The sequence below is a fragment of the Polaromonas sp. UC242_47 genome, assembly GCF_044452385.1.
Classification (GTDB): domain Bacteria; phylum Pseudomonadota; class Gammaproteobacteria; order Burkholderiales; family Burkholderiaceae_C; genus Polaromonas.
The window spans coordinates 2,595,208-2,651,868 of sequence record NZ_JBIOAO010000001.1 but is presented as its reverse complement, the minus strand read 5'-3'; the positions used below and the strand labels follow the sequence as shown (position 1 = coordinate 2,651,868).

Annotated in this window: 50 protein-coding genes, 1 tRNA gene and 2 pseudogenes (2 of these 53 cut by a window edge); 33 read left to right on the top strand and 20 right to left on the bottom strand. The window is 61.8% G+C overall.

The features are described 5' to 3' along the window. Positions 1-771: the 5' portion of an amino-acid N-acetyltransferase gene (argA, locus tag ACHMXK_RS12875; protein ID WP_397440899.1), read on the bottom strand. 582 nt of this gene lie to the left of the window's left edge; the window shows 771 of its 1,353 coding nt (coding positions 1-771); it begins with the start codon at positions 769-771; its stop codon lies off the left edge, out of view. A gap of 121 nt (positions 772-892) precedes the next feature. On the opposite strand from argA, the gene ACHMXK_RS12870 reads away from it, so the two are divergent. Together ACHMXK_RS12870 and hrpA are read left to right on the top strand one after the other, a co-directional pair. Continuing rightward, complete coding sequence (locus tag ACHMXK_RS12870; protein ID WP_397440897.1) at positions 893-2,125, top strand: diguanylate cyclase domain-containing protein; 1,233 nt, start codon at positions 893-895, stop codon at positions 2,123-2,125. A 165-nt stretch (positions 2,126-2,290) separates the two neighbouring features. Beyond that, the gene (gene hrpA, locus ACHMXK_RS12865) at positions 2,291-6,127 is read left to right on the top strand and encodes an ATP-dependent RNA helicase HrpA (RefSeq protein WP_397442520.1); all 3,837 of its coding nucleotides are present in this window, start codon (positions 2,291-2,293) and stop codon (positions 6,125-6,127) included. A gap of 98 nt (positions 6,128-6,225) precedes the next feature. Here hrpA and ACHMXK_RS12860 read toward each other — a convergent pair whose 3' ends face one another. The 6 genes from ACHMXK_RS12860 to lptF all read right to left on the bottom strand — a co-directional run bounded on the left by ACHMXK_RS12860 (position 6,226) and on the right by lptF (position 11,950). After that, positions 6,226-6,384, bottom strand: a complete 159-nt coding sequence (locus tag ACHMXK_RS12860) for a DUF3309 family protein (RefSeq protein WP_397440896.1) — start codon at positions 6,382-6,384, stop codon at positions 6,226-6,228. 682 nt (positions 6,385-7,066) lie between these two features. Further along, positions 7,067-8,242 carry a pyridoxal phosphate-dependent aminotransferase gene (locus tag ACHMXK_RS12855; protein ID WP_397442519.1) on the bottom strand — a complete coding sequence of 392 codons (1,176 nt, stop codon included), beginning with the start codon at positions 8,240-8,242 and terminating at the stop codon, positions 7,067-7,069. Between the two features lie 15 nt (positions 8,243-8,257). Further along, on the bottom strand, positions 8,258-9,202 hold the full coding sequence (locus tag ACHMXK_RS12850; protein ID WP_397440894.1) for a CysB family HTH-type transcriptional regulator: 945 nt from the start codon (positions 9,200-9,202) through the stop codon (positions 8,258-8,260). Positions 9,203-9,294: 92 nt separating this feature from the next. Next, positions 9,295-9,654 carry a sirohydrochlorin chelatase gene (locus ACHMXK_RS12845; protein ID WP_397440892.1) on the bottom strand — a complete coding sequence of 120 codons (360 nt, stop codon included), beginning with the start codon at positions 9,652-9,654 and terminating at the stop codon, positions 9,295-9,297. 14 nt (positions 9,655-9,668) lie between these two features. Then, complete coding sequence (gene lptG, locus ACHMXK_RS12840; RefSeq protein WP_397440890.1) at positions 9,669-10,823, bottom strand: LPS export ABC transporter permease LptG; 1,155 nt, start codon at positions 10,821-10,823, stop codon at positions 9,669-9,671. Then, positions 10,820-11,950 carry an LPS export ABC transporter permease LptF gene (gene lptF / locus ACHMXK_RS12835; RefSeq protein ID WP_397440888.1) on the bottom strand — a complete coding sequence of 377 codons (1,131 nt, stop codon included), beginning with the start codon at positions 11,948-11,950 and terminating at the stop codon, positions 10,820-10,822. Before lptF ends, lptG begins: the two co-directional genes overlap by 4 nt. Positions 11,951-12,013: 63 nt before the next feature. On the opposite strand from lptF, the gene ACHMXK_RS12830 reads away from it, so the two are divergent. The 4 genes from ACHMXK_RS12830 to ACHMXK_RS12815 all read left to right on the top strand — a co-directional run bounded on the left by ACHMXK_RS12830 (position 12,014) and on the right by ACHMXK_RS12815 (position 15,642). Continuing rightward, complete coding sequence (locus ACHMXK_RS12830) at positions 12,014-13,507, top strand: leucyl aminopeptidase (protein ID WP_397440887.1); 1,494 nt, start codon at positions 12,014-12,016, stop codon at positions 13,505-13,507. Continuing rightward, positions 13,504-13,938, top strand: coding sequence for a DNA polymerase III subunit chi (locus ACHMXK_RS12825; RefSeq protein ID WP_397440885.1), 435 nt, complete (start codon positions 13,504-13,506; stop codon positions 13,936-13,938). The genes ACHMXK_RS12830 and ACHMXK_RS12825 overlap by 4 nt, the downstream gene beginning before the upstream one ends. Further along, on the top strand, positions 13,935-14,273 hold the full coding sequence (locus ACHMXK_RS12820; RefSeq protein ID WP_397440883.1) for a hypothetical protein: 339 nt from the start codon (positions 13,935-13,937) through the stop codon (positions 14,271-14,273). Before ACHMXK_RS12825 ends, ACHMXK_RS12820 begins: the two co-directional genes overlap by 4 nt. A gap of 172 nt (positions 14,274-14,445) precedes the next feature. Then, positions 14,446-15,642, top strand: coding sequence for a branched-chain amino acid ABC transporter substrate-binding protein (locus ACHMXK_RS12815; protein ID WP_397440881.1), 1,197 nt, complete (start codon positions 14,446-14,448; stop codon positions 15,640-15,642). Positions 15,643-15,783: 141 nt separating this feature from the next. Here the strand turns inward: ACHMXK_RS12815 and ACHMXK_RS12810 are convergent. From ACHMXK_RS12810 to ACHMXK_RS12795, 4 genes are all read right to left on the bottom strand, one after another. Continuing rightward, positions 15,784-15,873 (bottom strand) — tRNA-Ser (locus ACHMXK_RS12810). Positions 15,874-15,931: 58 nt separating this feature from the next. Continuing rightward, positions 15,932-16,306: a DUF2237 family protein gene (locus ACHMXK_RS12805; protein ID WP_397440879.1), complete on the bottom strand. Its 375-nt coding sequence runs from the start codon at positions 16,304-16,306 to the stop codon at positions 15,932-15,934. Positions 16,307-16,328: 22 nt separating this feature from the next. Further along, positions 16,329-17,246, bottom strand: coding sequence for an SPFH domain-containing protein (locus ACHMXK_RS12800; RefSeq protein WP_397440877.1), 918 nt, complete (start codon positions 17,244-17,246; stop codon positions 16,329-16,331). Between the two features lie 67 nt (positions 17,247-17,313). Further along, positions 17,314-17,742 (bottom strand): NfeD family protein, encoded by a 429-nt coding sequence (locus tag ACHMXK_RS12795; protein WP_397440875.1) that lies wholly within the window; start codon positions 17,740-17,742, stop codon positions 17,314-17,316. 165 nt (positions 17,743-17,907) lie between these two features. Between ACHMXK_RS12795 and ACHMXK_RS12790 the strand changes: the two genes are divergently transcribed. Further along, positions 17,908-20,184 (top strand): Orn/Lys/Arg decarboxylase N-terminal domain-containing protein, encoded by a 2,277-nt coding sequence (locus ACHMXK_RS12790; protein WP_397440873.1) that lies wholly within the window; start codon positions 17,908-17,910, stop codon positions 20,182-20,184. A 2-nt stretch (positions 20,185-20,186) separates the two neighbouring features. On the opposite strand, the gene ACHMXK_RS12785 is transcribed toward ACHMXK_RS12790, so the two are convergent. Continuing rightward, on the bottom strand, positions 20,187-20,411 hold the full coding sequence (locus ACHMXK_RS12785; RefSeq protein WP_397442518.1) for a hypothetical protein: 225 nt from the start codon (positions 20,409-20,411) through the stop codon (positions 20,187-20,189). Next, positions 20,363-20,974, bottom strand: a pseudogene (locus ACHMXK_RS12780) (DNA ligase); the annotation flags it as partial. The pseudogene ACHMXK_RS12780 and the gene ACHMXK_RS12785, both read right to left, overlap by 49 nt. Positions 20,975-21,322: 348 nt before the next feature. Between ACHMXK_RS12780 and ACHMXK_RS12775 the strand changes: the two are divergent. Together ACHMXK_RS12775 and ACHMXK_RS12770 are read left to right on the top strand one after the other, a co-directional pair. After that, on the top strand, positions 21,323-21,670 hold the full coding sequence (locus ACHMXK_RS12775) for a GFA family protein (protein ID WP_397440871.1): 348 nt from the start codon (positions 21,323-21,325) through the stop codon (positions 21,668-21,670). A 4-nt stretch (positions 21,671-21,674) separates the two neighbouring features. Then, positions 21,675-22,415, top strand: a complete 741-nt coding sequence (locus tag ACHMXK_RS12770) for a GNAT family N-acetyltransferase (RefSeq protein ID WP_397440869.1) — start codon at positions 21,675-21,677, stop codon at positions 22,413-22,415. Positions 22,416-22,625: 210 nt separating this feature from the next. Here ACHMXK_RS12770 and fabI read toward each other — a convergent pair whose 3' ends face one another. After that, positions 22,626-23,429, bottom strand: a complete 804-nt coding sequence (gene fabI, locus ACHMXK_RS12765; protein WP_397440867.1) for an enoyl-ACP reductase FabI — start codon at positions 23,427-23,429, stop codon at positions 22,626-22,628. A 118-nt stretch (positions 23,430-23,547) separates the two neighbouring features. Here fabI and ACHMXK_RS12760 point away from each other — a divergent pair, with 118 nt between their 5' ends. The 12 genes from ACHMXK_RS12760 to ACHMXK_RS12705 all read left to right on the top strand — a co-directional run bounded on the left by ACHMXK_RS12760 (position 23,548) and on the right by ACHMXK_RS12705 (position 40,278). Then, entirely contained in the window at positions 23,548-25,374 is a 1,827-nt protein-coding gene (locus ACHMXK_RS12760; protein WP_397440865.1) for an extracellular solute-binding protein, read from the top strand. Positions 25,375-25,392: 18 nt separating this feature from the next. Further along, complete coding sequence (locus ACHMXK_RS12755; protein ID WP_397440863.1) at positions 25,393-26,430, top strand: microcin C ABC transporter permease YejB; 1,038 nt, start codon at positions 25,393-25,395, stop codon at positions 26,428-26,430. Between the two features lie 46 nt (positions 26,431-26,476). Continuing rightward, positions 26,477-27,556 (top strand): ABC transporter permease, encoded by a 1,080-nt coding sequence (locus ACHMXK_RS12750; RefSeq protein ID WP_397442517.1) that lies wholly within the window; start codon positions 26,477-26,479, stop codon positions 27,554-27,556. Next, positions 27,556-29,154 carry an ABC transporter ATP-binding protein gene (locus tag ACHMXK_RS12745; protein WP_397440861.1) on the top strand — a complete coding sequence of 533 codons (1,599 nt, stop codon included), beginning with the start codon at positions 27,556-27,558 and terminating at the stop codon, positions 29,152-29,154. Before ACHMXK_RS12750 ends, ACHMXK_RS12745 begins: the two co-directional genes overlap by 1 nt. Before the next feature lie 503 nt (positions 29,155-29,657). After that, positions 29,658-30,236 carry a ribosome maturation factor RimP gene (gene rimP, locus ACHMXK_RS12740; RefSeq protein WP_397440859.1) on the top strand — a complete coding sequence of 193 codons (579 nt, stop codon included), beginning with the start codon at positions 29,658-29,660 and terminating at the stop codon, positions 30,234-30,236. Between the two features lie 22 nt (positions 30,237-30,258). Next, positions 30,259-31,782 (top strand): transcription termination factor NusA, encoded by a 1,524-nt coding sequence (gene nusA, locus ACHMXK_RS12735; RefSeq protein ID WP_397440857.1) that lies wholly within the window; start codon positions 30,259-30,261, stop codon positions 31,780-31,782. Positions 31,783-31,809: 27 nt separating this feature from the next. Further along, complete coding sequence (gene infB, locus ACHMXK_RS12730; RefSeq protein WP_397440855.1) at positions 31,810-34,737, top strand: translation initiation factor IF-2; 2,928 nt, start codon at positions 31,810-31,812, stop codon at positions 34,735-34,737. A 68-nt stretch (positions 34,738-34,805) separates the two neighbouring features. Next, positions 34,806-35,174 (top strand): 30S ribosome-binding factor RbfA, encoded by a 369-nt coding sequence (rbfA, locus tag ACHMXK_RS12725; protein WP_397440853.1) that lies wholly within the window; start codon positions 34,806-34,808, stop codon positions 35,172-35,174. An 88-nt stretch (positions 35,175-35,262) separates the two neighbouring features. Then, positions 35,263-36,312, top strand: coding sequence for a tRNA pseudouridine(55) synthase TruB (truB, locus tag ACHMXK_RS12720; RefSeq protein ID WP_397440851.1), 1,050 nt, complete (start codon positions 35,263-35,265; stop codon positions 36,310-36,312). Positions 36,313-36,354: 42 nt separating this feature from the next. Then, positions 36,355-38,178, top strand: a complete 1,824-nt coding sequence (gene typA / locus ACHMXK_RS12715) for a translational GTPase TypA (RefSeq protein ID WP_397440849.1) — start codon at positions 36,355-36,357, stop codon at positions 38,176-38,178. Positions 38,179-38,269: 91 nt separating this feature from the next. Then, entirely contained in the window at positions 38,270-39,154 is an 885-nt protein-coding gene (locus tag ACHMXK_RS12710) for a DMT family transporter (protein WP_318408767.1), read from the top strand. After that, entirely contained in the window at positions 39,151-40,278 is a 1,128-nt protein-coding gene (locus ACHMXK_RS12705) for an enoyl-CoA hydratase/isomerase family protein (protein WP_397440847.1), read from the top strand. The genes ACHMXK_RS12710 and ACHMXK_RS12705 overlap by 4 nt, the downstream gene beginning before the upstream one ends. A 10-nt stretch (positions 40,279-40,288) precedes the next feature. On the opposite strand, the gene ACHMXK_RS12700 is transcribed toward ACHMXK_RS12705, so the two are convergent. The 4 genes from ACHMXK_RS12700 to smpB form a co-directional block, all read right to left on the bottom strand. Then, a complete protein-coding gene (locus tag ACHMXK_RS12700) occupies positions 40,289-41,119 on the bottom strand; it encodes an anti-sigma factor family protein (protein ID WP_397440845.1) in 831 nt (276 codons plus the stop codon). 12 nt (positions 41,120-41,131) lie between these two features. Continuing rightward, positions 41,132-41,665 (bottom strand): RNA polymerase sigma factor, encoded by a 534-nt coding sequence (locus ACHMXK_RS12695; protein WP_397440843.1) that lies wholly within the window; start codon positions 41,663-41,665, stop codon positions 41,132-41,134. Between the two features lie 59 nt (positions 41,666-41,724). Continuing rightward, on the bottom strand, positions 41,725-42,099 hold the full coding sequence (locus ACHMXK_RS12690; RefSeq protein ID WP_397440841.1) for a hypothetical protein: 375 nt from the start codon (positions 42,097-42,099) through the stop codon (positions 41,725-41,727). A gap of 112 nt (positions 42,100-42,211) precedes the next feature. Further along, positions 42,212-42,769, bottom strand: coding sequence for an SsrA-binding protein SmpB (smpB, locus tag ACHMXK_RS12685; protein ID WP_397440839.1), 558 nt, complete (start codon positions 42,767-42,769; stop codon positions 42,212-42,214). Positions 42,770-42,824: 55 nt separating this feature from the next. Here smpB and ACHMXK_RS12680 point away from each other — a divergent pair, with 55 nt between their 5' ends. Next, entirely contained in the window at positions 42,825-43,271 is a 447-nt protein-coding gene (locus ACHMXK_RS12680; protein WP_397440837.1) for a type II toxin-antitoxin system RatA family toxin, read from the top strand. Positions 43,272-43,278: 7 nt separating this feature from the next. Next, positions 43,279-43,608, top strand: coding sequence for an RnfH family protein (locus ACHMXK_RS12675; protein WP_397440835.1), 330 nt, complete (start codon positions 43,279-43,281; stop codon positions 43,606-43,608). Positions 43,609-43,619: 11 nt separating this feature from the next. On the opposite strand, the gene ACHMXK_RS12670 is transcribed toward ACHMXK_RS12675, so the two are convergent. Then, positions 43,620-44,222 (bottom strand): DUF4124 domain-containing protein, encoded by a 603-nt coding sequence (locus tag ACHMXK_RS12670; RefSeq protein WP_397440833.1) that lies wholly within the window; start codon positions 44,220-44,222, stop codon positions 43,620-43,622. Between the two features lie 88 nt (positions 44,223-44,310). On the opposite strand from ACHMXK_RS12670, the gene guaB reads away from it, so the two are divergent. The 7 genes from guaB to ACHMXK_RS12635 all read left to right on the top strand — a co-directional run bounded on the left by guaB (position 44,311) and on the right by ACHMXK_RS12635 (position 51,610). Then, positions 44,311-45,780 (top strand): IMP dehydrogenase, encoded by a 1,470-nt coding sequence (gene guaB / locus ACHMXK_RS12665; RefSeq protein WP_397440831.1) that lies wholly within the window; start codon positions 44,311-44,313, stop codon positions 45,778-45,780. A gap of 72 nt (positions 45,781-45,852) precedes the next feature. Then, positions 45,853-47,472, top strand: a complete 1,620-nt coding sequence (guaA, locus tag ACHMXK_RS12660; protein WP_397440829.1) for a glutamine-hydrolyzing GMP synthase — start codon at positions 45,853-45,855, stop codon at positions 47,470-47,472. A gap of 121 nt (positions 47,473-47,593) precedes the next feature. Beyond that, positions 47,594-48,187: a 2'-5' RNA ligase family protein gene (locus ACHMXK_RS12655; RefSeq protein WP_397440827.1), complete on the top strand. Its 594-nt coding sequence runs from the start codon at positions 47,594-47,596 to the stop codon at positions 48,185-48,187. 81 nt (positions 48,188-48,268) lie between these two features. Continuing rightward, positions 48,269-48,895 (top strand): FMN-binding negative transcriptional regulator, encoded by a 627-nt coding sequence (locus tag ACHMXK_RS12650; RefSeq protein ID WP_397440825.1) that lies wholly within the window; start codon positions 48,269-48,271, stop codon positions 48,893-48,895. Position 48,896: 1 nt separating this feature from the next. Continuing rightward, a complete protein-coding gene (locus ACHMXK_RS12645) occupies positions 48,897-49,139 on the top strand; it encodes a hypothetical protein (protein ID WP_397440823.1) in 243 nt (80 codons plus the stop codon). Positions 49,140-49,222: 83 nt separating this feature from the next. Then, positions 49,223-50,599, top strand: a complete 1,377-nt coding sequence (gene tadA, locus ACHMXK_RS12640; protein WP_397440821.1) for a tRNA adenosine(34) deaminase TadA — start codon at positions 49,223-49,225, stop codon at positions 50,597-50,599. A gap of 33 nt (positions 50,600-50,632) precedes the next feature. Continuing rightward, positions 50,633-51,610, top strand: a complete 978-nt coding sequence (locus ACHMXK_RS12635; protein ID WP_397440819.1) for an LD-carboxypeptidase — start codon at positions 50,633-50,635, stop codon at positions 51,608-51,610. Positions 51,611-51,676: 66 nt separating this feature from the next. On the opposite strand, the gene ACHMXK_RS12630 is transcribed toward ACHMXK_RS12635, so the two are convergent. Then, positions 51,677-51,910, bottom strand: a complete 234-nt coding sequence (locus tag ACHMXK_RS12630; protein ID WP_397440817.1) for a hypothetical protein — start codon at positions 51,908-51,910, stop codon at positions 51,677-51,679. Positions 51,911-52,310: 400 nt separating this feature from the next. Between ACHMXK_RS12630 and ACHMXK_RS12625 the strand changes: the two genes are divergently transcribed. The 3 genes and pseudogenes from ACHMXK_RS12625 to ACHMXK_RS12615 form a co-directional block, all read left to right on the top strand. Then, a complete protein-coding gene (locus ACHMXK_RS12625; protein ID WP_397440815.1) occupies positions 52,311-53,738 on the top strand; it encodes an aldehyde dehydrogenase family protein in 1,428 nt (475 codons plus the stop codon). Then, positions 53,620-54,636: pseudogene (locus tag ACHMXK_RS12620) on the top strand (adenylate/guanylate cyclase domain-containing protein); the annotation flags it as partial. The gene ACHMXK_RS12625 and the pseudogene ACHMXK_RS12620, both read left to right, overlap by 119 nt. A gap of 147 nt (positions 54,637-54,783) precedes the next feature. Then, positions 54,784-56,661 carry the 5' portion of a penicillin acylase family protein gene (locus tag ACHMXK_RS12615; RefSeq protein WP_397442516.1) on the top strand. 672 nt of this gene lie beyond the right edge of the window, so only the first 1,878 of its 2,550 coding nucleotides appear in the window; the start codon lies at positions 54,784-54,786; its stop codon lies off the right edge, out of view.

Here is a 56,661-nt window from a genome sequence, read left to right as displayed (position 1 = left end):
CAGGTAAAACGCGGTGTCGGTCGGCTGGGTGGCGTTGGGCAATTGCGCCAGCAGTTTTTCGGCGGCGGCCAGCGGCAGCTCGGTGTCTATGGGGTTGTCTTCGCTCTCGGGCTGGTCGGGGTTGATGCGCACACCGGGAATTTCCGTCAAAAAGATCAGCTTGTCGGCCTGCAGCTCAATCGCCACGCGGGTGGCGACTTCTTCCATGGTCAGGTTGAAGGCCTCGCCGGTCGGCGAAAAACCAAAAGGCGACAGCAGCACCATGGCGCCGAAGTCCAGCGTGCGCAAGATGCCTGCGGTGTCGACCTTGCGCACCATGCCCGAATGTTTGAAATCCACGCCGTCCACAATGCCCACCGGCCGCGCGGTGATGAAGTTGCCGGAGATGACACGCACGGTGGAGCCGGCCATGGGGGTGTTGGGCAGGCCCTGGCTAAAGGCGGCTTCGATCTCGTAACGCAACTGGCCGGCGGCTTCCTGCGCGCAGTCCAGCGCCACCGAATCGGTGATCCGCATGCCGTGGGAATATTTGGCTTCGTGGCCCTTGGCTGCCAGTTGTTCGTTGACCTGCGGCCGAAAACCGTGCACCAGCACAATTTTCACGCCCATGCTCTGGATCAGCGCCAGGTCTTGCGCCAGGTGCTGCAGCTTGCCGGCCGCGATGGCTTCGCCGGCAATACCAACCACAAAGGTTTTTCCGCGGTGCAGATGGATGTACGGCGCGACCGAGCGAAACCAGGGAACAAAGGTGAAATTGAAGACGGCAGACATGGGGCGCGCTTTCGGGTTGCAGCAAGGGTGTGGGAGGGCAGTGGCAGAGAGTGTAAAGGACAGCGCCGCATCAGCGGGCCTGGCGGTTTTGCCCGGCTGGCATTGGATAATGCGCTCACACATGGACAAACTGGCCTACGGCTTTTGGGGATGTTATTTCGGCACGACGGCCTTGATGCTGGCGGGTTCGGCGCTGGCGTTTGCCCGTTCCTTGCACCGCGTTTCGCTCAACGCCGCCTTGTCGGCCGGGGCGTCCGGCTTTTTTGTGTTGGCCTTTCTGGGCGGGCTGCCCATTGCCGACCCGGCCGCGCAGGCGCGTTTTCTGGCGCATCTGGCCCTGGGGGTGTCGGCCCTTCTCGCCTACCTGCTGTTTTCCATTCTGGGGTTGCTGGGGCGCCGCCAGACCCGGCGGCGCAGCATGCTGGCGCTGACCTTGCTGGCCCTGGGCGGCATGGCGCTGGGCTGGCTGCTGCCCCCAGTGCCGTCGCTGGCGCTGAGCCTGGGCCTGGCTTGCGTGCTGGCCGTGGTGGGTTTGGGCACGGCACTGCGCAGTGTCTACCGAGGCGACAGGCTGGCCTGGACGGCGGTGGCGGGCGTGTTTTTCATGCTGGTGGCGATCGCCGGCCTGGGCTGGATTGCGCTGGCTGGTGGGCCCGTTCCCTGGCCTGTGCATGCGCTCAGCGCACTGGCCGGGACGGCCTACCTCGTCAGCATGGCGTCGGCCTTGTGGGTGCGTTATGCCTACCTGATCGAGTTGAACGAAATCATGGCGCACGGCCCCGGCCACGACCCGGTGACCCGCATGCGTTCGCACACGGAAACCGGGCAGATGATGGGCGACGCCTTCAGGCGCCAGCAGGACGAGCCGTCCGTGATGGGCGTGCTGGTGCTGACCCTGGGCAATTTGTACGCCTTGGAAAAGCTGCATGGTGTGGCGGCGGTCAACCATGCCTTGTTTGTGTGTGCCGGCCGTTTGCGCAGCATGGCGCCGACCCATGTCGAGATGGGGCGTTTTTCCGGGGACGGTTTTTTGCTGCTGATGCGGCATTGCGGCGACAGCGGCCAACTGATTCGCCTGGCGCACCGGCTGGTGGCGCAGCTGTCGAAGTCGGTGATTTTGAACACCAGCCTGGATTCGGGCCGCCGCGAAAACGCGCAAACCCGCTGGCGCGCCGACATCGGCATTGGGGTCTTGCTGGCGTCAGGGCCTGGCGCCAAAGCCTCGGACGCGCTGGCCACGGCCCGCGCCATGTCACGCACCGCCATGAGTTATGCCAGCCGGGTGGCCTGGTTTGACCCGGCCAGCAGCGAAGCCGTCGAATTGACGGCGCCGCCAGCATCCCGATCCAGGTGATCCACGGCTTTTAAGGCTGCGGCGCGAGAGTTGCTGCGCAGCCCCGATAATGGAAGGTTTTGAAACCTCCTTGTCGTGTCCTCGCCCCCTTTGTCCACCTCCTTGCGCATCGAATTCCCTGAGTCCTTGCCCGTTTCGGGCAAACGTGAGGAAATCACGGCCGCCATGCTGGCGCACCAGGTCGTCATCGTCTGCGGCGAAACCGGCTCGGGCAAAACCACGCAACTGCCCAAAATCGCCCTGGCCATGGGGCGCGGCAAGCTCAACTACCCGGCGGGCCAGCCGGCCAAACTGATTGGCCACACCCAGCCGCGCCGGATTGCCGCCTCCAGCGTCGCCAAACGGATTGCCGAAGAGCTGAAAACCCCGCTGGGTGAGGTGGTGGGTTACAAGGTGCGTTTCCAGGACAGGCTGAGCCGCGACGCCTCGGTCAAGCTGATGACCGACGGCATCTTGCTGGCCGAGACGCAGACCGATCCGCTGCTGCGGGCTTACGACACCATCATCATTGACGAGGCGCACGAGCGCAGCCTGAACATCGATTTCTTGCTGGGGTATCTGCGCCAGTTGCTGCCGCGCCGGCCTGACCTCAAGGTGGTCATCACCTCGGCGACGATTGATGCACAGCGTTTTGCAGACTACTTCGCTTCAAGCAAGGGGCCGGCACCCGTCATCATGGTCTCGGGCCGCATGTTCCCGGTCGAGCAGCGTTACCGGCCCTTCGAGGAGTCGCGCGACTACGACCTGAATGACGCAATTGCCGACGGTGTGGACGAGTTGTGGCGCAACCCGCACAGCGCCGGCGACATCCTGGTGTTTTTGCCGGGCGAGCGCGAAATCCGTGAGGCCGCTGACCACCTGCGCAAACACCTGGCGCACCAGCCGCTGTTTCGCAATGCCGAGGTCTTGCCGCTGTTTGCGCGCCTGTCCCAGGCCGAGCAGGACCGCATTTTTGACGGCCACACCGGCCGGCGCATCGTGCTGGCGACCAACGTGGCCGAGACCTCGCTGACGGTGCCTGGCATCCGTTATGTGATTGATGCCGGCACGGCGCGAGTGAAGCGTTACAGCTTTCGCAACAAGGTCGAGCAGTTGATGGTGGAGCCGATCTCGCAGGCGGCCGCCAACCAGCGCGCCGGGCGTTGCGGCCGCGTCGCCGACGGTATTTGCATACGCCTGTACGACGAGCAGGACTTCCTGGGCCGGCAACGGTTCACCGATCCCGAAATTTTGCGCAGCTCGCTGGCGGCGGTGATTTTGCGCATGAAGTCGCTGCACCTGGGCACCATCGAAAGTTTTGCGTTTATCGAGCCGCCCCAGGGCCGCGCGATTGCCGACGGCTACCAGTTGCTGGCCGAGCTGGGCGCGGTAGACGACGACAACGAACTCACGGCGGTGGGCCGTTCCCTGGCCAAGCTGCCGCTGGACCCACGGGTCGGCCGCATGATTCTGGAGGCCAAGGACAGGCAGGCGCTGGACGAGGTGCTGGTGATTGCCAGCGCGCTCAGCGTGCAGGACGTGCGCGACCGGCCCATGGACAAACAGGCGCAAGCCGACCAGGCGCATGCCAAGTTTGACGATGAAAAAAGCGAATTTTCAGGTTACCTGAAACTCTGGAAGTGGTTGGGTGATGCGCGTGGCGGCCACGATGCCGTGCACAAGCTGACGAATCGCCAGTACGAAAACCTGCTGCGCGAAAACTACGTCAACATCCGCCGCGTGCGGGAGTGGCGCGACATCCACTCGCAGCTACACAGCGTGGTCGGCGAGCAGGGCTGGCACCTGAACGACAGACCCGCGAGCTACGAACAATTGCACCTGTCCATGCTCTGCGGCCTGCTCGGCAACCTCGGCATCAAAAACGAGGAAGAAGACTTCTACCTGGGCGCGCGCGGCATCAAGTTTTACCGGCACCCGGGCGCCAAACTCAGCAAAAAACCGGGACGCTGGATTGTGGCCGCCGAGCTGGTGGAAACCACACGCCTGTTCGGCCGCGGCATTGCCAACATCGAGCCGCAGTGGGTCGAGCAGGTGGCCGGCCATCTGTTGAAAAAGCAGTTGCTGGACCCGCACTGGGAGAAAAAAGCCGCACAGGTCACCGCGCTGGAGCGCGCCACCTTGTACGGCCTGGTGATTTATAACGGCCGGCGCGTCAACTTCGGCCGTGTCGATCCGGTGACGGCACGCGAGATTTTTATCCGCGAAGCGCTGGTGGCCGGCAACTGGGACACCAAGCTGCCGTTTCTGGCCACCAACCTGAAGCTGATCGAGCAGGTGCAAGACCTGGAGCACAAGGCGCGGCGCCAGGACGTGTTGGTGGATGAAGAGCTGATTTACGCTTTTTACGACCAGCAGCTGCCGGCCGACATCTGCACCGGCGCCGGCTGTGAGCACTGGTACAAGGACGAGGTCAAAAAGCAGCCCAAGCTGCTGCTCTTGAGCCGTGAAGAGCTGATGCGCCATGAGGCTGCCGGCATCACGACGCAGGCCTTTCCCAAAACCCTGAGGCTGGGCGGCGTGGACTGCCTGGCGACTTATCTGCACGAACCGGGCGATGCCAAGGACGGCGTGACCGTGGATGTGCCGCTGTTTGCGCTGAACCAGGTCAATGAAGAACGTTGCGAGTGGCTGGTGCCCGGCATGCTCAAGGACAAGGTCCAGGCCTTGATCAAAACCCTGCACCAGCGGCCGCGCTCGCGTCTGGTGCCGCTGCCGGAGACGGCGGCGCGTATGACGGCGGAGCTGCTGCAACCCGAGAAGTTTGGCGCCGGCTCCCTGACCGACGCCGTGCTCAAGCTGGTGCGCGACGCCACCTCGTTGGACATCAAACGCGGCGACATGAAGCTGGAGATGTTGCCGCCGCATCTGTTCATGAACTTCCGCGTGGTGGACGAACATGGCCGGCAACTGGGTGCGGGCCGCAACCTGGGTGCGCTCAAGGGCGAGCTGGGATCACAAGCCCGCGGCGCTTTCCAGGCGCTGGCCGGGCTGAAAACACGCGCAGCGCCTGAGAACACTGAGAACAGCCAAAGTTCAGAGACAAATCGACCTTCAGACCAGAAGGGACGGGCGCAAGCAGCTCCTGAAAACATAGCTGGCCAGCCCAAGGCCACGCCCGCCAGAATACCGGAGCGTTACACCAGCTGGTGTTTTGGCGAGTTGCCCGAGCTGATGGAAATCAGCAAAGGCAAACAGACGCTGATCGGTTTCCCGGCGTTGATGGACCTGGGCGATGCGGTGACCATCGAAGTTTTCGACGAACCCGAGGTGGCCGCGGCCAAACACCGCGCCGGCTTGCGCCGCCTGTTTTCGCTGCAAATCAAGGACGCGTTGAAGTACCTGGAAAAGAATCTGCCCGACCTGCAAAAAATGGCCACGGCCTACATGCTGGTCGGCCGCGCCGCCGACAACTCGGGCGGCGGCACCTTGGAAGAATTGCGAGAGCAGATTATTGAAGTGGCGCTGGACCGCGCCTTCCTGCTGGAGCCGCTGCCGACCAACGAAGCCGATTTCAAAAAACGCGTGGACGACGGACGCGGGCGGCTGACCCTGATCGCCAGCGAAGTCGCGCGTCTGGCGGCCAGCATTCTGGTCGAGTTTGCGGCGGCCCAGCGCAAGATCAAGGACACGAAAAATGCCACCGAAGCCGCGGCCGATGCGGCGCAACAGTTGCAGCGTCTGGTGCCCAAACGTTTCCTGACGGCCACGCCTTATGCGCAGTTGCAGCACTTCCCGCGTTACCTCAAGGCCATCACCCTGCGCCTGGAAAAGTGGCGCGCCGACCCGGCGCGCGACGCCGCCCGCCTGGCCGAGTTGCGCCCGCAGGAGCAGCGTTACTGGCGCCTGGTGGCCGAACGCAAGGGCGCGACCGATGCGCGGCTGCAGGAGCTGCGCTGGCTGATCGAAGAGTTGCGGGTGAGCTTTTTTGCGCAGGAGTTGCGCACGCCGCAGCCCGTGAGTATCAAGCGCCTGGAAAAGGCCTGGGCGCAGATCAACAGCTGAGTGTGGGGCGTCGCTTGTTTGGTTACGCGCCAAGAAAAGAGGACTCAGGCCTTCGGGCCGAGTCCTTTTTTATTTGGGGCTGACCGGCGCTGGCTTGTTTATAAGCGACCCATCAGCAGCAGCACGATGAGGATGATGACAATCAGCCCCAGACCTCCACTGGGCCCGTAGCCCCAGGAACGGCTATGACCCCAGGTGGGCAGTGCGCCGACCAGGAACAGGATCAGTACGATGAGAAGAATCATTGAAATTGACATGGAGAACTCCTTTTTATGTCTCTCCATCATTCTTGTCTGCGGCTGAGTTGACGTTGGCAGGACGGTGCGCTGCCACGCTGTCAGGGAGTTCCTGCAGGTGGCGAAAGGAATGGGCTTGGGGATTCCTGTTTGGTGAAGCCTTTGCCAGCGTTGATGTTGCTTGTGCTTCGCGCTGGCCGGGTCTCGGCCCGGCGGCCGAGTAACTTTCTTTTGCGTCGCCAAAAGAAAGTCACCAAAGAAAAGGCGACCCCGCTGTCTGCGTCCCCTTCGCTGCCGCTCAGGGGCAACCTGCGGTGCTCGGTCCAGTCGGGGGCGAGCTCGAACTCGCCTTCGGCTCAGACAATCGCTCGCCCTGATCCGACTGGACCTCCGCTCCTCGGCGCATACAGAAGGGGGTGGGGCGGATTCGGGTGCGGGGATGGATTCCGGCTTGCGCCGGAATGACAAGCGGGGACTGTCATTCATGCACGCGTTTGCAGCACACATAGCCAAATGAAGTCCCCCTCCATCGCCCAGCGGGGCGAGGGAGGGGTTAGGGGTGGGAGTGGGGAGTCAGGCCTACTGTCAGGCGCAAATCACAAGCGCAGCGTGATGCCGGCAGGACGGCAAACCCAATCTTATGAGTGAAATCGACCGCTAGCCCATACCCAGCGGGCGCAAGAAGCTATCAATAAAGTAGCAACTACAGCTTGGCCAGCCGCGCCAGCGCCATGTTCAGCGTCTCATCCTTCTTCGCAAAACAGAAACGCACCACGCGCTGATCGAACCCGTTGCCGTAAAACGCCGACAGCGGAATCGCGGCGACGCCGATTTCTGTGGTCAGCCATTTGCAGAAGTCGGCTTCGTTGAGGTCACTGACGTCCGAGATATCCACACACTGGAAATAGCTGCCCTCGCTGGGCAACAACTTGAAGCGGGTGTTGGCCAGGCCGGCGCGGAACAGGTCGCGTTTGCGCTGGTAAAACGCGGGCAGGTCGAGGTAGGGACGGGCGTCGCCCATGTAGGCGGCCAGACCGTATTGCACCGGCGTGTTGACGGTGAAGACGTTGAACTGGTGCACCTTGCGGAACTCGGCCGTCAGCGACGCTGGGGCCGCCACATAACCAACTTTCCAGCCGGTCACGTGGTAGGTCTTGCCGAAGCTGCTGACGATGAAGGCGCGCGCTGCCAGGCCGGGGAAACGTGCGGCGCTTTGGTGGACGCGGCCTTGTGCGGCGTCAAACACCATGTGTTCATACACCTCGTCGCTGATCAGCAAGACGTCGGTGGGCGCCAGGATTTCCTGCAGGCGCAACATGTCTTCGCGGGTCCAGACGGTGGCGCTGGGGTTGTGCGGCGAGTTGATGATGATGGCGCGGGTCTTGGCATTGATCGCGCTGCTGATCTTGTCGAAGTCGGGCCGGAAGGTGCCGGGAATCAGCGGCACCCGCACGGGGATACCGCCGGCGAGTTCGATGTTGGGCACATAACTGTCGTAACACGGGTCGAGCACGATGACTTCATCACCGGGATGGACCACGGCCAGGATGGCGGTGATGATGGCCTGTGTGGCGCCGGCCGTGACGGTGATTTCACTCGCCGCGTCATAAGTCCGGCCATGCAGTTGCTGCAGTTTGGCCGAGATCGCTTCGCGCAGCACCGGCACGCCGGTCATGGGCGGGTACTGGTTCAGGCCGCGTGTCATGGCATCGGTGACGGCGCCCACCAGTTGCGGGTCGCATTCAAAGTCCGGGAAACCCTGGCCCAGGTTGACCGCATTTTTTTCCGTGGCCAGGGTCGACATCACGGTGAAAATCGTCGTGCCCACCGCGGGCAGCTTGGTTTGCAGGGCAGGGGTGCGTTCGCTAACAGTCATCATGGTGCTCATGGGTGTTTAGAGTTCGAAATCGTTGTGGCGGCTGCTCATGGCCTTGGTGATCTGGTTGCGGTCCAGTTTGTCGTTGAGCAGTTCGGCAAACTTGTAGACAAAGTTGCGCAAATAGGCGCTGCGTTTGAAGGCCACACGAGCCACGTTCACGCCGAAGAGCGCACCGGCAGGTCGCGCTAGCAGGTCGCTGTTGGTGCCGTCGTCCTTGAGCGCCATTTCGGCCACGATGCCTATGCCCAGGCCCAGGCGCACATAAGTCTTGATCACGTCGGAGTCAATCGCTTCCAGCGCAATCCGTGGCTGCAGGCGTTTGGCGGCAAAGGCCAGATCCACCTTGGTGCGGCCGGTGAACGAGGGGTGGTAGGTGATCAGCGGCTGCTCGGCCAGGTCTTCCAGGGTGATGTGTTCCTGCCTGGCCAGCGGGTGGTCCAGCGGCATCACCAGCATGTGTTGCCACTCGTAGCAGGGCAAGGTGACCAGTTCTTCGTAACGCGACAGCGATTCGGTGGCGATGCCGATTTCGGCCACTTCATCGATCAGCATACGTGCCACCTGGTCGGGCGAGCCCTGGTGCAGACTGACGTTGACCTTGGGAAAGGCTTCGCGCAGCTTGGCCACCGGCACCGGCAACACATAACGTGCCTGGGTGTGGGTGGTGGCGATCGACAGGGTGCCGCTGTCCTGCGCGGAAAACTGCTCGCCGATGCGCCGCAAATTGCCGACCTCGCGCATGATCAGCTCTATGCTTTTGAGCACATGTTCGCCCGGCTCGGTCACGCGTTTGAGGCGTTTGCCGTGGCGCGCAAAAATCTCCACACCCAGTTCTTCCTCCAGCTCAATGATGGCCTTGGACACGCCGGGCTGCGAGGTGTGCAACGCACGCGCGGTTTCCGTGAGATTCAGGTTGCGCCGAACGGCTTCCTGGACAAAGCGAAATTGGTGGAGGTTCATACGGTATTTTGGCTAATTGTTCGCTTTATTATGCCTGTTTGAACCTATTGAAATGTGGCCGCAGCCGAATATTTGATCGTGTGCGGCGGTGCTCACGACAGTGCGATCTCGGCCATCAGCGCCGTCAATTGTGGGTGTTCGCCGGCCGTCGGCAACAGTTCGATGGGCACGCCCGGGTGCTGGGCCCGGACTTGTTCCACCAGGCGCGGCAAATCTTCACGGGCGTGTTTGCCTACACCCAAAAATAGCGGAAAGACCCTGATCTGGCAGGCGCCTGCGGCTATTAAATCCGTAGCGGCCTGGGGCAGGTCAGGGGGGCACAGTTCCAGGTAGGCACAACAGACCAGGGCCTCGGGGTCACGCGCACGTATCGCGTCGGCCACAGCTGCTATGGGCAGGCGCCACAAGGGGTCGCGCGAGCCGTGGGCCAGCAACACAATGCCCTGCTTCATCGTGATGGGCATCGTCAACGTCGCAACACCAGCCAGCCAAAGGCCCCTAGCGAAATGGCGGTGTACAACAAGCCGGGCGCCGCCGCCGCCAGCCAGGGTTGCCAGTTCTGCAGGTTGCCGATGTAGCCAAAAACGTTGTTGAGCAAAAAGAAGCTGATACCAATCATCACGCCGCCAAACACGTAACCGGCAATGCCGCCGCTGCGAAAGTGCAGGTAGGCAAAAGGCAGGGCCAGCACCACCATCACGAGGCAACTGAGCGGGTAAAACACTTTTTTCCAGAATTCGATTTCGTAACGCTGGGCGGCCTGGCCGTTGGCGTTCAGGTGGCGGATATAGGTGAACAGGTCAATCGTGCTCATACGCTCAGGTTTGAGCACGGCGACCGACACCATCTCTGCGCTGATCTCGGTCGGCCAGCGGAAATCGTTGATCTTGTTGATGCTGATTTTGGCGGAATCCCTGCCGGCGTCGGTGGGGGTGGCTTGTCCGGCTTTCACGGTGAATTCGGTGCGGGTGCCGTTTTTCAGCTGCCACGACGCATCCTCGGCAAAACTGGCGACCGGGGCCTGGGTGATGGAGGTCAGCAGGCCATTGTTGTCAAATTCGAAAACACGCACGTTGTGCATCTCGTTGTTGGACGACAAGGCGCCGACGTTGACCACGTAGCTGTTGTAGGCCTGTTTTTCCTTGAGCCAGGCACCGGTCTGGCCTATGGTGATGCGGCCCTGGAAACGGGCCTTGAGCAACTGGGCGCTGCGGTCGGCGGCCGGCGCCACGTAGTCGCCGATGGCAAAACACAGGATGGTAAACACGGCGCCCAGTGTCAGCAGCAGGCGCAAGGCACGCCAGGGCTCCAGACCGCTGGTGCGCAAAATGGTGTATTCCGAACTCTGCGCCAGCCGCGCCATCACAAAAATGGTGCCTATCAGCACGGAGATGGGAACCAGCTCGTAGAGATGGCTGGGAATCAGCAGCGCGACATACAGCAGCGCGTGGCGTATCTGGTAGGTGTTTTCGTCGGCGCTCACCAGGCCGGCGGCATTTTTGCCCAGGTACTGCAGTTCATCGACCAGGTCGAAAAAGAAAAACAGCGCCAGAAAACCCGCGGCCACAAAAGCGATGGAGGACAAGACCTCGCCATAAATCAGTCGGCGGATGGTTTTCATGCACCCACCTTGGCGGCTTGCCGGTCAGACTGCCGTTTGCGCTGCCGGCTCGCCGCACCTTTGAAGGTCCAGTTCAGATGGCGCTTGGACAGCCAGACCAACGCCAGCAGCAGAGCGCCACCATGCAGGGCCAGAACAAAGGAGCCGAAGTTGGCGGCACCGACCGAGATCCAGTTTTGGCCCAGGTTCAGCAGGTTGTGATAAACCACAAAGGTAAACAGCACAAAAATCAGGTTGCCACTGCGTCCCGCACGCGGGTTGACGCTGGCCAGCGCCAGCGCAATCACGACAAAATTGATCGCTGCCAGCGCCATGCCCACCCGCCAGGCGAGTTCGCCCTGGTTGCCGCGGGTGGGGTTGCGCACCAGTTCCCGGACGGATTTTGAATTTTCAGGAATCTGTTCACCGTTGACTTGTGCGCTGTCACCGGCCTTGCTGCCGTACTCCTGGAATTCGGTGATTTTCAGGGCGGATTTGCCGATCTCGCTTTCCAGCCGCTGACCGTCTTCCAGCAGCAGCATCTGGGCGTCGCCCATGGTGCTGATGCGCCCGGAGCGCGCTGTGGTGACCGAGTTTTTGCCTTTTTCGGTCGATGCAATAAACACGTTGTTGGTGGCTTTGCCCTCGGTGGATGCGCCGCGGTCTATGAAAAAGACGCGGTTGCCGTTCGACGATTCCTGGAACTGGCCGGGCGAGACCCGCTCGAGGTCGCCGCGTTGTTCGAAACGGTCTTTCATCTCCTGGGCCTGCTGGTTGGACCAGGGCCAGACGAAAAGAGACAGCAGCGTGATCACCAGCAAGACCGGCCAGGCAAAACGAAACAGCGGCACCAGGAAAAAACCGAGGCCGCGGCCGCTGACAAACCACACCACCATTTCGCTGTCACGGTACATGCGTGACAAGGTGCTGACCATGGCCACAAACAGCGACAGGGTGAGGATGATGGGCAGGCGACCGAGCGCCGAATAACCCATGACCATCATCACATCCTGCGGATTGACACTGCCGCGAGAGGCCTGCCCCAGGGTCCGGATCAGGACGATGGTGATCACAATGGTCATCAAAACCACAAGGGTCGCCCCAAAACTGCGCGCCAACTCTTTGCGGATCGAAGATTGGAATAACATTAGCTGAAACTTAGCCTTAACAACAACACAAGATACTGCGCTTGCCGCGCCGAACCACTGATTATGGACTTTGAACTCAAGACCCTGACCCCCGCCCGCATTTGCAGTGAAAAATGTGACGCCCTGATCGTTCTGATCGCCGGCGACACGCTTTCCGGCACCGACGCTGCGTCCAGGTTGGCCGCCTTGGCCATCAAGGCCGGCGATTTTGAGAGCAAGACCGGCAAGCTGCTCAGCGCTTACCGCCCCGAAGGTTTTGGTGCCACCCGCGTGTTGCTGGCCGGCGTCGGTGACGGCAGTGCAAAAAATGTCCGTGCCGGCGTGACCGCCGCGATGTCGGCTTTGAAAACCAGCAATGCCCGGCGTGTGTTGCTGAGCCTGGTCGCCTTGCCCCAAGCCGGCCAGGACACGGTGCGCGCCGCCGTGCTGGCTTGTGCCGACGCGGCGTATGTCTACAGCACCACCAAATCGAAACCGGCCGAGCAAAAACTGCAGCGGGTGTTGATAGGCGTGTCCACGCTGGCGGCCAGCCGGGCTGGTTTCGAGAAGGGGGTGGGCTTGTCCAAAGGTCTGGCCCTGGCGAAGGAGTGGGCCAACCGGCCGTCCAACCACGCCACACCCACCATGCTGGCCCAGGCCGCTAAAGAGCTGGGCAAGCTGCCCAAGATCAAGGTCGAGGTCCTGGGTCCGAAAGAAGTGGCCAAACTCGGTATGGGCTCTTTCATGGCTGTGGCCCAGGGTTCGGAAGAGCAACTGCGTTTTATTGTGCTGCGTTACGACGGTGGCCTCAAGGCCGAAGCGCCTGTGGTGCTGGTCGGTAAAGGCATCACCTTTGATACCGGCGGCATTTCCATGAAGCCCGCCGCCGAAATGGACGAGATGAAATACGACATGGGCGGCGCAGCCAGCGTACTCGGCACCTTCCGGGTGCTGGCCGAGCTGCAGCCCGCACTCAATGTGGTGGGCCTGATCCCGGCCTGCGAGAACATGCCGGACGGCCGGGCCATCAAGCCCGGTGACGTGGTCACCAGCATGAGCGGGCAAACCATTGAAATCCTCAATACCGACGCCGAAGGCCGGCTGGTGTTGTGTGACGCGCTGACGTATGCCGAACGTTTCAAGCCGCGTGCCGTGGTGGACATTGCCACCTTGACCGGTGCCTGCGTGATTGCGCTGGGTGGCGTGCGCAGCGGCCTGTTCTCCAGTGACGATGCGCTGGCCGCATCATTGAGCGCGGCCGGCGACAGTTCGCTGGACCTGTGCTGGCGCATGCCGCTGGATGAGGATTACGCCGAGGGTCTGAAGACCCATTTTGCCGATGTGGCCAACGTGGCCGGTCGTGCCGGCGGCGCCATCACGGCGGCCAAGTTCCTGCAGCGCTTCGCCGGCAAATTCCCCTGGGCGCACCTCGATATCGCCGGCACGGCCTGGAAAAGCGGCGCCGCCAAGGGCTCCACCGGACGTCCCGTGCCTTTGCTGGTGGACTTCCTGCTGGGCCAGGTTCAGCCGGCCGCGGCCAAACGACCGGCTAAAAAGCGGAGCGCACCCCGCGCATGACAGAAGTCGCTTTCCATTTCAACGTGCCGGACAAGCTGGCTTACAGCTGCCGGTTGTTGCGCAAGGCCTGGGGCAGCGGGGCGCGTGTCGTGGTGACCGGTGAGCCTGAGACGCTGAACCGCCTGGACCAGCTGCTGTGGACTTTTTCGCCGCTGGAGTTTGTGCCGCACTGCCAGTTGACGGCTTCTGCGGCCACGGTGGCTGCCACGCCGGTGCTGCTGGCCCGCACGCTCGACGACTGCCCGCACCATGAGGTCCTGGTCAACCTGGGGCAAGAGGTTCCTGCCGGGTTTGAGCGCTTCGAGCGTTTTATCGAATTGGTCGCGCTGGGCGACGAGGACCGTGTGGCGGCGCGCAGCCGCTGGAAGCATTACGCGGACCGCGGTTATGCCATGAAGCGCCACGACCTGGCCAGTGCAGGGGCGTCATGAACCGCGTCACCCAGCCGCCGCGTTTTGTGCCCACGCTGACAGAAATTGTTCAGCCCGCCGCAGCTGCGGTGACGCCCGTGCCTGATGCCGCGGACCCGCCAGCTCCGCCGGCGCCCGATCTGCCGCATCTTCAGGAGCAGATGGTGCACCGGGTCATGCAACGCGTTGATTTGACACTCGACCGGCTGCTGCGGGAAACCGTAGGTCGTCTGGTGCTGGAGCATACCCAGGCGCTGGCGCCCAGCCTGCGCGACGAGATCGAAACCGTGGTGCGGCAGTCGGTGAACCAGGCGTTTGAGCAGGAACTGGCCAGCCAGTGGCTGGACAAACGCTGAGCCCGCGCGCTGGTTCGCGCCGCGGCACGTAACCTTTTGTATGACACGTGCGCCCCTGTGGCGCTAGGGTAGCTTGCTATGGTGCAGGCGCGGAAATTGCGATATGTTGGGGGCCGTTGAGCATAAGGATGTTCTCAACCTTTAACGGTAATTTCTTACTTGGAGTGTGTTTATGCAAATGAAATGGACTGCGGTCGCTCTGGCCGCCACCCTGGTTGTTGCTTGCGGTAAAAAAGAAGAAGCCGCACCAGCCGCCACAGCACCTGCTGCGCCCGTCGCTGCGGCGCCAGCAGCCCCCTCCGGTGACACGGTTACCGTCAGAATCGGCCATGTGGCCCCGATTTCAGGCGCCCAGGCCCATTACGGCAAAGACAATGAAAATGGCGTGCGCATGGCCATTGAAGACCTGAACAAGCAGAACATCCAGATTGGCGGCAAAAAAGCCACTTTTGAAATCGTCGCCGAAGACGACGCCGCCGACCCGAAACAGGGCACGGCCGCCGCCCAGAAACTGTGCGATTCCAAAGTTGCCGGCGTGGTCGGTCACCTGAATTCGGGCACCACCATCCCGGCTTCCAAGGTTTACAACGACTGCGGCATTCCCCACGTCACCGGTGCCGCGACCAACCCGGACCTGACCAAGCCCGGCTACAACACCACCTACCGCATCATTGCCAATGACCTGGCCCTGGGCGCCGGCCTGGCGTTTTACGCCGCCGACAAGCTCAAGCTGAAAAAGGTCGCCATCATTGATGACCGCTCAGCTTATGGGCAGGGTGTTGCCGACATCTTCAAGAAAACCGCCAAGGAAAAAGGCATGACCGTGGTGGATGAACAGTTCACCACCGACAAAGCCACCGACTTCATGGCCATCCTGACCGCCATCAAGGCGAAAAGCCCTGACGCCGTGTTCTACGGTGGCATGGACCCGCAAGCCGGCCCCATGTTGCGCCAGATGGAACAGTTGGGCATGGGCAAGGTCAAGTATTTCGGCGGTGACGGCATCTGCACCTCCGAGATCGCCAAACTCGCTGGCGGCGCCAAGACCCTGGAAAACGTGGTTTGCGCCGAAGGCGGCGCTTCCTTGGCCAAGATGCCTGGCGGCGTGGAGTGGAAAAAACGTTACGACGAGAAATACCCGAACCAGTTCCAGGTTTACAGCCCGTACACCTATGACGCGACCTTCGTGCTTGTGGATGCCATGAAACGCGCGAACTCCATCGATCCCAAGGTCTACACCCCCGAGCTGATCAAAACCAGCATGAAAGGTGTGACCACCACCATCGAATTCCTGCCCAATGGCGAGCTGAAAAACCCCGCCATCACCCTGTACCACTACGTGGACGGCAAGAAAACGCCGCTGGAATAAAGATTCGCAGCTTCAGTCAAAAAGCCACCGCAAGGTGGCTTTTTTTTTTGCGGGTTTCATGCGGACACAAAAAAGCCCAGACTGGCTGGGCTTTCAGGAGTTTTTGCGACCGTGTTGGAAACTCACGGCTGCTTGACTTTTTGGCGGAAGAGGCGGGATTCGAACCCGCGGTGGGTATAACCCCACGCACGCTTTCCAGGCGTGTGACTTAAACCGCTCATCCACCCTTCCGCGAAGCCTCTGATTGTAGCAGTGCCAAGAGGCTGTTGCGTCGCGAGGGGCTGATTTTTTAATGATGCGCGTTGTGAAACTGGTGTTTTTCCAGTTGCGCCAGGGTCACGAACTCCAGCGTACGCAGGTGGGTGGACGCCAGGATCACTGGCGGCGCAGCGCCGGCTTCCAGCGCCTCGCGCCAGCGGATGGCGCACAAGCACCAGCGGTCGCCCGGCTGCAGCCCGGCAAAACGGTGTTCCGGCCGAGGTGTGCCGAGGTCGTTGCCGCGAGCCGCTGAAAACGCCAGGAACTCGCGGGTCACGCGCACACAGACCAGGTGGGAGCCCAGGTCGGTTTCGTCGGTGTTGCAGCAGCCGTCGCGAAAATAACCGGTCAGCGGATCGTAGGAGCAGGGAACCAGCTCGGTGCCCAATACATTTTTAGCGCTCATACCAACATTCTCGGTAGCGGGATCAGGCCGGTTTTCCTGTGGACTGCACCATTTTCATGGCCGAAGAGATCAGGGCCGAGACCTCGGTCATGTTGCTGGGCACGATCAGGGTGGTGGTGGCATCTCCGGCCACACGTGAATAAGCCTCGACAGCTTTTTCCGCGACCTTGAGTTGCACGGCCATTTCGCCGCCGGGCTGGCGGATGGCGGCCGCGACGACTTCGATCGCCCGCGCATTGGCTTCGGCCACGGCCGTGATGGCAGAGGCTTCACCCTGCGCGTTGTTGATGGCGGCGAGTTTTTCGCCTTCGGAGCGGGCGATAAAGGCTTCGCGTTCGCCGGTGGCGATGTTGATTTGTTCCTGGCGGCGGCCTTCGGAGGCGGCGATCAGCGCGCGTTTTTCCCGTTCGGCGGTGATTTGCGACTGCATGGCATGCAAAATTTCCTTGGGCGGTGTCAAGTCCTTGATTTCATAACGCAGGACTTTCACACCCCAGTTCAGCGCCGCTTCGTCGATGGCCGCGACCACCTGGGCGTTGATGATGTCGCGCTCCTCAAAGGTTTTGTCGAGTTCGAGCTTGCCGATCACGCTGCGCAGCGAGGTCTGGGCCAGCTGGGTGACGGCCACGATGTAGTTGGACGAGCCGTAGCTGGCGCGCATCGGGTCGGTGACCTGAAAATACAGAATGCCGTCTACCTGCAACTGGGTGTTGTCGCGGGTGATACAGACCTGGCTGGGCACATCCAGCGGGATTTCCTTGAGCGAGTGTTTGTAGGCCACGCGGTCAATGAAAGGGACCAGGAAATTGAGCCCCGGTGTCAGGCTGCCATGGTATTTGCCCAGGCGTTCGATGACCCAGGCATTTTGTTGGGGCACAACCTTGATGCTGCGCGCGATAAAAATGACGGCAATCACCAGGATGACGAGAGCAATTTCCATTAAGTTCTCCGTTTAAACAAAAAAAAAGAGGCTGAAATCAGCCTTGTGTATTACAAGGTGCAATGTCTCACAGTTTGGCGACCACCAGCCGGTTGCCGTTCAACTCCTTGACCTTGAAGAGTCCGGGCTGGGGCGCGGCCTCGGCGTCGGCAAGCTGCACCGTCCACTGGGCGCCGCGGTATTTGACGCTGGCCGTGGCATCGGCATTCCACTGCTGGACATGCACGGTTTCGCCGATGTCCATCTGTACGTCGCTGTTGGCATTGGCCTGGGCCGGTTTGGGGCTTTTGCTGCGTTGCCAGTGCCAGGCCACGACGGCGCCACCACCGACCAGCGCGGCCACCACAATCTGGACAATAAGCGGGGCACCCAGGTGGGCGGCCAGTGCGGCGGCCACCATGCCTATGGTCAGCATCAGCAGGTAAAACGTGCCGGTGACCAGTTCCACCGCCACGGCGACACCCGCCAGCAGCCACCAGATGGTTGAATCGGCCATATTCCATTTCCCTTGCGTTTCGTAAAAGCTACATTTTGGGCCAGAAGCCCGATTTGACAAGCTTAACCGGGGCCCTGAAAGGCCCAGCAGGCTCGGACTTCATCAAATATCTCTACACTTCGGCCCTGATTTGATTTTTTTGTATTTCCAGGCAAGGGCCTCCCGATGAAATTCCGCTTCCCCATCGTCATCATTGACGAAGATTTCCGCTCCGAAAACACTTCCGGCCTGGGCATTCGTGCGTTGGCGCAGGCCATCGAGTCGGAGGGCTTCGAGGTGCTGGGCGTCACCAGTTACGGCGACCTGTCGCAATTTGCCCAGCAGCAAAGCCGCGCCAGTGCTTTTATCCTGTCGATCGACGATGAGGAATTCTCGCCCGGCCCGGACCTGGACCCGGCCGTGCTGGACCTGCGCCACTTCATTGAAGAAGTGCGGCGCAAGAACCTGGACGTGCCGATTTACGTCTATGGCGAGACCAAAACCTCGCGCCACATCCCGAATGACATCCTGCGCGAGCTGCACGGTTTCATCCACATGTTCGAGGACACGCCCGAATTTGTAGCGCGCCACATCATTCGGGAAGCCAAAAGTTACCTCGAAGGGGTGCAGCCGCCGTTTTTCAAGGCCTTGCTGGACTACGCCGAAGACGGCTCCTACTCCTGGCATTGCCCGGGGCATTCGGGGGGCGTGGCCTTCCTGAAAAGCCCGGTCGGGCAGATGTTTCACCAGTTTTTTGGCGAAAACATGTTGCGTGCCGACGTGTGTAATGCGGTGGAAGAGCTGGGCCAGTTGCTGGACCATGACGGCCCGGTGGGTGCCTCGGAGCGCAATGCCGCCCGCATCTTTAATGCCGATCACTGCTTTTTTGTCACCAACGGCACCTCGACCTCCAACAAGATGGTCTGGCACCACACGGTGGCGCCCGGCGACGTGGTGGTGGTGGACCGCAATTGCCACAAGTCCATCCTGCACGCCATCATCATGACCGGGGCGATTCCCGTGTTCCTGAAGCCGACGCGTAACCATTTCGGCATCATCGGACCCATCCCCAAGGAAGAGTTCGAAGTGGCCTCTATCCAGGCCAAGATCAAGGCGAATCCGCTGCTCAAGGGGGTTGATGCCAAGAAGGTCAAGCCGCGTGTGTTGACCATCACCCAGTCCACCTACGACGGTGTGCTTTACAACACCGAGACCATCAAGGGCATGCTGGACGGTTATGTCGAGAACCTGCATTTCGACGAGGCCTGGCTGCCCCACGCCGCGTTTCACCCGTTTTACGGCAGCTACCACGCCATGGGAAAAAAACGTGCGCGTCCCAAGCAGGCCATGGTCTACGCCACGCAGTCCATCCACAAGCTGCTGGCCGGTATCAGCCAGGCCAGCCATGTGCTGGTGCAGGACTCGCAGACCGTCAAGCTGGACCGGCACCTCTTTAACGAGGCCTATTTGATGCACACCTCGACCTCGCCGCAGTACAGCATCATTGCAAGCTGCGACGTGGCGGCCGCGATGATGGAGCCGCCAGGCGGCACCGCGCTGGTGGAGGAAAGTATTCTGGAAGCGCTGGATTTCCGCCGCGCCATGCGCAAGGTGGCCGAAGAATACGGCAAGGACTGGTGGTTCAAGGTCTGGGGTCCGGACAAGCTGGTCGAGGAGGGCATTGGCCGCTCGGAAGACTGGATCATCAAAGGCGAGGCCAAAAACGCCAAGGCCGGTGTCAACTGGCACGGTTTCGGCAAGATGGCGACCGGTTTCAACATGCTGGACCCGATCAAGTCCACCGTGGTTACGCCCGGCATGGACCTGAACGGCAAGTTTGCCAAGACCGGCATTCCGGCCAGCATCGTCACCAAGTTCCTGGCCGAACACGGCGTGGTGGTCGAGAAGACCGGCCTGTACAGCTTCTTCATCATGTTCACCATAGGCATCACCAAGGGCCGCTGGAACAGCATGTTGACTGCGCTGCAGCAGTTCAAGGACGACTACGACAAAAACATGCCGATGTGGCGCATCCTGCCCGAGTTCTGCCAGAAGTACCCCAAGTACGAAAAAATGGGCCTGGCCGACCTGTGCCAGCACCTGCATACGCTGTATGCCAAGTACGACATCGCGCGCCTGACCACTGACATGTATTTGAGCGACCTGACCCCGGCCATGAAGCCCAGCGATGCTTACGCGCACATTGCCCTGCGCAAGACCGAGCGGGTGGAAATCGACCACCTGGAAGGCCGCATCACGGTCGGTCTGGTCACGCCTTACCCGCCAGGCATTCCGCTGCTGATCCCGGGCGAGGTTTTCAACAAGAAGATCGTTGACTACCTGAAGTTCTCACGCGAGTTCAACACGCAGTGCCCGGGTTTCGAGACCGACATCCACGGCCTGGTCGAGGAAGAAGACGCCAACGGCAAGAAGCATTACTACGCCGACTGCGTCAAGGAGTAAGGCTAGGGACGTGCCGGCGGCATGTCCTCGCGCACCCGCATGAAGCTGGCGAAGCGCGGAATGCCGCTGTTGTTGAGGCCGCGAAAGCGGTAAGTCACCCAACTGCCCACGGCCGGCGGGTTTTTCGCTGGGCATCGCTGAAACCGGTGCCCAGTTTGAAGCGCCGGGCCGGCTGGCCGTCTGCACCCGGGATTTCCACCAGCAACGCGCCCAACATGCCGGCGTATTTGCCCTGGCCGTCGATCGCGGCGATGACGCGGGCTTCGGCATCTTCATGGGTTTTGAGCTTGAGCAGGTCGTCATTGCGCCGCGCCTGGTAGAAGGAGGCACCGCGGTGCAACATCAGGCCTTCGCCGCCCATTCTGACGGTTTTGGCCAGCAAGGCCTGCAGTGCGGCCGGGCTGGCCACCTTGCTTTGCACCACCGCCTGCACCCAGGGCTGGTCAATCTGGCTGACCGTGCCGTTGAGCACCGGAATCCGCTCGGAAAACGTGCCGCCCTGCGCCGGCAGGTCAAACACCATGAAACGCATTGCATGCCAGGCGGCCTCGTTGGGCGTTTGCTGGCGCACGGTGGACACGGCTTTGGAAAACTGCCCGCGCCCGGCCCAGAGTTCGCCGTCCATCGCCACCTTGGGCCAGCCGGCGGTAAACCAGGCCGGGGCGGCAATGCGTTCACCGCCACGGGTCCAGAGCTGTTTGCCGTCCCAGTAGCCGCGCACACCGTCGAGTTTTTCACTGACCCAATAGTCGCTCAGCGTGATGCCGGGGTGGTACACATTGGCCAGCATCAGCGGCGGGCGGGTCTCGGCCGCCGACAGGGGCGGGGCGGGTGTCAACAGGCCGGCCAGCGCCAGCAGCAGGGGCAGTGTCTGGAAACGCAATAGGCGAAAGCCTGGCCGCGAGCGGGCGCGGCTCAAGGCGATGGTGTCTGTGGGCATGGGCGCTAATTTACTATTGTCTGGATCATTCGTAATGCCTTTACACAGGGCGGTTTGGGGACTATTTCGGTCAACAGACGCTGTGGCCGTGGTCTTCTGCTAGCGGGTTGGCTGACCGACTTATTGCTTGTGTACAGTCTTTCTGCCAGGCGGTGACGGCATCCAGCCGCCCAGCGCCGACATGAAAGGAATCCAGCCATGATGTACCAAGGAAGCTGCCATTGCGGGCAGGTCGCCTTCGAGGTCGAGGGTGAACCCACGAAGGTGTTCGCCTGCAATTGCTCCATCTGTTTGCGCAAGGGCTCGCTGCTCTGGTTTTTGCCGCACAACAAGCTGCGTCTGCTGACGCCGGAGGAAAACGCCAGCACTTACGAATTCAACAAACACGTGATCAAACACCGGTTTTGCCCCACCTGCGGCATCCATCCTTATGGCGAAGGGGTGGGCCCTTCGGGCGAACGTATGGCGGCGATCAATGTGCGTTGTCTAGAGGGCATTGAGCTGTCTTCCCTGACCGTGGAGCAGATCGATGGCCGGGCCAGGTAAACGCATGGTTGCCAGCGACATCGACAACATCGAACGGGCCACGGTGGCGGCCGTGTCGCCTGAAGCGCTTGAGGAACTGGACGGCTGGTTGCTGCCCCTGGGCCGCGGCACGGTGAACCGGGCCAAAAGTGCGGTGCCGTTGCAGCACCGTGCGGGGGGTCTTGCTGTGGTGGGCCAGATCGAGGCGCGTTACGCGGCGCACGGCCTGCCGGCGCTGTTCCGTCTGGCGACCGACGCCTGTTTTGACGGCCTGCGGCAGGAACTGATACGGCGTGGTTACCGCGCCGAACGCCCGACGCTGGTCCAAGTGGCGGCCACGGAGCTGGTGCGCGCGGTGTCCGGTGAAGCGCCAGCCGACACCGCCAGCGCACCGGATGCGGCCTGGGCGGCGCTGTTTCTGGGGGATGGGGTGGATCCGGCCGATGGCGCCAGCCGCGTCGCGGCCTTGAGCCGGGCTCAGGGTTCGCTATACGCCAGTGTTCGCGAGCAGGGCGCCACCGTGGCCGCCGGGGCCGCCGCCTTTTCCCATGGCTGGGTCAGCGTGCACGGCATGCGCACCATCCCGGCGTGCCGGGGCCGCGGACTGGCCGGCCGCGTCTTGGCCGGGCTGGCCGAGGCGGCGCTGAGCCAAGGCGTGGCGCGCACTTTTCTGCAGGTGGAGGCGGGCAACAGCGCGGCTCAGGCGCTTTACCGTCGCGCCGGTTTTGAAACCGCCTGGTGTTATGAATACTGGTGCCAGGCCTGAGTCAGCTATTGCTATTGGATTGATAGCTGCTGGCGTCCGTGGATCAAGGGCGGGAGGCCGATTTGATTCATGATCCACGGGTTTTCAGGCTGTGCGATGTCGCTGCAGGCCTGTTTCCTTAAGCTTTTTAGGCCTCTAGCCCATACGGGACGGGCGCCAGCAGCTATCAATCCAGTAGCGACTGACGCGCTGCTGCGTAAGGCTCAGGGCTCAGTCCTCTTCGGTGGGTTCGGCGATGCCGCCTACCACCTGGTTGAAGCCGCCGTCCACATAAGTGATTTCGGCGCTGACGCCGGCCGCCAGGTCGCTCAGCAAAAAAGCGGCGACATTGCCGACGTCGTCAATCGTCACGTTGCGGCGAATCGGCGAGGCTTCGGCCACGACATTCAGGATCTTGCCGAAACCCTTGATGCCGCTGGCGGCCAGGGTTTTGATCGGGCCGGCGCTGATGCCGTTGACCCGCATGCCCGTGCCTTTGCTGCCCAGCGACTCGGCCAGGTAACGCACCGAGGCTTCCAGGCTGGCTTTGGCCAGGCCCATGGTGTTGTAGTTGGGCACGGTGCGCACGCCGCCCAGGTAGGTCAGGGTCAGCAGGGCCGAATTCGGGTTGAGGTAGGGCAGGGCCGCCTTGGCCATGGCCGGAAAGCTGTAGGTGCTGATGTCGTGCGCGATGCGAAAGTTTTCGCGGCTCAGGCCGTCCAGGAAGTCGCCGGCAATCGCTTCGCGCGGCGCAAAACCGATGCTGTGGACAAAGCCGTCGAAGGTGGGCCAGGTCTGCGACAGGTCCGCAAACAGTTGGGCGATCTGGGCATCGTCGCCGACGTCGCAGTCATACATCAGGGTGGAGCCGAAGTCGGCGGCCAGCTCGGTGATACGCGCCTTGAAACGTTCGCCGACGTAGCTGAAGGCCAGCTCGGCGCCTTGCGCATGGCAGGCTTTGGCGATGCCGTAGGCGATGGACCGGTTGGACAAGACGCCGGTGATCAGCAGCTTTTTACCCGTCAAAAATCCCATGTTGGCCCCTCAAAGGTTCGCACGAAATCTGTCCGTTCAAACTGAGCCGGCCCCAGGGCATGTTATGGCCGCGTCAGGCTGCTTCGGAACGGCGAAACAGATGATGCAGAATTGTCGCATGCGGATTTTGCAAAAGTTGTTGTGTTTTGTCGGGCTGGTCGTGGCTTGTGCGCCGTCCTGGGCCGCGCATGGTTATGCGCTCTGGGACGACCTGAAGTACCCGCCTGGCTTCACCGCCTTCGACTACGTCAACCCTGACGCGCCCAAGGGCGGCGAGTTGCGGCTGGTCAGCAACCAGCGTTATTCGACCTTCGACAAATACAACCCCTTCACCATCAAGGGGGCGCCGCCGGCCTATCTCGACGCCTTGCTGTTTGACACGCTGCTGACAGGCGCGATGGACGAAACCGCCTCCGGCTACGGCCTGCTGGCCGCGGATGTGACGGTCGCGCCTGATCGCCGCAGCGTGACCTTTCGCCTGCGGCCCGAAGCGCGTTTTCACAATGGCCTGCCGGTGGAGGCCGCCGATGTGAAACACAGCTACGACACCCTGATCGGCCCCTACACCGCGCCGGGCTACAAGACGCTGCTGCAGGAGGTGGGCGGCGCCGACGTGCTGGATGCGCGCACCATCCGTTTCCGCTTCAAGACGCTGAACCGCGAGCTGCCGCTGATTGTGGGCAGTCTGCCCATTTTCAGCCGCGCCTGGGGCATGGACAAGGGCAAGGCCAAACCTTTCGACCAGGTGGTGATGGACATTCCGATCGGCAGCGGCGCCTACAAGATAGGCCCGGTGCGTTTCGGCAAGGACATCACCTATGTGCGCGACCCGAACTACTGGGCGCGCGACCTGCCGGTGAACCGCGGCAGCCACAACTTCGACCGCATCACCGTCAAGATCTACCGTGACAACACGGCCCGGCTCGAGGCGCTCAAAGCCGGGGAGTTCGACATGATGAGTTTTTATTCGGCCGGTGACTGGGCGCGCCGGGTGAATGGCAAACGCTTCAACACCGGTGAACTGGTCAAAAAAGAGTTTCAGCACAAAAAGCCTGCGGGCTTCCAGAGCTTTGTACTGAACAGCCGCCGCGAGAAGCTGAAAGATCCGCGCGTGCGGGAGGCGCTGGGCCTGGCGCTCGACTACGAGTGGATGAACCGCCAGATGTTTTACGGTGGTTATCCGCGCGTGAAAGACCTCTTCGGCAACACCGATTGCGAGGCGCAAGGCCTGCCGTCACCCGAAGAACAGGCCTTGCTCGAGCCCTGGCGCGGCAAAATTCCCGATGCCAGCTTCGGCCCCATGTACATGCCGCCCAGCACCGAAGGGCAGGGCCAGTCGCTGCGCAACAACCTGCGCCGCGCTCGCGATCTGCTGAAAGAGGCCGGCTGGGAATACCGCGATGGCGCCCTGCGCAATACCAGGGACGAGGCGATGACGCTGGAGTACCTGGACAGCAAGGAGGGCGGTGTGCGCACGGTCTCGCCCTGGGTGCGCAACCTCGAGAAGCTGGGCGTGACGCTGAACTTCGCCACGGTGGATTTTGCGCTTTACCAGGAGCGATTGGACCGTTTCGATTTTGATATCACCACCATCGCCTTCCCCGGCACCAGCAACCCCGGCCAGCAACTTCTGGAGATTTTCGGCAGCAAGGCCGCGAAAACCGAAAGTTCGGGCAACTACATGGGTGTGTCCACCCCGGCGGTCGATGCCTTGCTCAAGGACGTCGTCAATGCCGACACCAAGGCCGAGTTGTTGCCCGCCTGCCGCGCGCTGGACCGCGTGATCATGCACAGCCACTACCTGATTCCCCAATGGACGTTGATGTCGCACCGCATCGTTTATGACAGCTGGCGGCTGGCGTTCAAGGCGCCCATGCCCCCTTACGCCGGTGGTGAGGATTGGGTCATGGGCACCTGGTGGGCCAAGCCCCCGCCGAAACCCTAGACGAGAAGGAAACCGGCCATGCTCTCCTATGTTCTCAAGCGGCTGCTGCTGTTCATCCCGACCCTGCTGGGGGTCCTGCTTGTCACGTTTCTGGTGATCCAGTTCGTACCGGGTGGTCCGGTGGAGCAATACCTGGCGGAGGCGAAGACGGCCGGTCGTGGCGGCGCTGGCGGCTTCGAGTCGGGTGGCGGCACCTACCGGGGCAACCAGGGCGTGGACCCCAAGCGCCTGGCGCAGATCAAGGCGCTGTACGGTTTCGACAAGCCGGCGCATGAGCGCCTCTGGCAAATGTTGGGGCAATTTGCGCGCTTCGATCTCGGCAAGAGTTTCTTCCAGAACAAGGATGTCTGGACCTTGATTTTGGAGAAACTGCCGGTCTCTATCAGTCTGGGCCTGTGGACCTTTTTCATCAGTTACGGCGTGGCCATCCCACTCGGCGTGGCGAAGGCGGTGCGCGCCGGCTCGCGCTTTGACCTGGTCTCCACGCTGATCATACTGATCGGTTATGCCATTCCTGGCTTTGTGCTGGGCGTGGCGCTGCTGGTGGTCTTCGGCGGACAGCTGCAGTGGTTTCCGCTGCGCGGATTGACTTCCGCCAACTGGGACGAACTGAGCTGGGCTGCGCGTATCACCGACTACCTCTGGCACATCACCTTGCCGGTCACGGCCATGGTGCTGGGCAGTTTTGCGGTGACGGCCATGCTCACCAAAAACGCCTTCCTCGAGGAAATCCGCAAGCAATACGTGTTGACCGCGCGGGCCAAGGGCCTGGGTGAGCGGCAGGTGCTCTGGAAACATGTGTTCCGTAACGCGCTGATTCCCATCATCACCGGTTTGCCGGCGGCCTTCATAGGCGCCTTCTTCGCGGGCTCGCTGCTGATAGAAACCTTGTTTTCGCTCGACGGGCTAGGCTTGCTGGGTTACGAAAGTGTGATTCGGCGCGACTACCCGGTGGTGCTGGGCACGCTTTACATCTTCACGCTGATCGGCCTGGTCACCAAGCTGATTTCCGATCTCTGTTATGTCTGGGTGGACCCGCGTGTCAAGTTTGATTAACCCCCCCGAAGCGACCGTTGGCCACGTCCCCTCCGAGGGGGCGCCGCTGGCGGACCGGCACAGCCGGCTCCGCGGCGGCTCTGATAAAAAGAGTTCCGCTGCCAGTCTGAGCCCGGGGCGCCGCGCCTGGCAACGCTTCAAGCGCAACCGGCTCGGTTTCTGGAGCCTGGTGGTCTTCACGACGCTGGTGGTGCTGAGCCTGTTCGCCGAGGTCTTGTCCACCGACAAGCCGCTGATCGTGCGCTACCAGGGGCAGACGTATTTTCCGGTCTTGCGCGACTATTCCGAAAAAACCTTTGGCGGGGACTTCGAGACACCGGCCGACTACCTCGACCCCTTCATCCGCGAGCGGCTCACCACCGGGGACAACTGGGCGGTCTTCGCGCCCAACACCTACGGCGCGAAGACGCTTAACTACTTCGCAAAAGCGCCCAGCCCGGCCGCGCCCTCGGCCGACAACTGGTTCGGCACAGACGACCGCGGGCGCGACCTGCTGGCGCAACTGATTTACGGTTTTCGCGTGAGCGTGTTGTTCGCGCTGGCACTGACCGCCATCGGCACGGTGTTAGGCGTGGCGGCCGGCGCGGTGCAGGGTTACTTCGCGGGCAAGATAGATCTGGCCTTCCAGCGTTTCATCGAGATCTGGAGCTCGATGCCCGAGCTCTACCTGCTGATCATCTTCAGCGCCATCTTCAAGCCCAGCGTGGCGCTGCTACTGATTTTGTTGAGCATGTTCGGCTGGATGGCCCTGTCCGACTATGTGCGTGCCGAATTCCTGCGCAACCGCCAGATGGACTATGTGCGCGCCGCCCGCGCCCTGGGTGTGAGTAATAGGCAGATCATGTGGCGCCATATCCTGCCCAACAGCATGACGCCGGTGGTGACCTTTTTGCCCTTTCGCATGAGCGCGGCGATCCTGGCGTTGACCTCGCTGGACTTTCTGGGCCTGGGCGTGCCGCCGGGCACGCCGTCGCTGGGTGAGTTGCTGAGCCAGGGCAAAAACAATATAGACGCCTGGTGGATATCGTTGTCCACCTTTGCCGTGCTGGTGGTCACGCTGCTGCTGCTGACCTTTATGGGCGATGCGCTGCGTGATGCGCTGGACCCGCGGAAGATGGACAAATAATGACTTTGCTGAATGTCAAAAACCTGCGCGTTGGTTTTGCGGGCAAGGACGTGGTGCATAGCATCGATTTTTTCATCCAGCCTGGCGAAAAAGTTGCGCTGGTCGGCGAATCGGGCTCCGGCAAAACCGTCACGGCATTAAGCCTGCTGCGCCTGGTGCAGAACGCGGAGGTCTCTGGCCAAGCCGGTTTTACCGGGCGCGAAGGGACTGTCGATTTGTTGTCGATTCCCGAGCGGCAATTGCGCGGCATTCGCGGCCAGGACATTGCCATGATTTTCCAGGAGCCCATGACGGCGTTGAACCCGCTGTTCACCGTGGGCGAGCAGATTGCCGAAGTTCTTGAGCTAAAACAGGGTCTGGCCCGCACCAGCGCTGCGCAGGAAGCTATCAAACTGCTAGCGGATACCGGGATTTCCGAAGCTGCACGGCGGGCCCAGGCCTTTCCGCACCAGCTTTCGGGCGGGCAGCGCCAGCGCGCCATGATTGCGATGGCGCTGGCCTGCCAGCCTAAGCTGCTGCTGGCCGACGAGCCGACCACGGCGCTGGACGTCACCCTGCGGGTGCAAATCCTGGACTTGCTGACGGTGCTGCAGCGACGCAACAACATGGCCGTGCTGCTGATCACCCACGATTTGAACCTGGTGCGCCGTTTTGCCGACCGTATCGTGGTGATGGAAAACGGGCATATTGTTGAAACCGGCCCGGTGGCCCAGGTGTTTGCCAACCCGCAACACGCCTACACCCGCAAGCTGATCGCCAGCCGGCCGGCGCGTGACGTGGTTGAGGGCGAGTCCGACCCGGCCGCGGCGCCCGTCATGCAGGCCACCGATTTACGTGTCACCTACCCGGTGCGCCGGCCCGGCGTGGCGGGCTGGTTCAAGGCCGGCGAGTTTGTGGCCGTGAAAGCGGCCAGTTTCAGCATCCCGCCCGGGCAGACCCTGGGGGTGGTGGGGGAGTCCGGCTCGGGCAAATCGACGCTGGCCCTGGCCGCGCTGGGGCTGCACCCGCACCAGGGGCGGTTACTGGCCGCCGGCCAACGCTGGAGCCGCGATACAGTGCGCAACAAAGCCATGCGGCGTATCGTGCAGGTGGTGTTTCAGGACCCGTTTTCCTCGCTCTCGCCGCGCATGACGGTGGAAGAAATCGTCGGCGAAGGCCTGCTGGTGCACGAGCCCGGGCTGTCCACGGCCCAGCGCCGCGAGCGGACCCTGCTGGCGCTGACCGATGTGGGCATGGGCGAAGCCCAGTTTCCCGGTTTGTTGCAGCGTTATCCGCACGAGTTTTCGGGCGGCCAGCGCCAGCGCCTGGCGATTGCCCGGGCCCTGATCGTGCAGCCGCAATTGCTGGTGCTGGACGAACCAACCAGCGCGCTGGACGTGACCATCCAGAAACAGGTGCTGCAGCTTTTGCAAAAACTGCAGCGAGAGCGCGGCCTGAGCTACCTGCTGATCACCCACGACGTGGACGTGATTCGCGCCATGGCGCACCAGGTGATGGTGATGAAAGACGGGGAGGTGCTGGAGGCCGGCCCGGTGGAGCGCGTGCTGGAGCAACCGGAACACCCGTACACCCGAATCCTGGTGGCGGCCCAGGTGTGAGAGCCTGTTTGCGCTCTCCATGGGGTCGCGTTGGGACGCAATCGGGATGAGTTGCTCGCCAAGATCACGCCGCATGGGCTGATGCCCATGCAAGGGATTTGGTGGGCAAATCGCCCGATTGCGCTCCAACCCGCAGGGTCGGTGCCTTTTCGGGCGCTCTGCGGCGTTGCGGCGCTTGCCAATAGCCAGCTATCGGCGGCGCACCGCGCCTTGCAGCCCATCCCGAAAAGGCGCCTGCGCGGCCCCATCGAGATCGCAAACAGGCTCTAACGGCTTTATTCATCAATTTGAATGAATCAAAAATGATGGATGATTCAAAATCATTCATTTTTCCGTATGCTGGCCGCAAGCTTGCGGATGCGGGCATGTAAACTGCTTGCAGAGGCGTCTGTTGCAGGCTACAATACGCACTTCACGACCAAATGGGCGGGTTTTCACCGCCCATTTTTTTTGGGCGTTTGTTTTTGCACCCTTGATTTTTAAGAAGCTGCCTCCGGAACTGAATGGCCTTACACGACACGATTGAGCAAACAGTCACAGGACTGGGATACGACCTGGTGGATATTGAACGCACCAGCGGTGGATTGCTGCGTGTCACGATCGACCACCCCTATACGGCGGACACCGAAGAGCAGTTCATCAATGCGGAAGACTGCGAAAAAGTCACGCGCCAGTTGCAGTTTGTGCTGGAAGTGGAAGGCGCGGCGTATTCCCGGCTCGAGGTGAGCTCGCCGGGCATAGACCGGCCTTTGCGCACTGAAAAAGATTTTGAGCGTTTTGCCGGCGAGATGGTGGACATCACCCTCAAGGCGCCCATCGGCGTGGCGGCTTCCGCCGGTTCGGTGGTATCGGCGAATCGTAAAAAATTTCGCGGAACACTTGAACGTGCCGCCTCCGGGTGGCAAATTGTGTGGAGCGAAGAGCCCGCCGCCAAGCCCGGTCAGAAAATTAGCAAGAAGCGGGTCCCCGCGCCGTTGCAGGCGCTGGGCTTCACGCTGGATGAGATTGCACAGGCGCGACTGGCGCCTGTGGTGGACTTCAAGGGACGCAGGCCAAAAGGCGCGTCCGCAACAGAGATATAAAAGAGAAAGGCAGGCTTGTGAAATGAATCGCGAACTGTTGATGTTGGTTGATGCCATATCGCGTGAGAAAAATGTTGAACGTGACGTCGTCTTTGGCGCGGTCGAGCTCGCGCTCGCTTCCGCCACCAAGAAGGTGTATGCGGGCGAAGTGGACATCCGCGTGGCCGTGGACCGCGACAGCGGCAACTACGAAACCTTCCGCCGCTGGCTGGTCGTGCCTGATGCTGCCGGTCTGCAAAACCCGGAAGCCGAAGAGCTGGTCAGCGATGCACGCGACGAAATCGCCGACATCGAAGAGGGCGACTACATTGAAAAGCCGGTCGAAAGCCTGCCGATAGGCCGCATTGGCGCGCAAGCCGCCAAGCAGGTCATTCTGCAAAAAATCCGCGACGCCGAGCGCGAGATGCTGCTCAACGACTTCATGTCGCGCGGCGACAAGATTTTTGTCGGCACCGTCAAACGCATGGACAAGGGCGACATCATTGTCGAATCCGGCCGTGTTGAAGGCCGTTTGCGCCGCAGCGACATGATCCCGAAAGAGAACCTGCGCTCAGGCGACCGCGTCCGCGCCATGATCATGGAAGTCGACACCACCTTGCGTGGCGCGCCCATCATCCTGTCACGTACCGCGCCCGAGTTCATGATCGAGTTGTTCCGCCAGGAGGTGCCAGAGATCGAACAAGGCCTGCTGGAGATCAAATCCTGCGCCCGTGACGCCGGTTCGCGCGCCAAGATCGCTGTGTTGTCGCATGACAAACGTGTCGACCCCATCGGCACCTGCGTTGGTGTGCGCGGCACCCGTGTCAACGGCGTGACCAACGAACTTGCCGGCGAACGTGTCGACATCGTGCTCTGGAGCGAAGACCCGGCCCAGTTCGTGATAGGCGCCCTGGCACCGGCCAACGTTTCCTCCATCGTGGTAGACGAAGAGCGCCACGCCATGGACGTGGTGGTGGACGAGGAAAACCTCGCCATCTCCATCGGCCGCGGTGGCCAGAACGTGCGTCTGGCCGCCGAGCTGACGGGCTGGAAAATCAACATCATGACGGCCGATGAGTCCGCTGAAAAGCAGGCCACGGAAACCGACAGCAGCCGCAAGCTGTTCATGGAAAAGCTCGATGTGGACGAAGAAATCGCCGACATCCTGATCTCCGAAGGCTTCACCAGCCTGGAAGAAGTGGCTTACGTGCCCATTCAGGAAATGCTGGAGATCGAGTCCTTTGATGAGGACACCGTCAATGAGCTGCGTACGCGCGCCAAGGATGCACTCCTGACCATGGAAATCGCCAAGGAAGAAGATGCCGAAGGCGTTTCGCAGAATCTGCGCGATGTCGAAGGCCTGACGCCTGAGCTGATTGCCAAGCTGACTGAGGCGGGTGTGACCACCCGTGACGACCTGGCCGATCTGGCTGTCGACGAATTAACCGATATCACCGGCCAGTCTGCGGACGAAGCCACGGCTCTGATCATGACTGCACGCGCGCATTGGTTTACCGATGAAGCCGCCGCAGGCACCGCTGCACCCGCATCGGCTCAAGAGCAATGATCATGGAGGCCGCAGGGAAACCCAATTATGTCCAGTACTACCACCGTCGCTCAGTTCGCAGCTGAACTGAATAAACCAACCGCCACCTTGATTGAGCAATTGACCAGTGCCGGCGTCGCCAAGGCGCAAGCCGATGACCACTTGTCAGAGGCCGATAAACAGAAGCTGTTGAGCTATCTGCAGGCCAGCCATGGCACAGCCAGTGCTGAGCGCAAGAAAATCACGCTGGTCAAAAAATCGACCAGCGAAATCAAGCAGGCCGATGCCACGGGTCGCGCCCGCACCATCCAGGTCGAGGTGCGCAAAAAACGCACCTTCGTCAAGCGTGAAGACGGCTCCGACCTGGCTGTGGAAGACAGTGCTTCGGCCGTTGCTGCGGCGCAAGCCCCCGAGGTCGAAGACCCGGAACTGGTTCGCCGCGAGGAAGAAGCCAGCCGCCACGCCGAGCTGCTGCGCCGTCAGGAAGAAGAACTGACTGAAAAGCGCCGTCTGCGTGAAGAGCAGGAGGCCAAAGCCGCCGCTCAGGAGCAAGAGCGCCAGGCCGCCGAGCAAAACGCATTGGCCCAGGCCGCAGCAGCTGCTGCTGCGCAGGCCGCCGCTGAGGCCGCTAAAAAGCCGGAAAAACCGACCATTGGCAAAATCATGCCTGTGGTCGAGAAACCGGTTGTGGTCGAAGCACCTGCTGCGCCGGACACGGCCGCCGTTGCACAGGCCGCAGCCAAAGCTGCAGACGCCAGCGCCGCCCAGGCGGCCGCCAAGGCCAAAGCCACCGCCGAATTCCAGGCCGATGCCGCCAGGGCACTCGACTTGCAGGAACGCCGCAAGAAGGCCGAGGCGGAAGCTGCCGGCATTCGCGCGATGATGAACGCGCCCAAGCGTGTTCTGGTTCCGCACGTCGATCCCAAAGTGGCCATGAAGGGCACTTTGCACAAGCCGGCCGTGGTGCCGGGGGCTGCCAAGCCAGCTGTTCCGGGTGCGCCTGGTGCCGCCGGTGCTGCAGGAAAAAAAGAAGTCAAGTCGGAGAACCTGTCTTCGACCTGGAAAGACGACGCCAAGAAAAAGAGCGAAATCAAGACCCGCGGCGCGCCTGTCGTGCCGGGTCGCGGCAATTTCCGGGGTGGCCCGCGTGGCCGCCGCAGCTCGGACCGCGATTCGCGTCCCGAGTCCACGTTTGTGGCGCCGACCGAGTTCAAGGTCATTGAAGTGCATGTGCCCGAGACCATCACCGTTGGTGAACTGGCGCACAAGATGAGCGTCAAGTCGTCCGAGGTGATCAAACACCTGATGAAACTCGGCCAGATGGCGACCATCAACCAGCCCTTGGACCAGGACACCGCGATGATCGTCGTGGAAGAAATGGGCCACAAGGCGGTTACCGCCGCGCTGGACGATCCGGAAGCCTTCACCGACGAAGATGTGCAGGGTCAGCAGGCAGAATCGCTGCCGCGTGCGCCTGTCGTGACCGTCATGGGTCACGTCGACCACGGTAAAACCTCGCTGCTCGATTACATCCGCCGCGCCAAGGTGGCCTCCGGTGAAGCCGGTGGTATCACCCAGCACATTGGTGCCTACCACGTGGAAACACCGCGCGGTGTGGTGTCTTTCCTGGACACCCCGGGTCACGAGGCGTTCACCGCCATGCGTGCCCGTGGCGCCCAGGCGACCGACATCGTGATTCTGGTGGTGGCGGCCGACGACGGCGTGATGCCGCAGACCAAAGAGGCGATCAAACACGCCAAAGCGGCCGGTGTGCCCATCGTGGTGGCGATCAACAAGATCGACAAGCCCGATGCCAACATGGACCGTGTCAAGGGCGAGCTGGTCACCGAAGAAGTGATTCCTGAAGAGTTCGGCGGCGACGTGCCATTTGTTGGCGTGTCGGCCCGTACCGGCGCCGGTATCGATGCCTTGCTCGAGCAGGTGTTGCTGCAGGCTGAAGTGCTGGAGCTGCGCGCCCCGGTTGATACGCTGGCCAAAGGCCTGGTGATTGAAGCCCGACTCGACAAGGGCCGCGGTCCGGTCGCCACCGTGCTGGTGCAATCCGGCACGCTGAAAACCGGTGACGTGGTGCTGGCGGGTTCGACCTATGGCCGCGTGCGCGCCATGCTGGACGAAAACGGCAAGACCATCAAGACCGCCGGTCCTTCGATCCCGGTCGAAATCCAGGGTCTGACGGATGTGCCGCAAGCCGGTGATGAATTCATGGTGATGACCGACGAACGTCGTGTCCGTGAAATCGCCACCTACCGTGCCGGCAAGTTCCGCAACACCAAGCTGGCCAAGCAGCAGGCGTCCAAGCTGGAGAACATGTTCTCCGACATCGGCGCCGGCGAAGTCAAGATGTTGCCCATCATCATCAAGGCCGACGTGCAGGGCTCACAAGAAGCGCTGGCTCAGTCCTTGCTCAAGCTCTCGACCGACGAGGTCAAGGTGCAACTGGTGTATTCCGGTGTGGGTGGTATTTCCGAGTCCGACGTGAATCTGGCGATTGCCTCCAAGGCGGTGGTGATCGGCTTCAACACCCGGGCCGATGCCCAGGCGCGCAAGCAGGCCGAGAACAACGGCGTGGATATTCGTTACTACAACATCATTTATGACGCTGTGGACGAGCTGCGCGCCGCGATGTCGGGCATGCTGACACCGGACAAGAAGGAAGAAGTCATCGGCAATGCCGAGATTCGCGAGATCTTCAAGGTCAGCAAGATCGGCTCCATCGCCGGTTGTATGGTCACCGCGGGTGTGGTTCGCCGCACCGCCAAGCTGCGCTTGCTGCGCGGCAACGTGGTTATCTACACGGGTGAACTCGACTCGCTCAAGCGTTTCAAGGACGACGTCAAGGAAGTCAAGGAAGGTTTCGATTGCGGCTTGAACATCAAGGGCTACAACGACATCGAAATTGGCGACATCATTGAGTTCTTCGAGATCAGGGAAGTGGCCAGGACACTGGCGGTCTGATGCCGGTGAGCGGCTGGTATCCCTTTTGGGGAACCAGCCGCCGCTGAACAGACTCCACACTTGTTGATATGCGTAAAAAATCTTCCACACCGAATCGCGGGTTTCGCGTTGCCGACCAGATCCAGCGGGATTTGACGGCCTTGATTGCGCGCGAGTTGAAAGACCCGCGTGTGGGCATGGTCACGATCCAGGCCGTCGAGGTCACGCCGGACTATGCCCATGCCAAGATCTTTTTCAGCGTGCTGGTGGGCGACCCGGCAGAATGTGAAACGGCGCTGAATCAGGCGGCCGGTTTTCTGCGTAACGGCCTGTTCAAGAAGCTGATGATCCACACGGTTCCCACGCTGCATTTCCAGTTTGATCGCACCACCGAACGTGCGGCCGACATGAACGCCTTGATTGCCAAGGCGGTTTCCTCTCGCGCCCAGGAAGACTGAAGCGTACCGTTCCCCTTCGGCAGGCTCGGGGTGAACGGTACCCACCGCGAGCGGGTGTTCCGTTCGCGTTGAGCTTGTCGAAACGCTTATGTCCACACCTTCCAGTCACCGTCAGGCACCTACACGCCAAAAAATTCAGCGACGTCCCGTCCACGGCGTGTTGCTGCTCGACAAGCCGCTGGGCTTTTCGAGCAACCAGGCGCTGCAAAAAGCCAAATGGCTGTTGCGGGCGGACAAGGCCGGCCATACCGGCACGCTGGACCCCTTGGCCACCGGCGTGTTGCCCCTGTGTTTTGGCGCGGCCACCAAGTTCAGCCAGTTGCAACTTGACGCTGACAAGACCTATGAAGCCGTGCTCCTGCTGGGCCAGAAAACCAGCACCGCCGATGCCGAAGGCGACGTGATTGAAACCCGGCCGGTGCCGGCAATCACGCCCGAACTGCTGGCCGAGCTGACTAAACGTTTCACCGGTCCGCTGGCGCAGATTCCGCCCATGTATTCGGCGCTGAAAAAAGACGGCAAGGCCTTGTACGAATACGCGCGCAAAGGTGAAGAAGTCGAGCGGGAAGCCCGCCACATCACGATTTACAAGCTAAATATGGCTCTGGCCCAGGACCCGCGGGCGCAAGCAGCTATCAAAATAGTAGTGAGCTGCAGCAAAGGCACTTACATACGCACGCTCGGCGAAGACATCGGTGAAGCCATCGGTTGCGGCGCCCACCTGGGTTCGCTCAGGCGCCTGGAAACCGGCGGTTTTGTCGCCAGCCAATGCGTGAGCCTGGCCGCGCTGGAGGCCATGAGCGAGGCCGAGCGCGACGCCTGTTTGTTGCCGCCGCAGACGCTGCTGGCGGCGTATCCTCGTGTCACATTGGATGCGGATAATGCAGGACGGTTTTTAAGCGGTATGCGGCGCCGGGGCCAAGCCGGCCAATGGGGTGCTGATGCGCCGCTGGTGCAAGTTTATGGCGACCATCCGCCGGCGTTTCTGGGTTCTGCCCACGTCACGGCCGATGAGTTGATTCCCCAGCGTTTGCTCAGCCCGATCGAGGTCAGCGACATTTTGCAAGCGACACAACGCCGTCCGGAAAGTTTTGCGTTAGAGCCCCCCGACCCGGTGACCGCGTCCCTGCATTCCTGATTTTTTAGTTTTACCCGTTTCAAGTTTTCCTGAAAGCCAACCATGAGTCATAAACAAATCCGCAACATCGCCATCATCGCCCACGTCGATCATGGCAAGACCACCATGGTCGACCAGTTGCTGCGCCAGTCCGGCACTTTTGCCGAACACGAAAAAGTCGTCGACACCGTGATGGACAACAACGCCATTGAAAAAGAGCGTGGCATCACCATCCTGGCCAAGAACTGCGCCGTGAGCTGGGAAGGCACACACATCAACATCGTCGACACCCCGGGCCACGCCGACTTCGGCGGCGAAGTGGAACGTGCTCTGTCCATGGTCGATGGCGTGGTGCTGCTGATCGATGCGCAGGAAGGCCCCATGCCCCAGACGCGTTTTGTGACCAAGAAGGCCCTGGCCCTGGGCCTCAAACCCATCGTGGTGGTGAACAAGGTCGACAAACCCGGTGCCAACCCCGACAAGGTGGTCAACGCCGCTTTTGACTTGTTCGACAAGCTGGGCGCCACCGACGAGCAGTTGGACTTCCCCGTGGTTTACGCCTCCGGCATCAACGGCTGGTCCTCGCTGGAAGAAGGTCCTCCCAACGAACAGTGGGGTCCCGACATGTCGGCCCTGTTCAACACCATTCTCAAACACGTGCCACCGCAAAAGGGTGACCCGGCTGCGCCACTGCAACTGCAGATTTCCGCACTCGATTTCTCGACCTTTGTGGGTCGTATCGGCGTGGGCCGTATCAGCCAGGGCACGATCCGTCCGATGATGGACGTGGTGGTCATGGAAGGCCCGGACGGCAAGGCTGTCAAAGGCCGTATCAACCAGGTCTTGACTTTCCAGGGTCTGGAGCGTGTGCAGGCGACGGAAGCAGGCCCCGGCGAAATCGTGCTGATCAACGGTATTACCGAGATCGGTATTGGCGTGACCATCACCGACCCACTGACCCCGATGCCGCTGCCCATGCTCAAGGTCGATGAGCCGACCCTGACCATGAACTTCTGCGTCAACACCAGCCCGCTGGCCGGCCGCGAAGGCAAATATGTCACCAGCCGCCAGATCTGGGACCGCCTGCAGAAAGAGCTGCAACACAACGTGGCGCTGCGCGTCAAGGAAACCGACGAAGAAGGTATCTTCGAAGTCATGGGCCGCGGCGAGTTGCACCTGACCATCCTGCTGGAAAACATGCGCCGCGAAGGTTACGAGCTGGCGGTGTCCAAGCCACGCGTGGTTTACAAGGATGTCGATGGCGTGCGCCACGAGCCTATCGAGCTGGTGACGGCCGACATCGAAGAGCAGCATCAGGGCGGCGTGATGCAAGCCCTGGGCGAGCGCAAGGGCGAGCTGGTCAACATGGAGCCGGACGGCCGTGGCCGTGTGCGCCTGGAATACCGCATCCCGGCCCGTGGCCTGATCGGTTTCACCAACGAGTTCCTGAACTTGACCCGTGGTTCCGGCCTGATCGCCAATATTTTCGACTGCTACGAGCCGCACAAGGGCGACATCGGCGGCCGTAAAAACGGTGTGCTGATCTCCATGGATGCCGGTGAAATTTTCACCTACGCCCTGGGCAAGCTGGACGACCGCGGCCGCATGTTCGTCAAGGCCAACGATCCGGTTTACGAAGGCATGATTGTGGGTATCCACAGCCGCGACAACGATCTGGTGGTCAACGCCACGCGTACCAAGCAGCTGACCAACTTCCGCGTGTCCGGCAAGGAAGACGCGATCAAGATCACGCCGCCTATCGAATGCACACTGGAATACGGCGTGGAATTCATCGAGGACGACGAACTGGTCGAAATCACGCCCAAGTCCATCCGTCTGCGCAAGCGTCACCTGACCGAAAGCGAGCGCAAGCGCGCTGGCCGTTAAGATAGCGTGATCCGGAAAAGGGCCGCTGCGGTGCAGCGGCCCTTTTCACGTCCTTTTCTCATCGGCAGGTGTTTGACAGGCAGGTCGTTTCATGAAACTCACGCATTCCCGGGCGGTGGCCCTGATGGTTTTGATTACCCTGATGTGGTCCATCGCCGGAGTCGTGACCAGGCAACTGGAATCGGCGCGTAGTTTTGAAGTGACTTTCTGGCGCAGCTTTTTCACCGCGTTGTCGCTGCTGGTGATCCTGCCGCTGTTTCAGGGGCGCGAGGTTTTTTCCAGAATTCGCCACGCCGGCCGTTTTTTGTGGATCTCCGGCGTCTGCTGGAGTGTGATGTTCACCGCCTTCATGCTGGCGCTGACCATGACCACGGTGGCCAATGTGCTGGTCACCATGGCGGCTGGCCCCTTCATCACGGCGCTGGTGGCTCGGGTGTTTATCGGCCACCGCATTCCCACACGCACCTGGCTGGCGATTGCCGTCGCGGGTGTGGGTATTGCCTGGATGCATGGTTCCCAGGTCAGCCTGGACGCCGGTAGCGGCGAGCTGGCCGGTACGCTGGTGGCCTTGCTGGTGCCGCTGGCCGGTGCGGTGAACTGGACCGTGGTGCAGCGCAGCCAGGCACACGGTGAAAAAATCGACCTGGTGCCTGCGGTGCTGGTGGGTGCGGCGATTTCCTCGTTGCTGACCTTGCCGCTGGCGTTTCCGTTCAGCGCGACCGGGCGCGACCTGGGCCTGCTGGCGATGCTGGGTTTGCTGCAGCTGGCGATTCCCTGTGTCTTGTCGGTGGTCTGCGCCCGCGTGCTGAAGGCGCCGGAAATGGCCTTGCTGGCCTTGCTGGAGATTATTTTTGGCATCCTGCTGGCCTGGGTAGGCGCGGGCGAGGTGCCGGCTTCCACGGTGCTGACCGGCGGCATGCTGGTGATAGGGGCGCTGGTCGCCAACGAACTGATGGGCTGGAGAAACAGGTTATGAACGAAACAACACATTTGAAAACAAGCGGCGACATCCTGACCGAGGTGCGCGGGCAGGTCGGATTTATCACCTTGAACCGGCCCAAGGCACTCAATGCCTTGTCGCTGCAAATGGTGCGCGACCTGGCGACGGCACTGCTGGCCTGGCGCGATGACGCCGCCATCTTGGCGGTGGCGATTCGCGGCAGCAACAAACACGGCCGTCCCGGTACGCCGGAAAGCCTGTTCGGCGGTTTTTCCGCCGGCGGCGACATCCGCTTTTTCCACCAGGCGGCCCTGGCCGGCGACACCGCGCTGGACGATTTTTTCACCGAGGAATACCGCCTCAACCACCTGATCCACAACTACCCCAAACCCTACATCGCCTTCATGGACGGTGTGGTCATGGGCGGCGGCATGGGCATCAGCCAGGGCGCCCAGGTTCGCATCGTGACGGAACACAGCAAACTGGCGATGCCTGAAACCAATATCGGGCTGTTCCCCGATGTGGGCGGCGGTTATTTCCTGAGCCGCTGCCCGGGCAGCGTGGGGGAATACCTGGCGCTGACCGGTGTGGTGACAGACGGCGACGAGGCGCTGGCTTATGGCCTGGCCGACGTCAAGCTGCCGGCCGCACGTTTGCCCGCCTTGTGGCAAGACCTGGGCGCCCAAGCCTTTGCCGGCGCGCCCGATGTGGCGCAATGGATTGCTACCAATTTGGTAGCTGATGGTGCTCGTCCAGAAAGGGCTGAAGGCCCGTTTGATCAATATTTTTCGCTGGCGCGGGTGAAACACATGGTCGATGCGCTGGAGGCAGCGCCTGACGCCGCGGCCAAGAAGGTCGGTGCCTTGCTGCGCAAACGTTCACCGCTGATGCTGCATGTGACCCTGGAGCAGATACGCCGCGCCAGAACCCTGAGCCTGGCGGAGGACTTGCGCATGGAGCGCGACATCGTGCAGCACTGCTTTTACCAGCGGCCCGGCGTCGCCAGTGAAACCGTGGAAGGTATACGTGCGCTGGCGGTGGACAAGGACTACACGCCGATCTGGAACCCGGCGCGGATTGAAGACGTCAAGCCGGCGATGGTGCAGGCCTTTTTTGCCAGCCCCTGGCCAGCCGACGCCCACCCTTTGCGCGAGCTGTAAGTCGGCCGGCTCAGAGCTGCTGGTAAACCAGTTCGGCCAGCCGCATCAACTCGTCGCGTGAGAGTGCGCCACTCAGCGCGTAGCCAAAACCCTGGTCCACCCAGTAAAACGAGGGGACTGGCCCGTTCATGCTGTAGCGGAAAGCCGTTTCCTTCGTGTCCTTGTTGTGCGCTGCGCCAGCGGCCTGGGGCGCATCCACCGCCCCCAAGTAGAGCGTGACCCGCAGGCCGGCGGCGTTCTGGAACATGAACTGCGCGCGTGCGCTGCCTTCGCCCGGCAACAGCCGGCCGCCCACCAGCTCGTAACCCTGGCTGGCCAGCAGCGGCACCTTGAGCGGCCGACCCAGGCGTTTGGACAGCCATTGCACCAGATGTTCCTGTTGCGCCGCATCGACCTCGACCGGGTGGCGCACTTCCGGTGAATACACCGCATAGGCCAAGGACGCCTGATGCACAAAGGCCTGGGCCGCAGCCGCCGGATTAGCCGCCGCCAATTGTTGCGCCGCAGGCTGGCCCAACCGTCCATGCGCCAGCCAACCCACGCCAAAGGCCAGCATCACCGCCGCCGCCATGCCGCCCCAGCGCCACCATTGGTCGAGTTGTTGCCGGCCTTGCCGGCCGCGTTGCGCCGCCGCCAGCAGGGTGGCCGGAATCGGCTCCTCCAGCAGTGGGCGGTGCAGGGCGCGCAAGGCCTCGCGTTGCGCCTGCCAGGCTTGCAGGGTGTCTTGCGCGGCCGGGTCGCCGGCCACTTGGGCCAGGGCCTCGGCCTGCTGTTCGGCCGTCAGTTGCCCATCAACCAGCGCATTAAGCTTGTCCTGCATGAAATCGTTTGTTTTATCCATGGTGTTCGGGCCCTATTTGAGCCGCCTGAGCTGAACCGGGGCAGCGGCTTGGGCGGCGTGTGCGGCGGGCGGGCTGTTCATCAGTTCGCGCAGCCGCGTTCGTGCCCGTGACAGCCGCGACATCACCGTGCCGACAGGCACACCGGTGATTTTCGCCACGTCGTTGTAAGACAGGTCTTCCAGGCTGACCAGCAGCAGCACCACGCGTTGCTCTTCCGGCAGGCGCAGCAGGCAACGCTGCAGGTCCAGCGACTGCGCGGTGCCGGCATCTTCCGCCACCAGTTCATGCGCCACATCCTCGGCATTTACCAGGGTGCCGGCGCTGGCCTGGCGGACCGCGCTGCGCACCTGGTTGGCGAAAATATTGTGCATCAGCGTGAACAGCCAGGCGCGCAAATCGCTGCCGGCCGTCCACAAACGCCATTTGTTGCAGGCGCGCTCCAGCGTGTCCTGCACCAGGTCGTCGGCCACCCAGGCGTCGCCGGTGAGCGCGCGGGCGTAACGCCGCAGGCTGGGGATGTGCTCGGTCAGCGGAAAATCAGTCATGGCTGACGGCAAGGGCGCGCGGTCGTATGGCGCATGGCTGGTTTCCGCATCTGGCCGCCTCAGGGCTTGGCGACGTGCCAGATGTTCATGAAGTTGTCGCCGGTCTTGTCGCCGGGCTTGCTGTCCTTGGACCAGTAATACAGTGGCTTGCCTTTGACGGCCCATTGTTTTTTGCCGTCGTCACGCGTGATGACCATGTAGTCGCCGGTGGGCTTGTCGGCATCCGTGGCCATCAAGGGTGGCCAGTTGGTGGCGCAAGGGCCATTGCAGACGGATTTGCCGCTGTTGGCGGTGTCGCGGTCGAACACATACAAGGTCATGCCGTTGGGGCCGACCAGTGCGCCGTCGGCGACTTTGGCCGGGGTGGCGGCGTTCATGGAGGCGCAGCCGCCCAGCAGGGCAGCGGTGATCAGGGCGATGGACAAGAGTTTCATGAAAGACTCCGGGTGAAGGTTAGGCAGCAAATGTCTGCACCGGGATAAACACCGGCCAGTCCCGGTTTATTCCATCGCTCGCCGAAATCGTTCAAAAAAATGCGCCGGATGCCTAGCGGCTCCTGGATTTCATGGCGCGTTCGACCTCGCGTTTGCCTTCGCGGTCCTTGATGGTGTCGCGTTTGTCGTGTTCGCCCTTGCCCTTGGCCAGGCCAACCTCACATTTGACCTTGCCGGCCTTCCAGTGCAGGTTCAGCGGCACCAGGGTGAAACCTTTTTGCTCGATCTTGCCGATCAGGCGGCGGATCTGGTCCTTGTGCATCAACAGTTTTTTGGTGCGCACCGAATCCGGCCGAATATGGGTGGAGGCGGTCCCCAGCGGGTTGATCTGGCAGCCGATGATGAACAACTCGCCATTGCGGATCACCACATAACCGTCGGTCAGCTGCACCTTGCCTTCACGCAGGGACTTGACCTCCCAGCCTTCGAGCACCATGCCGGCTTCGAAACGTTCCTCAATGTGGTAGTTGAACAGCGCTTTTTTGTTGTCGGCAATACGCACGGCCGCAGCGGCCGCTTTGGGGCTGAGGTTGCTAGCGGCCTTGTCCGTGCTTTTTCCGGAGGACGAGGCGGCGGCCGGTTTTTTGGAGGATGCTTCTTTGGTGGCCATGTATAAAAGTTAAGGGCGCCATCGGCTAATACAATTGCGCGCAGCCCATGATTGTATGAAAACCGTTCACAAGTCCGTTCTTATCTGGTACAGCGCAGCCGAAATGTTTGCCCTGGTCACCGACGTCGCCAGTTATCCGCAGTTTTTGCCCTGGTGCGACCAGGCCAAAGTGGTCGAGGAAGACGGCCGTGGCATGACCGCCCAGGTCGGCATTTCGTTTGCCGGTATCCGCCAAACCTTCACCACCCGCAACACCCACGTCCAGGACCACAAGGTGTCGCTCAAACTGGTGGACGGCCCGTTTTCAAAACTCGATGGCCATTGGGACTTCGCGCCGCTGGGCGACGGCAGCCAGCGCGCCTGCAAGGTCAATTTCAGCCTGCGTTACGATTTTGACAATGCGGCGCTGGCCGCGCTGGTCGGCCCGGTGTTTGACAAGATTGCCGGCAGCATGGTCGATGCCTTTGTCAAACGGGCGGGCCAGGTGTACGGTGAAACCTGAGGCACCCTTGAACATCCTGCTGGTTTATTCGCCGGCGCCACGCCAGGTGCGCGAATGGCCCCTGGTCTTGCCCCCCGGCAGCACGGTGGCGCAGGCCCTAGAAGCCAGCGGCATCCTGGCGGAGTTTCCGGAACTGGCGCCCAGTCGGCTGGCGCTGGGCATCTGGGGGCGTAAAACCAGCTTGCGGCAGGTGTTGCGCGAGCAGGACCGGCTGGAAATCTACCGCGCCTTGCGGGTGGACCCCAAAACCGCCAGGCGCGAACGTTTCAGCAAGCAGGGCGTGAAAAAATCAGGGTTGTTTGCCCAGAAACGGGCAGGGGCCAAGGCCGGGTACTAAGCCTGGATGGCTTATTTGCAGTCGCTGTCGACAATACCCTGCAGGCGCTGGTTTTCCGCGGCGCGTGTGTTGTCATCCATGAACTCGCGTTCGCCTTTGGCATTGGTCGTCGAGACACGTACGCCTGACTGAAGGGTGGCCACGGCTTTTTTGGCGCGTTCGCAGTTATCCGCTTTGCCTAGGGCTACTTTTTCGTCCTCAGCCTTCTTCTTGGCGGCTTCGTCCTCTTCCAGCTTTTTCTTTTTGGCTTCCAGTTCGGCATTTTTGCCCGAGAGTTTGGGGGCGGCCTCCTTGGCGGTCGCGACAGGCGCGGCCGGTGTGGCCGCGTCGCCGGGCTCGCTTGGCTGGACGGCCACGCTGGCTCGGCCCCTGCCACCGGGCTGCTTGAGAATGTCTTTGTCCTTGATGTCCGAAGGCGGCGGCCGGTCGCTGAAAACCTTGCGTCCGTCCTTGTCAATCCACTGCCATTGCGCGGCGGCGCTGAGCGCAATCGCCCAGCCTGCAAGCGTCAAAACAAGATGTTTGGGAGTGATTTTCAGGTCCATGCTTTCCAGTGTAGCGCTGCCCGCCTGGGCGACGAAGGCTGGCGGCTGCAGCAGTGGCTTTTTTGTCACGCGCTCAGGAATCCGTCAGGGTCTCTTGGGCTGCGCGAGGGTTTGTACCCAGCGGCGCGGGTACAATCGTGTTTTTGGAGCCATCCCTATGCGCCTACTCGGCAAAGCGCTCACCTTCGACGACGTATTGTTGGTGCCAGCGTTCTCCCAGGTCCTGCCCAAGGACACCCAGCTTTCCACCCAGTTCTCACGCAACATCCGCCTGAACCTGCCGCTCGTATCGGCGGCCATGGACACGGTGACGGAAGCACGTTTGGCCATCGCCATTGCGCAGGAGGGGGGGATTGGCATCGTCCACAAAAACCTCACGCCCCAGCAGCAGGCGGCCGAAGTGGCCAAGGTCAAACGTTACGAAAGTGGCGTGTTGCGCGACCCCGTGGTCATCACGCCGACCCACACGGTCCGCCAGGTGATGGCCATGAGCGAGCAGCTCGGCATTTCCGGCTTTCCCGTGATCGACGGCGGCCGGGTGGTTGGCATCGTGACCGGGCGCGACATGCGTTTCGAGTCGCGCATGGATGTGCCGGTCAGCACCATCATGACGCCGCGAGAGCGCCTGATCACCATGCCCGAGACGGCGACCCTGGCCGATGCCAAGGCTTTGCTGAACAAACACCGCCTGGAGCGCGTGTTGCTGATCAATGACAATTTCGAGCTCAAGGGCCTGATCACCGTCAAGGACATCACCAAACAAACCACCTTTCCGAATGCCGCGCGTGACTCGCACGGTCAGTTGCGCGTGGGCGCGGCCGTCGGGGTGGGCGAGGGCACCGAAGAACGCGTCGAAGCGCTGGTCCGGGCCGGGGTTGATGCCCTGGTTGTGGACACCGCGCACGGCCACCACCAAGGCGTGATCGAACGTGTGCGCTGGGTCAAGAAAAACTACCCGCAGATTGACGTGATTGGCGGCAATATCGCCACCGGCGCGGCTGCCCTGGCGCTGGTTGAAGCCGGTGCCGATGGCGTCAAGGTCGGCATTGGCCCTGGCAGCATCTGCACCACACGTATCGTGGCCGGTGTCGGCGTTCCTCAGATCATGGCCATCGACAGCGTGGCAACCGCCTTGCGCGGCACGGGCGTGCCGCTGATTGCCGACGGTGGCATCCGTTACAGCGGAGACATCTCCAAGGCCATCGCCGCAGGTGCGGGCACGGTGATGATGGGCGGCATGTTTGCCGGCACCGAAGAAGCACCGGGCGAAGTGATCCTGTTCCAGGGCCGCAGCTACAAGAGCTACCGCGGCATGGGCAGCATAGGCGCCATGCAGCAGGGTAGCGCGGACCGTTATTTCCAGGAATCCAGCACCGGCAACCCGAACGCCGACAAGCTGGTGCCCGAAGGCATTGAAGGCCGCGTGCCCTACAAAGGCTCCATGGTTGCGATCATCTTCCAGATGGCCGGCGGCTTGCGCGCCAGCATGGGTTATTGCGGCTGCGCCACGATTGAAGACATGCAAAACAAGGCCGAGTTTGTCGAAATCACGGCTGCTGGTATCCGCGAAAGCCATGTCCACGACGTGCAGATCACCAAAGAAGCGCCGAACTACCGGGCAGACTGAGCTACTTAGCCCGCCGGAGGCGTCTGTCGTACAGACGCCTTTTTTCTTTTTTTGCCTTGAAGAACCGCCCTCATGCAGCACCAGAAAATCCTCATTCTCGATTTCGGCTCCCAGGTCACCCAACTGATCGCGCGCCGCGTGCGCGACGCCCATGTTTTTTGCGAAGTCCATCCTTGCGACGTGAGCGACGACTGGGTCCGCGAATACGCCAAAGACGGCTCGCTCAAGGGCATTATTTTGTCGGGCAGCCATGCCAGCATTTACGAAGAGTCCACCGACAAAGCGCCGCAAACCGTGTTTGAGCTAGGCCTGCCGGTGCTGGGCATTTGCTATGGCATGCAGGCCATGGCGCACCAACTGGGCGGCAAGGTCGAGGGCGGCCATACTCGCGAATTTGGCTCCGCCGATGTGCGCGCCCGCGGCCACACCGCGCTGCTCAAAGACATCGCCGACTACACCACGGCCGAAGGCCAGGGCATGCTCGATGTCTGGATGAGCCACGGCGATAAGGTGACCGAAATGCCGCCCGGCTTCAAACTCATGGCGTCTACCGACTCCTGCCCGATTGCCGGCATGGCCGACGAAGACCGCAAGTTTTACGCGGTGCAGTTTCACCCCGAAGTTACGCATACCAAACAGGGTGATGCCATTTTGCGGCGTTTTGTGCTCGGTATCTGCGGCACGCGGCAAGACTGGGTCATGGGCGATTACATCAGCGAAGCCGTCGATAAAATCCGTCAGCAAGTGGGTGACGAAGAAGTCATTCTGGGCCTGTCCGGCGGCGTGGATTCGTCCGTCGCGGCCGCGCTGATCCACCGTGCCATCGGCGACCAACTCACCTGTGTGTTTGTCGACCACGGCCTGCTGCGCCTGAACGAAGGCGACATGGTGATGGAGATGTTTGTCGGTAAGTTGCACGCCAAGGTCATCCGTGTGGATGCCGCAGGGCAGTTTCTCGGTCACCTTGCCGGCGTCAGCGAACCCGAAGCCAAACGCAAGATCATTGGCCGCGAGTTTGTTGAGGTTTTCAAGTCCGAAGCCGCCAAGCTGAAAGCCGCCAACGCCTCGTCCAAGGGCGCCAAATGGCTGGCCCAGGGCACAATTTACCCGGACGTGATCGAGTCCGGCGGTGGCAAAAACAAAAAAGCCGTCACCATCAAAAGTCACCACAACGTGGGTGGCCTGCCAGAACAGCTGGGCCTGAAACTGCTGGAGCCGCTGCGCGAACTGTTCAAGGACGAAGTTCGTGAACTGGGCGTGGCGCTCGGCCTGCCGCATGACATGGTGTATCGGCACCCCTTCCCAGGCCCGGGCCTGGGTGTACGGATTCTGGGTGAAGTCAAAAAAGAATACGCCGACCTGCTGCGCCGCGCCGACGCGATCTTCATCGAAGAGTTACGCAACTTCAAGGATGCCGAGACCGGCAAGACCTGGTACGAGCTGACCAGTCAGGCTTTCACGGTGTTTTTGCCGGTGAAAAGTGTGGGTGTGATGGGCGATGGCCGCACCTACGACTACGTGGTGGCGCTGCGCGCGGTGCAAACCAGCGACTTCATGACCGCTGACTGGGCCGAACTGCCTTACGCGCTGCTCAAAAAAGTGTCGGGCCGCATCATCAACGAAGTGCGCGGCATCAATCGCGTCACCTACGACGTCAGCAGCAAGCCCCCCGCCACGATTGAGTGGGAGTAAGGGGAGCGAAGGGCGAGGGCCTCGCAAGGCGGGATAGTCCAGCGCAGCGGCTGGCGAGTCAATCGCCCTCGATGGGCGGTTGACGCGTGTGTGAGGTGCGAGAAACTAGAAAGTCTGACCCATGCCCCGACAAGCCTCCCCGCCCGGATTCGATCCCGAGCCCCAAGCCTCGGACAGCCTGTTCTTCGCGATTTTCCCCGACGCCGCCGCGGCTGCGCGTATCGCCCAGCTCGCGCAGCAACTGCGCGGCGAACAGGGCTTGCATGGCAAGCCGCTCAAAACAGAACGCTTCCATGTCACCTTGCATCACCTGGGCAATTACGTCGGCTTGCCGCAAGAGCTGGTGACCCTGGCGGGCGAAGCTGCGGCCAGCGTGCTCATCCCGCCGTTTGAAGTCGCCTTTGACCGCGCCGGCAGTTTTACCAGCGCGCCGCGCCACCGTCCCCTGGTGTTGCGTGGTGGCGAGGGGCTTATGGCCTTGAGCGCCTTCCAGCACGCGCTGGGTGTGGCGCTGGTCCAGTCCGGCCTGCAGCGCTGGGCTAAGCCGGGTTACACGCCGCACGCCACCTTGCTGTACGACGACCGCAGCGTCGCCGAGCAGGCTGTGGAAACCATCGCCTGGATGGCGCGCGAGTTTGTCCTGGTGCACAGCCAGCTCGGAGAAGGCCGGTATATACCGCTGGGCCGTTGGCCGCTGCGAGAGGCGCCGGCCTGAGTTTTTTTTGCGGCCGCAGGGGGCGTTGTTGCTGGTTGACACGGGTTCGTGTCGGGTGGTTTTTGGCCTATGCTCTAGGCCATGTACCAGCCACCCCAGTTCAAAGGCGATCGCGCGCAGGCGGCGGCGCTGATGGAAAACTACCCCTTTGCCAGCCTGATCAGCGTGGACGACACGGGCCTGCCCTTTGTCAGCCACCTGCCGTTGCATCTGGAGCAGCGGGGCGACGAGTTCGTGCTGCTCGGCCATTGTGCCAAGCCCAACCCGCACTGGCGCTATTTACAGGCGCGCCCGCAGGCCGTCGCGACCTTTCTCGGCCCTCATGCCTACCTGTCGCCCAAGGTGTATCCCGATTTGGCGCGTGTGCCGACCTGGAACTACCTGGCCGTGCATTGCACCGTGCACGCCACCCTGATTGAAGACCCTGCGGGCAAGGACAGCCTGCTGAAAAAACTGATAGGCGACCACGAGCCGCCTTATGCCGAGCAGTGGCGCGGCCTGGGCGAGGAGTTTGCGCACAAGATGCTGGCCGGCATTGTGGCTTTCGAGCTGCGGGTCACCGACTGGCAATGCAAGATCAAGATCAACCAGCACCGGCCCGAAGCGCACGCGGCGATGAAAGCCATCTACGCCGCCGGCAATGAAAACGAACAGGCGCTGGCCGCCTGGATGGACAAGCTGGGCCTGAACCCGGCCAAGGAGGCTTGAGATGCGTGCCGTGTTCAGTATCCTGAGCCTGCTGATTGTGGTCGCTGTGATTGGTGTGCTGGCCAAAAAACAATTCTCCGCTGCGCCCGTGAAAGCGTCCGCTGCGGACGGCGCCGTGAGTCTGCCTGCGACCACGCCGGGCGCAACGCCGCAACAGCAAAGCCAGCAGATCCAGCAGCAGGTTCGCCAGACGCTGGAAAACGCCATGCAGCAGGCGCGCCCCATGCCGGAAGACAAGCCTTAAGCCGTTTAGAGCCCCACTTATGCATCAAATCGGACTCCAGCCCAATAGCTATGGGCGCAAGCAGCTATCAAAACAGAAGCGACATGACTGACGCCGACTTCATGCAACTGGCGCTGGCCCAAGCCCGGCAGGCCGCCGCAACCGGCGAAGTTCCGGTCGGGGCCGTGCTGGTGTATCGCGGCGAGGTGATTGCCAGCGGCCGCAATGCGCCTATCGACGGGAAGGACCCGACCGCCCATGCCGAGATGCTGGCGCTGCGTCTGGCCGCCCAGGCTTTGGACAATTACCGGCTCGACGAGTGCGAGCTGTTTGTGACGCTGGAGCCTTGCGCCATGTGTTCCGGCGCCATGTTGCACGCCCGGCTGAAACGGGTGGTGTTTGGCGCCGCCGATCCGAAAACCGGCGCCGCCGGCTCGGTCGTCAACCTGTTTGCCAACAAACAGCTGAACCACCAGACGCAGTGGCAGGGCGGGGTGCTGGCCGAGGAATGCGGCGCGCTGCTGCAGGATTTTTTCAAACAACGGCGCGCCGAGCAGCGCCAAGCCACACGCCTCAGCCACCCCTTGCGCGATGATGCCTTGCGCACGCCCGATCAGGCTTTTAACGGTTTGCCTGGTTATCCGTGGACGCCGAATTACATCAGCGACTTGCCCTCGCTGGCCGGCCTGCGCATGCATTACCTGGACGAAGGTGCGGGGGAGGGCGTGACCTATCTGTGCCTGCACGGCAACCCGGCCTGGAGTTATCTCTACCGCAAAATGATCCCGGTGTTTCTGCAAGCCGGGCACCGGGTCGTGGCGCCCGATCTGATTGGTTTTGGCAAAAGCGACAAACCTAAAAAAGACAGTTTTCACCATTTCCAAGGCCACCGGCAAAACCTGCTGGAACTGGTGGAGCGGCTGGACTTGCGCAACATCGTGCTGGTGGTGCAGGACTGGGGCGGCCTGCTGGGTTTGACCCTGCCCATGGCCGCACCGGAGCGTTACAAAGGCCTGCTGGTCATGAACACCATGCTGGCCACCGGCGAGCAGCCGCTGTCGCCGGGTTTTCTGGCCTGGCGCGAGATGTGTGCAAAAAATCCGGAGTTTGATGTGGCGCGTCTGTTCGCCCGCGGCAACCCGCAAATGAGCGCCGAAGAATGCGCCGCCTACATGGCGCCGTTTCCGGACAAAGGCCACCGTGCCGCCTTGCGGGCTTTTCCGCCCTTGGTCCCGGAGTTTGAAGATTCGCCAGGTGCCGAGACTTCACGCCAGGCGCGCGACTTCTGGCGTGATGACTGGGCAGGCCAGACCCTGATGGCCGTGGGTGCGCAGGACCCGGTGCTGGGTTTGCCTGTGATGCGCCAGTTGCAGCAAGTCATCAAGGGTTGTCCCGAGCCCTTGGTGCTGGAGCAGGCCGGGCATTTTGTGCAGGAGCATGGCGAATTGATCGCGCGCCAGGCGGTGGGTTTTTTCCACTGAACCTGGGCTGGGATTTCCCCAGGCAGCCGAAAAATGCGTGGCAATGGGATACTCCCATCCGTGAAAAAACATATCTACATTTATTCGCCTTCCAGCGCCGTGCGCGATAAAGCTGCTTTCAAACGCGGTGTGAAACGCCTCCAGGCCCTAGGCCACGACGTGGAAATTGACGAGGCCGCGCTGAGCAGCCACCAGCGTTTTGCCGGCGACGATGACACCCGTCTGGCTGCCATCGCCCGGGCCGCCGCCAGCGGCGCCGACGTGGCGCTGATCTCACGCGGTGGTTACGGCCTGACCCGCATCCTGCCCGGCATCAACTACAAGGCCGTGGCCAAGGCCGTGGACAAGGGCACACGGTTTGTCGGCCTGAGCGACTTCACGGCCCTGCAGACGGCGCTGCTGGCCAAAACCGGCGCGGTGAGCTGGGCCGGGCCGGCCCTGGGTGAAGACTTTGGCACCGAAGGCGAGCCCGACGACATCATGGAAGCCTGTTTTGACGACCTGATCAGTGGGCAGGGTGAAGGCACGGGCTGGCGCCTGCCCAAACCTTCGGCCAAACCAGGCGCTGTCAGCGCCATCCCGGAACGGGCCAATGGTGTTTTCAGCATCAAGGATGCGGTGTTATGGGGTGGCAACCTGGCGGTTTTGTCCTCGCTGGTCGGCACGCCTTATTTCCCGGCCATCAAGGGCGGCATCCTGTTCCTGGAAGAGGTGCATGAACACCCCTACCGGCTGGAGCGCATGTTGACCCAGCTCTTGCATGCCGGTGTGCTGGCGCAACAGAAAGCCGTGGTCCTGGGCCAGTTCACCAACTACAAGCTGGTGCCACACGACAAAGGCTTCAAGCTGGCGTCGGTGGTGGAGTGGCTGCAGCGCCAGATCAAGGCGCCGGTGCTGACCGGATTGCCTTTTGGCCATGTGGCGACCAAGGTGGTGTTGCCGGTGGGGGAGAAAGTGACTTTGGCCGTCGAAGGCCGGGATGCCTTTTTGCTCTGGGGCCACACACACTGAATGTGTAGCAAGCCGTTCTGGCCGGAGCGCCATCGCGGCCTCCGATCAGCCTGCTGGCGGCGCGTCTTAATTGGTCAGCGAGCTGCGCCGTGAGCCCAGGCTGCCGGGCAACAGGCCGTCAAACATCTTGGTGATGCCGCTGACTTTCTGGCGGGCGATGGTTTCACCCTGCATGGCCGACAACACCGCCATCACATCCCCCCGGGCATACCAGAGGCCTTGGACGTCCTGCGCATAACGCACGCGCAGGGCAATCTTGGGATAGTGTTTTTCGCCAAACTCCCCTAACTCGCTGAGCATCAGTTGCCGAATCCCCTCGGTGCGGTTTGCGGCGACGGAGGGAGTGACTTCGCCACCACTCAGCAAGCCGAGCAAACTGCTTTTTAAATGAGGTTTAATCCAACGCATAGGGCTGACGGCTTTCAGTTGAACGGGTCACAAGGAAGCAATTGATCTGGTAGATTAAAGCTCTGAAGACACGGATGCAAGATGTTTCTTGCCTCCGAGTTCACGTAAAACAACAAATGAATCAACAAGTTAGTAACTAGATGTCATCTAGATTCTCGGCTGGGGCCAAGACCAATACTTTTGATTTAATGGTGTTTGCTGGCCTACAGTCTAAAAAACAAGCATGTCAGTTTTGTGAACTATTCACATCTGACGGTCCTACAACCCTCATCCAACTTCCAGTGAGATTTTCATGACCAACTACCCTTCGCACTACATCAACGGCCAGTGGGTCGCGGCGCAATCGGCTGAAACCTTGCCGGTGCACGACTCCAGCACGGAAGAAATCATGGCCACGGTGCCGGCCGGTACCGCACAAGAGGCCGAACGCGCCGTGTTGGCCGCCCGTGCCGCGTTTGAAGGCTGGTCCAGCTTGCCGGTGGAAACACGTGCGGCCTACCTGGAAAAGGTGGCGGCCGGACTGAAGGCGCGGACCGACGACATGGCGCTGGCCATCGCCCGTGAAGTCGGCATGCCGCTGAAGATGTCGCGTATGGTGCAGGTGGGCGGGCCGACCTGGCACTGGGGCAACTATGCCAAGGTGGCGCGCAACTTCGAGTGGGAGAAAAAAGTCGGCAACTCGCTGGTGGTGCGCGAAGCGATTGGTGTGGTGGGTTGCATCACGCCCTGGAATTTCCCGCTCAGCCAGATCACCCTGAAAATCGCGCCGGCACTGGCCGCCGGCTGCACCGTGGTGCTCAAGCCCAGCGAAATCGCCCCGGTCAACGCCATGATCCTGGCCGAAATCATCCACGAAGCCGGCTTGCCGCCCGGCGTGTTCAACCTGGTCAATGGCATGGGCCCGGTGGTCGGCGAAGTGCTGGCCACCCACCCGGAAGTGGACATGGTCAGTTTCACCGGTTCCACCCGCGCCGGCAAACGGGTCAGTGAGCTGGCCAGCCAATCGGTCAAACGTGTGGCGTTGGAGCTGGGCGGCAAATCCGCCAGCGTGATCCTGGACGACGCTGACTTTGAAGCCGCGGTCAAGGGCACGATTTCGGCCTGCATGCTCAACAGCGGCCAGACCTGCTCGGCCCACACCCGCATGTTGGTGCCGGCCAGTCGTTATGAAGAGGTGAAAGCACTGGCCAAAACCGCGATCGCCAAGTTCAGCATCGGCCCCAGCCTGGAAGAAAGCAGCCGCCTGGGCCCGCTGGTCAGCGCCAACCAGCGCGACCGCGTGTTGGGTTTTATTCGCACCGGCATCGCCGAAGGCGCAGATGTGATTGCCGGTGGTGCCGAGGCCCCGCCCATGGCCAAGGGTTATTTTGTGCAGCCGACGATTCTGGGCATCAAACCCACGGACACGCTGGCGCAGGAAGAAATTTTCGGCCCGGTGCTGGTGGTCATCCCTTACCAGGACGAAGAGGAAGCGGTGGCGATTGCCAACAGCACCATCTACGGCCTGGGCGGCGGCGTCTGGAGCGGCAGCGACGAACACGCCATGAAAGTGGCGCGCCGCATCCGCACCGGACAGGTCGACATCAACGGCGGTCCCTTCAATGCCCAGGCACCTTTTGGCGGCTACAAACAATCGGGCAATGGCCGGGAAGCCGGTGTCTACGGTTTTGAGGAATTCCTGGAGTTCAAGTCGCTGCAGCTCAAGCCCGTCGCGGCCTGATCCCGGCGACCAGTTTTCACATCCCCGCGCCAGGAACCCGTCCCTCATGACTGACGTGACCGACGTGACCGTCGTTTTTGCCGACCTCACCGGCAGTACCCGCGTGTTTGAGTCGCTGGGCGATGCCAAGGCGACCAAGGCCATCACCCGGCTGACCCAATGGATGGGCAAGCTGTGTGAGTCTTACCAGGGACGGGTGGTCAAGTTCCTCGGTGATGGGGTCCTGATCATTTTTCCGGACAACCAGGCTGCGCTGGATGCCGCCATCGAGATGCAACGTGTGCACAGCCAGCGCATCGCGAGCTGGCCGGAACAGCTCAAGATGCATTTGCAGATCGGGCTGGCCAGAGGCGCGGTGGTGAGCCAGGATGGCGACTGTTATGGCGACGCGGTCAATGTCGCCTCGCGCCTGAGCGATCTGTCAGGCGCCGGCCAGATCTTCGCCACGGATGGTGTCATCGCGGAGATGGACGCCAGCAGCCTGGTGCGGTTTCGCACCCTGGGTCCGCTGGACATACGCGGCCGCACCGAGCCCTGTGTGGTCGCCCGCATCGAGTGGCAAAGCGAGGTCTTGTCCGAACAATTCACCGTGCCGGCCGAACTGCCGGGCTGGTCTTCCCGGGCCGAGCAACCCGAGCGGGCCGTCACGCTGGCCTGGCTGGATGTCCAGCGCTCTTTTGGCGTGTCGGCGCTGCCGGTTTTTCTGGGGCGCGACCCACAGGCGCAGTTTGTGATGAACGACCCGCGGGTGTCGCGCATCCATGCCAAGATCAGCTGGAGCCAGGGCACGTTCAAGCTGGAAGATGCCAGCAGCTACGGCACCTGGCTGCGTTTTGCGGGCAGCGACACCGTGATCGCGCTGCGGCGCCAGGACTGTGTGTTGCACGACGGTGGCGAGATCGCGCTGGGTGCGGGTTTTGATGACTTCAGCGTGCCGACCGTGGTTTTAAATTCACGGGCCAGGCGGCTGGCTAACCCGTACCACTGTCGCCTGGCCGGACCCGCAACGGTTCGCGTAACTCATTTCAATAAAAAGGGGACAACGATGGTGTGGCTCAAACGTTTCTTCTGGGCAATCTTGCTGTTGCTTCTGCTGCTGGCGCTTGCCGTGGGCATCTACATCCAGCGCAGTTTACCGATGCTGGACGGCACGTTGAAACTGTCCGGTCTGGCGTCGCCGGTGACGGTGGCGCGTGATCCCTCCGACGTGACCCACATCAAGGCCCAGTCTCCGCGTGACGCCTGGAAGGCCATCGGTTATGTCCATGCCCAGGAGCGCGGCTGGCAGCTGGAGTTCAACCGCCGGGTCATGCACGGCGAGTTGTCCGAGGTGCTGGGCGCGGCCACGCTGGACACCGACAAGCTGATGCGCACCTTGGGCATCATGGAAGCCGCGCAGCGCCAGTGGCAGATTTTGCCCGCCGAAGCCAAGGAGGCCCTGCAGGCCTACAGCGAGGGCATCCAGGCCTTTTATGCCGACAGCACCCAGGCCTTGTCGCCAGAGTTTCACCTCCTGGGTGTCAAGCCGGGCGGCGCGTCCGGCCAGCCCTGGACCCCGCAGGACAGCGTCGGCTGGTCGCTGATGATGGCGCTGGACCTGGGCGGCAACTGGGGCACCGAGTTTGCGCGCCTGTCGGCGGCCAAGGTATTGAACACGGCGCAGCTGTGGCAACTTTTCACGCCTTACCCGGGTGAGGCGCCGGCCTCCAAGACCGACTTCGCCAAGCTGTATGCCGAGCTGGGGATTTACAAGGCCACGCCAGACGCTATTAAAACAGGAGCTAATAAAGCTCATCCGGAAAGGGCTAGAGGCCTGTTTGACCATGAACAATCGGCCAAAACCGCGACTCTGCTGGCCCAGGACATCAACGACTGGGCGGCCAACATCGGCAACGTGGAAGGCAAGGGCTCGAACAACTGGGTGGTGGACGGCAGCCGTACCCGCAGCGGCAAACCGCTGCTGGCCAACGACCCGCACCTGGGGCTGTCGGCGCCGGCGATCTGGTATTTCGCACGCCTGCAGGCGCCTGCCGGCAAGGCGGCAGATGGCCGTCCCATCCCCGGGCTGGACGTCATAGGTGCGACCTTGCCGGGCCTGCCTTTTGTGGTGTTGGGCCGTACCGACAAAGTGGCCTGGGGTTTCACCAACACCGGCCCCGACGTGCAAGACCTCTACCTGGAGCAACTCAACCCGGCCAACCCCTTGCAGTACCGCGTGCCGGGCAGCACGGATCAGCCGCAGTGGGCCGACTTCAAGACCCGCAGCGAAATCATCAAAGTCAAGGGCCAGGCCGATGTCGGCCTGACGGTGCGCAGCAGCCGCCACGGGCCGGTGCTCAGTGACGCGCAAAAGTCGCATGCCGAGGTGCTGGACACCGGCAAGTACGTGCTGGCGTTGCGCTGGAGTGCGCTGGACACCGACAACCTGACCGTGCTCGCGGGCCTGCGCGCCAACCAGGCGCAGTCGGTGGACGAGTTGATCACCGCCTACGCCGACCACCATTCGCCGATGCAAAACGTCGTGATGGCCGATGTGGCCGGCAAGGTCGCCTACAAGGCGGTTGGCAAAACACCTTTGCGCAAGGCGGACAACGATATTCGAGGCATTGCGCCGTCGCCCGGCTGGGAGGCCAGGTACGACTGGGCCGGCTGGCTGCCTTATGCGCAAACGCCGCAGGTCGATTCAGAAGCCCTGAGCCGCAAGGGCTGGTTTGCCAACGCCAATCAGAACGTTGTGCCGCCCGGCTCCGATTTGTTCATGGGCCAGGACTGGGTCGTGCCTTACCGCTTCGACCGCATTGAAAAACTGCTGGCGGCCACGCCCCAGCACGACCTGGCGTCCATGCAAAAAATCCAGGCCGACCAGTTGTCGCTGGCCACGCTCAAGTTGCTGCCGTTTTTACAGAAAACGGTGTCGCAGCAT

What these genes read in the sequence shown, in the direction of transcription:
- smpB (WP_397440839.1), bottom strand. Translation starts at nt 42,769, where the DNA reads ATGGCCACCAAAGAAGCATCCTCCAAAAAACCGGCCGCCGCCTCGTCC.
- ACHMXK_RS12695 (WP_397440843.1), bottom strand. Translation starts at nt 41,665, where the DNA reads ATGACTGATTTTCCGCTGACCGAGCACATCCCCAGCCTGCGGCGTTAC.
- ACHMXK_RS12800 (WP_397440877.1), bottom strand. Translation starts at nt 17,246, where the DNA reads ATGGAAATTGCTCTCGTCATCCTGGTGATTGCCGTCATTTTTATCGCG.
- ACHMXK_RS12805 (WP_397440879.1), bottom strand. Translation starts at nt 16,306, where the DNA reads ATGAGCGCTAAAAATGTATTGGGCACCGAGCTGGTTCCCTGCTCCTAC.
- ACHMXK_RS12855 (WP_397442519.1), bottom strand. Translation starts at nt 8,242, where the DNA reads ATGATGACTGTTAGCGAACGCACCCCTGCCCTGCAAACCAAGCTGCCC.
- ACHMXK_RS12630 (WP_397440817.1), bottom strand. Translation starts at nt 51,910, where the DNA reads ATGCTCAGCGAGTTAGGGGAGTTTGGCGAAAAACACTATCCCAAGATT.
- lptF (WP_397440888.1), bottom strand. Translation starts at nt 11,950, where the DNA reads ATGTTATTCCAATCTTCGATCCGCAAAGAGTTGGCGCGCAGTTTTGGG.
- ACHMXK_RS12755 (WP_397440863.1), top strand. Translation starts at nt 25,393, where the DNA reads ATGCTCTCCTATGTTCTCAAGCGGCTGCTGCTGTTCATCCCGACCCTG.
- ACHMXK_RS12650 (WP_397440825.1), top strand. Translation starts at nt 48,269, where the DNA reads ATGTACCAGCCACCCCAGTTCAAAGGCGATCGCGCGCAGGCGGCGGCG.
- ACHMXK_RS12655 (WP_397440827.1), top strand. Translation starts at nt 47,594, where the DNA reads ATGCCCCGACAAGCCTCCCCGCCCGGATTCGATCCCGAGCCCCAAGCC.
- ACHMXK_RS12710 (WP_318408767.1), top strand. Translation starts at nt 38,270, where the DNA reads ATGAAACTCACGCATTCCCGGGCGGTGGCCCTGATGGTTTTGATTACC.
- lptG (WP_397440890.1), bottom strand. Translation starts at nt 10,823, where the DNA reads ATGAAAACCATCCGCCGACTGATTTATGGCGAGGTCTTGTCCTCCATC.
- fabI (WP_397440867.1), bottom strand. Translation starts at nt 23,429, where the DNA reads ATGGGATTTTTGACGGGTAAAAAGCTGCTGATCACCGGCGTCTTGTCC.
- ACHMXK_RS12830 (WP_397440887.1), top strand. Translation starts at nt 12,014, where the DNA reads ATGGACTTTGAACTCAAGACCCTGACCCCCGCCCGCATTTGCAGTGAA.
- ACHMXK_RS12760 (WP_397440865.1), top strand. Translation starts at nt 23,548, where the DNA reads ATGCGGATTTTGCAAAAGTTGTTGTGTTTTGTCGGGCTGGTCGTGGCT.
- ACHMXK_RS12700 (WP_397440845.1), bottom strand. Translation starts at nt 41,119, where the DNA reads ATGGATAAAACAAACGATTTCATGCAGGACAAGCTTAATGCGCTGGTT.
- ACHMXK_RS12815 (WP_397440881.1), top strand. Translation starts at nt 14,446, where the DNA reads ATGCAAATGAAATGGACTGCGGTCGCTCTGGCCGCCACCCTGGTTGTT.
- typA (WP_397440849.1), top strand. Translation starts at nt 36,355, where the DNA reads ATGAGTCATAAACAAATCCGCAACATCGCCATCATCGCCCACGTCGAT.
- nusA (WP_397440857.1), top strand. Translation starts at nt 30,259, where the DNA reads ATGAATCGCGAACTGTTGATGTTGGTTGATGCCATATCGCGTGAGAAA.
- ACHMXK_RS12680 (WP_397440837.1), top strand. Translation starts at nt 42,825, where the DNA reads ATGAAAACCGTTCACAAGTCCGTTCTTATCTGGTACAGCGCAGCCGAA.
- ACHMXK_RS12860 (WP_397440896.1), bottom strand. Translation starts at nt 6,384, where the DNA reads ATGTCAATTTCAATGATTCTTCTCATCGTACTGATCCTGTTCCTGGTC.
- tadA (WP_397440821.1), top strand. Translation starts at nt 49,223, where the DNA reads ATGACTGACGCCGACTTCATGCAACTGGCGCTGGCCCAAGCCCGGCAG.
- ACHMXK_RS12870 (WP_397440897.1), top strand. Translation starts at nt 893, where the DNA reads ATGGACAAACTGGCCTACGGCTTTTGGGGATGTTATTTCGGCACGACG.
- truB (WP_397440851.1), top strand. Translation starts at nt 35,263, where the DNA reads ATGTCCACACCTTCCAGTCACCGTCAGGCACCTACACGCCAAAAAATT.
- ACHMXK_RS12790 (WP_397440873.1), top strand. Translation starts at nt 17,908, where the DNA reads ATGAAATTCCGCTTCCCCATCGTCATCATTGACGAAGATTTCCGCTCC.
- ACHMXK_RS12820 (WP_397440883.1), top strand. Translation starts at nt 13,935, where the DNA reads ATGAACCGCGTCACCCAGCCGCCGCGTTTTGTGCCCACGCTGACAGAA.
- ACHMXK_RS12690 (WP_397440841.1), bottom strand. Translation starts at nt 42,099, where the DNA reads ATGAAACTCTTGTCCATCGCCCTGATCACCGCTGCCCTGCTGGGCGGC.
- ACHMXK_RS12850 (WP_397440894.1), bottom strand. Translation starts at nt 9,202, where the DNA reads ATGAACCTCCACCAATTTCGCTTTGTCCAGGAAGCCGTTCGGCGCAAC.
- ACHMXK_RS12625 (WP_397440815.1), top strand. Translation starts at nt 52,311, where the DNA reads ATGACCAACTACCCTTCGCACTACATCAACGGCCAGTGGGTCGCGGCG.
- hrpA (WP_397442520.1), top strand. Translation starts at nt 2,291, where the DNA reads ATGCTGGCGCACCAGGTCGTCATCGTCTGCGGCGAAACCGGCTCGGGC.
- guaA (WP_397440829.1), top strand. Translation starts at nt 45,853, where the DNA reads ATGCAGCACCAGAAAATCCTCATTCTCGATTTCGGCTCCCAGGTCACC.
- rbfA (WP_397440853.1), top strand. Translation starts at nt 34,806, where the DNA reads ATGCGTAAAAAATCTTCCACACCGAATCGCGGGTTTCGCGTTGCCGAC.
- ACHMXK_RS12795 (WP_397440875.1), bottom strand. Translation starts at nt 17,742, where the DNA reads ATGGCCGATTCAACCATCTGGTGGCTGCTGGCGGGTGTCGCCGTGGCG.
- ACHMXK_RS12845 (WP_397440892.1), bottom strand. Translation starts at nt 9,654, where the DNA reads ATGAAGCAGGGCATTGTGTTGCTGGCCCACGGCTCGCGCGACCCCTTG.
- guaB (WP_397440831.1), top strand. Translation starts at nt 44,311, where the DNA reads ATGCGCCTACTCGGCAAAGCGCTCACCTTCGACGACGTATTGTTGGTG.
- ACHMXK_RS12825 (WP_397440885.1), top strand. Translation starts at nt 13,504, where the DNA reads ATGACAGAAGTCGCTTTCCATTTCAACGTGCCGGACAAGCTGGCTTAC.
- ACHMXK_RS12645 (WP_397440823.1), top strand. Translation starts at nt 48,897, where the DNA reads ATGCGTGCCGTGTTCAGTATCCTGAGCCTGCTGATTGTGGTCGCTGTG.
- ACHMXK_RS12770 (WP_397440869.1), top strand. Translation starts at nt 21,675, where the DNA reads ATGGTTGCCAGCGACATCGACAACATCGAACGGGCCACGGTGGCGGCC.
- infB (WP_397440855.1), top strand. Translation starts at nt 31,810, where the DNA reads ATGTCCAGTACTACCACCGTCGCTCAGTTCGCAGCTGAACTGAATAAA.
- ACHMXK_RS12705 (WP_397440847.1), top strand. Translation starts at nt 39,151, where the DNA reads ATGAACGAAACAACACATTTGAAAACAAGCGGCGACATCCTGACCGAG.
- ACHMXK_RS12775 (WP_397440871.1), top strand. Translation starts at nt 21,323, where the DNA reads ATGATGTACCAAGGAAGCTGCCATTGCGGGCAGGTCGCCTTCGAGGTC.
- ACHMXK_RS12635 (WP_397440819.1), top strand. Translation starts at nt 50,633, where the DNA reads ATGCGTGGCAATGGGATACTCCCATCCGTGAAAAAACATATCTACATT.
- ACHMXK_RS12745 (WP_397440861.1), top strand. Translation starts at nt 27,556, where the DNA reads ATGACTTTGCTGAATGTCAAAAACCTGCGCGTTGGTTTTGCGGGCAAG.
- rimP (WP_397440859.1), top strand. Translation starts at nt 29,658, where the DNA reads ATGGCCTTACACGACACGATTGAGCAAACAGTCACAGGACTGGGATAC.